This is a genomic window from Aeromonas sp. s3 (genome assembly GCF_040907805.1).
In the GTDB taxonomy this organism is placed as follows: Bacteria; Pseudomonadota; Gammaproteobacteria; order Enterobacterales; family Aeromonadaceae; genus Aeromonas; species Aeromonas dhakensis.
In genome coordinates, this window is the sequence record NZ_JBFOCQ010000028.1 from 1 (window position 1) to 55,708 (window position 55,708).

The following is a 55,708-nucleotide window of genomic DNA, read 5'->3' on the forward strand; positions in this document are numbered from 1 at the left end:
GATATCACCTACGTCTGGACCGGTGGCCGTTGGCATTACCTGGCAGCTGTGCTTGACCTCCATGCCCGCCGGGTCGTGGGCTGGGCGATGTCTGACAAGCCCGATGCAGAGCTGGCAGTAAAAGCGCTCGAGATGGCCTATCAGCAACGAGGTTGCCCATCAGGCGTGCTGTTTCACTCCGACCAGGGCAGCCAATATGGCAGCCGGGCATTTCGGCAACGGCTGTGGCGCTATCGCATGACCCAGAGCATGAGTCGTCGTGGTAACTGCTGGGATAACGCCCCGATGGAGCGGTTGTTCAGGAGCCTGAAGTCAGAGTGGCTCCCTGTGACGGGATACATGAGCCTGCGGGAAGCGAAACGGGATATCAGTTATTACCTGATGGATTACTACAACTGGCGGCGTCCACATCAACACAATGACGGGATACCGCCAGCAAAAGCCGAAGATCGGCCTAACCAAGTGTCCGGATTTAGTTGACCACTACAACCACTACACCACCGAATTTAGTACCACAGCCCTTGTGGTACTAATAATGGTACTAAATGAGCTGGCTTCTGGCGACTCCCTCGGACTTTTACGGACAACAAAAAACCCGCAAAGCCTTACGCTATGCGGGTTTCTGTACTTCTTCGTTCCCGGCCGGAACATTATTTGGTGGAGCTGGGGGGATTTGAACCCCCGTCCAAAATTACTACATCCTTGGCACTACATGCTTAGTCACTCTTTACATTCGCCAACCCGCTGCGGAGAGACACGCCACGAATTGACTAGCTCGATTGGTTTTAATGCTTCCGCCCCGAGCAGGACTTCCACACGATCCTGTGAAGGATGACCTTCCGATTCCCTAGGACACAGGCAAGCTAGGGTAGAAGGGCTCTGCGCAGGTTATTAAGCTGCCAGTGCGTAGTTTTCGTCGTTTGCGACTATTTTTTTGCGGTTTATTAACGAGGCCTACCGCACCTCGGCATGCACCTTGGGTTTCGTGAATCTTGTCGAATCCAGAATCAGCCCCAAGTTGTTAAGAGGGATTGTACGCAAAAATCCTGCCATGGCAAGGCGTTGATGGTCATTCCCGCAGGGTGTTGCTCCGTTTGCCGATTTATTGTGCGCACGCCTGGCGGGAGCGGGTAAGCGGCGGGCCGGAAAAGAAAAAGTCCGGGCAGGAGCCCGGACCTTGCAGCATCAAGCGGATTAGCCGCGGTGCTTGTTCTTCATGATGCGGGCTTTTTCCCGATCCCATTCGCGGGCCTTGGTGTCTTCGCGCTTGTCGTGCTCTTTCTTGCCCTTCACCAGGCCGATTTCGACCTTGACCCAGCACTGTTTCCAGTAGAGGGCGAGCGGCACGATTGTATAGCCCTGACGGGCGATCAGACTTTCGAGCTTGTCGAGTTCACGACGGCTCAGCAGCAGTTTGCGGGTCCGGGTCGGGTCGCACACCACGTGGCTGGAGGCAGCCTGCAGTGGCAGGAAGCTGGAGCCGAACAGGTAGGCCTCGCCATCGCGGAAGATGACATAGGCTTCGCTGATGTTGGCCTTGCCCGCCCGCAGGGATTTGACTTCCCACCCTTGCAGGGACAGACCCGCTTCGATCTTCTCTTCGATGAAGTATTCGTGGCGCGCGGTTCTGTTGAGTGCAATGGTGTTGGACCCGGCTTTGTTTTTACTGTTTTTTTTGCTCATGACGGGCGATTTCCGGCAATGACTGGGAGGAGGGCATTATACGTGGGCAAGGGCGGCTGTAAAACGCGCAGCGGGTCAACTGATGGCTTTATGAGCAGTTTGACCGAGGTTTTACCTCCAAAAGCGCAAACATGGTGATAAAATCGCGGCGATTGGATGAGGAAAAGCCATGCCCCGTATTACTCGCAGTGCCCTGGTGATGTTCAGCGCAGAACAGATGTTCAGGCTGGTCAATGATGTTCACGCCTATCCGGAGTTCCTGCCCGGTTGTGTCGGTAGCCGTGTCCACGAGACCGGTGATGACTATATGACGGCGTCGGTCGATGTGGCCAAGGCCGGGATTGCCAAGACTTTTACCACCCGCAACCAGCTCGAGGCCAATCGGCAGATCAAGATGGAGCTGGTGGAGGGGCCCTTCAGCAAGCTGGCGGGCTGGTGGACCTTCACCCCGTTGGACGTGGATGCCTGCAAGGTGGAGTTCGATCTCGACTTCGAGTTCACCTCCAAACTCATCGAGCTGGCGTTTGGCCAGATCTTCCGCGACCTGGTGAGCTCCATGGTGCTGGCCTTCTCCAACCGCGCCAAGGTGGTGTATGGTGCCTGATCAACTCAATATCGAAGTGGTCTATGCCCTGCCTCAGAAACAGACTGTGCTGCGGCTGCGGGTGGCGCCGACCACGACGGTGCAGGCCGCCATCGAGCAGTCCGGCATCATGAGCAAGCACCCCGAGATCGATCTGGCGGTCAACAAGTTCGGCATCTACAGCCGACCGGTCAAGGGCGCCGAGCTGCTGCAAGATGGCGATCGCATCGAGATCTACCGTCCGCTGATCGCCGATCCCAAGGAGATGCGTAAGAAGCGCGCCGAGAAGGCCAAGGAGGAGGGGCGTGCCGACGTGGTGACCGGCGGCCGGCCCAATGCCAACCGCAAACAGTCCGACTGAGAGCCTTTGGCTCGACACCGCATCTAAAAAAGGCGCCTTGGCGCCTTTTTTGATCCCGTCATCCCGCCAAGCGGGGCGCTTCGTTACAGCTGGAGCAGCCGTTCGTTCTCGACCACTTCGCAGCCGGCGGGCTGGCGGGAGAGGGCTATCATGGCGCGGGCCACCTGGCCGACCTCGATGGCGCGCCAGCGGCGCAACCTGCCTACCAGCAGTGGTTTCAGCAAAGGGTAGATGGCCTGGAAAAACTGCTCCGAGCGGCGCGGCGGCTGGCGATCCCCCAGCAACATGGCGGGACGCACGATGGCGAGCCGCTGCCAGGGCTGGGCCAGCAGGGCCTGCTCCATCTCCCCCTTGGTACGGGGATAGAGGGCGGGTGAGTGCGGGTTGGCCCCCAGGCTCGAGACCACCACCAGCCGCTGGCAGCCGTGGCGACGGGCCAGCTCGGCAAAGGCCAGCACATAGTCGAGATCGACCCAGCGAAAGGCCTCGGCGGAGCCCGCTTCCTTGCGGGTGGTGCCAAGGCAGCAGAAGGCGAGATCCACCAGCTCGGGCAGATTCACCTCGGCCAGCATATCGAAATTGACCGGCAGCCAGTGGTGGGCGGGCTGCTGCTCTCCTGGCTTGCGGCAGAGCAGGGTCAGTTCATGCTCCGCGGGCAGTTGTCGCACCAGCTCGCGGCCGATGAGGCCGCTGGCTCCGGCGATCAGGATCCGGCTCATGCTGCTCTCCCTGTGTGATTGAATCGAGGCCAGTATTGGACGAGGGGCTGCCCGCTGCAAGGGGGTAATGGGTGGCCGGCGGCAATAAAACAAAACCGGCGCGAGGCCGGTTTTGTGGATGGGATCAGAGCGGGGTATGGAAGGCCGCTGGCAGCGGGAAGTCGCCGGTGACCGTGGCCAATCTGTCGTTGACGAAGGTCAGGGTGAGCTCCTTGCGCTCTTTTTCGCCGCGCCCCGGCTGGAATTCATAGAGGTAGTACCAGGTGTTTGGGTCAAAGCCATCGCGCAGCATGGCAGAGCCCAGCACGAACTCGACCTGCTCGCGGGTCATGCCCTGGCGCAGTTTGTCGACCTGTTTTTGTTCCACATAGTTGCCCTGGGGAATATCGATGCGATAGACCAGGCTGCAACCGGACAGGGTGAGGGCGGTCAGGGCCGCGGCAATCAGGTGTTTCATCCGCATATCGAGTTCAGATCATCCATTCAAGTCTTTTTAAGCTCGGCAAATCATACCGGCTCCCTCTACGGAAGTAAAAAGCCATTGATCCATCAGCCAATAAAAAGGGCCGCCATGCGACCCTTTCTGCCCATTGCGCCCCTTACATGGCGGCGCGGAAGATGGCGACGATCTCGTCGTGGCTCGCCTGTTTCGGGTTGGTGAAGCCGCAGGCGTCTTTCAGGGCGTTCTCGGCCAGCACGTTGAAGTCGTCGGCCTTGACGCCGAGCTGCTCCAGCCCGGCCGGGATCTTGACGTCGCGGGCCAGCTGCTGGATGGCGGCAATGGCGGCGGCGGCCCCTTGCTCATCGGTCATGGCGCTCACGTCCACCCCCATGTGACGGGCCACGTCCTTCAGGCGGCCGGCGCACACCTGGGCGTTGTAGGCCTGCACGTGGGGCAGCAGCACGGCGTTGCACACCCCGTGCGGCAGGTCGTAGAAGCCGCCCAGCTGGTGGGCCATGGCGTGCACGTAACCCAGGCTTGCGTTGTTGAAGGCCATGCCGGCCAGGAACTGGGCGTAGGCCATCTGTTCGCGGGCGTGCAGATCGTCGCCCTGATTGACCGCGGTGCGCAGATGTTTGGCGATGAGCTGGATGGCCATGATGGCGCTGGCATCGGTCACCGGAGTGGCGATGGTGGAGACATACGCCTCGATGGCGTGGGTCAGCGCATCCATGCCGGTGGCGGCGGTGAGGCCGGCCGGCTTGGCCAGCATCAGCTCGGGGTCGTTGACCGACATCAGCGGGGTGACGTGCTTGTCGACGATGGCCATCTTCACGTGGCGGGCCTCGTCAGTGATGATGCAGAAGCGAGTCATCTCGGAGGCGGTGCCGGCGGTGGTGTTGATGGCGATGAGCGGCAGTTGTGGCTTGGCGGAGCGATCCACCCCTTCGTAATCCTTGATGCTGCCACCGTTGGCGGCCACCAGGGCGATGCCCTTGGCGCAGTCGTGGGGCGAGCCGCCCCCCAGCGAGATGACGCAGTCGCAGCCATTGGCCTTGAGCATGGCCAGGCCCGCTTCCACGTTGGTCATGGTGGGGTTGGGTTTGGTCTCGTCGAAAACTGCGCTTTCAATGCCATGTTCTGCCAGCAGGCCGGCCACCTTGGCGACCACGCCAATCTGGTTGAGGATCTTGTCGGTGACGATCAGCGCCTTGCGATGGCCATAACCCTTGATATCGGCTGCCGCTTCTTGCAGGCAGCCTGCTCCCATCAGGTTGATTGCGGGAATGTAGAACTTGAATGTCGCCATGATGGACTCCGTATGATTAGCCATTAAGTGGTATACGGGCGCCAACATAGCACCGTCAGGGGGGATGAAAAGGGGTCAATAGTATCTGCTTTGCAACTTTATGGACTCGATCACGTACCGGAAACATGGGCCGCGACAGGGATTGACAAGCGCGCTAGCCTGTTCGCGAACAGAAAAACGTTTTTCAATTAATTCATCAAGTTAGCAAACGTTTTGCGCCGAATTTGTGGCTGTCAATGCAAGGAAGTGTGAGATGCTTCAAGGAATTGGAAAGCGCTTTCGACCATAGTTGGCGCCTCCCCGACGAGGGGAGTGAAGGCTTGAAAGTACCATAAAGAATCACCTTAACTTGCCCCTGACCATGCTGGTGGGGAGCAACCAGGAGTCCACTATGTCTGATGTATTTCACTTGGGTTTGAAAAAAGCGGATCTGCAAGGCGCCACCCTGGCGATCGTCCCCGGTGACCCCGAGCGCGTGAAGCGCATCGCAGAGCTGTTGGATAACCCGGTGCACCTGGCCAGCCATCGTGAATTCACTACCTGGCGTGGCGAGATGGACGGCAAGGCCGTGATCATCTGCTCCACCGGTATCGGCGGCCCGTCCACCTCCATCGCGGTGGAAGAGCTGGCTCAGCTGGGCATCCGTACCTTCCTGCGCATCGGCACCACCGGCGCCATCCAGCCGCACCTGAACGTGGGCGACGTGATCGTCACCACCGGCTCCGTGCGCCTCGACGGTGCTAGCCTGCACTTCGCGCCAATGGAGTTCCCGGCCGTGGCCGACTTCGACTGCACCACTGCGCTGGTCAACACCGCCAAGGAGCTGGGTTCCAAGTTGCACGTGGGCGTTACCGCCTCTTCTGACACCTTCTATCCGGGTCAGGAGCGCTACGACACCTTCTCCGGCCGCGTGGTACAACGCTTCCAGGGTTCCATGAAAGAGTGGCAATCCATGGGCGTGCTGAACTTCGAAATGGAGTCCGCGACGCTGCTGACCATGTGCTCCAGCCAGGGCCTGCGCGCCGGCATGGTGGCCGGTGTCATCGTGAACCGTACCCAGCAAGAGATCCCGAACGCCGAGACCATGGCGAAGACCGAATCTGATGCCATCAAGATCGTGCTGGGCGCTGCCCGCAAGCTGATCTGATAGCCCTCTTTGTAACAAAGAGTACCGAGTGGGGGGTGGGGGCCGTTGCGAAAGCACGGCCCCTATCTTTATCCGCCGTTTACCGCTTTTCCCCTTCTCTTTTTCCCCTCTATTTCCTTCTGAGTTATCCCTGTTGCCCCGTCATGGCCGCCAGCGCCTGCTCAAAGGGTGCCTCACAGCGGATCCGCATCGGCTCGTCACTGATCGGGTGAACAAAGTCGAGCTCACTGGCGTGCAGCATCAGTCGCGGCGCCTGCTCGCAGCCGGGCGACAGCAGGCCGCCATAGAGATCGCAGCCAAGGATGGGATGGCCCAGCTGTTGGCTGTGGATGCGCAGCTGATGGGTGCGACCGGTTTCCGGTACCAGCCGCACCGAGGTCAGCGGTACGGCGTCGCCCTGTACCTGGCAGATCAGGCGCGTCATTACCTGATAGCGGGAGCGGGCGGGCTTGCCGCTGACGGCGCAGATGCTCATCAGCGGAAACAGCGCCGGATCCTTGGCGATGGGAGCATCGATCACCCCCTCGTCTTCGGCCAGATGGCCGCACAGCAGGGCGCTGTAGGCCTTGCTCACCGTGCGCTGGCTGAACTGGCGGCAGAGCAGGGCGTTGATGGCCTTGTTCCTGGCCACCAGCATGATCCCCGAGGTGCCAAAATCGAGGCGATGGACCAGGGCGCAGCCGGGATAATCTTGCACCAGCCGGTGGTGCACCGAGTCGAGGTTCTGCGGGTTCTTTCCCGACAGGCTCAGCAGGCCGCTCGGCTTGTTGATGAGCAGCAGGTGCTCATCCTCAAACAGGATCTCGATGGCGGCCGCACAGGGCGGGGCGATGAAGGTGTCGATGATGGCGGACATGGGGCGCACGGTCTGAAAAGGGAGGGGGATCATACCCGAACCGGCGGGGCGCGGCGAATAACTGCAGAAGCGGCTCTCGTCTTGTGACTAACTGCTTGATAACGCAGGGAAGGGGCCGTTTTGTGACCCCTTCCAGAGTTAATGCGGCCGCGGCTTGCTAAGGTATGGCTCCCTGTCATGTTGTAAGGAGCCTGTCCATGGCGTTGCCCGTTATTCTCGATTGCGATCCCGGCCACGATGATGCCATCGCCCTCATCCTGGCGCTGGCCAGCCCCGAGCTCAAGGTGTTGGCGGTCACCACTAGTGCGGGCAACCAGACGCCGGACAAGACCCTCAACAATGCCCTGCGCATCCTGACCCTGCTGGGGCGTGACGACATTCCGGTGGCGACGGGGGCTCCCAAGCCGCTGGCCCGCGAGCTTATCATCGCCGACAACGTCCACGGCGAGTCGGGCCTCGATGGCCCCAAACTGCCGGATCCTGCCTTTGCCCCCGTGGCCATGACCGCCCTCGAGCTGATGGCCAAGTGCCTGCGCGAGAGCCCTGAGCCCGTGACCCTGGTGCCGACCGGCCCGCTCACCAACATCGCCCTGCTGCTGGCGGCCCACCCCGAGCTCAAATCCAAGATCGCCCGCGTCGTGCTGATGGGCGGTGCGGCGGGAGCCGGCAACTGGACCCCGGCGGCGGAATTCAATATTTATGTGGACCCGGAAGCGGCCGATATGGTGTTCAAGTCGGGGCTCCCCATCACCATGTGCGGGCTGGACGTGACCCACGAGGCGCAGGTGATGGACGAGGATATCGAACGGGTACGCGCCATCACCAATCCGGTGGCCCAGTGCGTGGCCGGTCTGCTCGATTTTTTCATGATCTACCACCGGGATCCCAAGTGGGGATTTGCTGGCGCCCCGCTGCACGACCCCTGTACCATTGTCTGGTTGCTGGCTCCCGCGCTGTTCCACGGGGTCGAGTGCCGGGTCGATATCGAGACAGGCGGCACCCATACTAGCGGCATGACGGTGGTGGATCGCTACGGTCTGACCGGCAAGCCGGCCAATGCGCTGGTGCTGCTGGGGCTGGATCGGGCCGGTTTTATCGATCTGCTGGTCACGCGGCTGCGGGCCTTTGACTGAACGCAGTTCCACTCTTGCAAGAAGGGGCGAAGCGATGTGGAAGACAGGGCTGGCATTGTTGGCCGGGTTGCAACTGACGGGGTGTGCCACGCCGTTCGAGTCGATGTGGCAGGGGCTGGCGACCTGCGAGCTGGACGATCTCTATCTCGACAGCGAGACGGGCAAGCCGGCACACCCGCAGCTCAACCACTACACCCCCTACAAGGTGGCGGACGGCTTCGCCTGGTACAAGACCCGCCAGGAGCTGCACGGCCTGCCCATCAGTGGTTTTCTCATTCCGGCCTCCACCTTCGAGGTGCACGCCCTGTTCGTGGATACCCCCATCGCCAACGCGCGCCGGCTTACCCACAACGCCTACGGCAGCGAGTTTTCCGACGAGCAGAAGCACGATGAAGGGTTGGCCCCCCTGCTGCTGCGCGATCCCAACAACCCCAAACGCTCCATCATCGATTGCACCCGGGGCGAGAGCCAGGAGTCGCTGCCGGAGGAGCCTTTCCCCGAGTAGAAACAAGGCCGACGCCTTGGTAGAGATAGAAAGAGGGCCTGCCTTGTCGGCTGGCCCTCTTTCTATCTGGCGGATTGGTCCCAGTCACAGACGATCAAGTCTGTGGTTTCAGGGGTAACCCAGCGTCTCTTTGATAACCGGTAATTGGGCTTTTATCCAGGCGGGATTGATGGGCCCCCAGTCACTGATGCGATAGTGCCCCTGCAGATGGCGAGCCCCCTCGGTCTGCTCGAAGCCGCAGCTGATGTCCAGCTCGGCCAGGGCGCTGAGCGTATCCTGCGCGGTGCGGCGCGGCATGCCGGTCGCCTCCATGATGGCCGGCACCGTATCCGTGCCCTGGCTGATCAGCCATGCCACGTAGAGCCGCCGATAGAAGCTGGTGCGCGTCTTGCTCGGCTCACTCATATCTCGTCCTCGAGACGATCGAAGTAGCGCCAGGTGGCGATGGCAGCCTTGCCCATCACCAGGGCCCAGATGCCGAACCAGAACCAGCGGAAGAAGCTCCAGGTGGAAGCGTCGGGCTCGGTGCTCTCAATCTTGGTGACGTTGGGGAACATGGAGAACATGTTGATGCGCCAGCCGTAGGAGGTGATGATGGCCAGCCGTTTTTCGAACTCCATCGACTTGGCCTTGGCCTGCACGTCGGCGGCGTTGAACTTGAAGTAGAAGGGCCAGCCCCACTCGGTGTCTTCGTTGCGGAACACGCGGATCTTCTCGCCGGGACGCTCGGTATAGATGTAGTAAACGTCGGTGGTGGGGCCGTCGGCCGGGTTCTTCTGGCTGATGGGGCCATCCTTGTCGGTGCGTTTCACCTCCACCCCTGTGATGGTGGCGATGGTGTGTTCCGGCAGATAGAAATCGAGCCAGATGGCGGTGACGAGGGCGATGAGCCCGAGGCCGATGAAGGCCGGTTTCTTGAAGGACAGCTTCATGATGATCTCGCATGAGGGGGAGTGACGTGCCTCTACCATACCCATATTTGGTGAGGTAGCCCAGCCCCCAATGAAGCCTGATCATAAAAAATAGCGTTTAAAACAATAACAAGTCGTCAGCGTCATTAACAGAGAGGCCCCGCGTGCGGGGCCTCTCTATCTGGTCAGTGGGTGTGTGTCACAGCTGGAACTGGGACAGCTGCTTGCGCTGCTGCTCGGCGAGCTGTGACAGTTCGTGACTGGCGGCGGCACTCTGGCTGATGCCGGCTGCGTTCTGGTTCACGATCTCGTGGATGTTGGTGATGTTGCGGTTGATGTCGGCGGTGACGCAGGACTGCTCCTCGGCGGCGGTGGCCACCTGGGCGTTGGCGCCGTTGATCTGGTTGACCGCCTCCGTGATGCCGCCCAGCAGATCCTGCACCTGGCCGGAGAGCTGCTGGTTGTGGGCCAGGATGGCCAGGGTATCCTGCACGCCGTTGTTGGCGGAGAGAGACTGGCTCTGCAGCTGCTCGATGATGGCCTGGATCTCCTTGGTGGAGTCCTGGGTGCGGGCCGCCAGCATGCGCACCTCGTCGGCCACCACCGCAAAGCCGCGACCGGTTTCACCGGCGCGGGCGGCCTCGATGGCGGCGTTGAGGGCCAGCAGGTTGGTCTGTTCGGAAATCCCCTGGATGACCTCGATCACCTTGCCGATCTGCTCGGACTGGGACTTGAGGCTGGCCACCACGGAGGCGGCGCTCTCCAGGCTGTTAGCCATCCGGCTGTTGGCCTGAATGCTCTCGGCAAACAGTGCCAGCCCCTTTTCGACCCGCTGGTTGGCATCGCGTGCCAGCTCGTCGGCCAGGGCGGCGTTGTGGTTGACGTTGTCGGCGGTGCTGGCCAGCTCGGTGACGGCGGAGGCCACCTGCTCGGTCTCACCGCGCTGCTGCTGGGCATTGACCTCTGCCTGGGTCATCACGGCGGCAAGTTCGGTGGCGGCGGAGGCCACGTTGCCGCTGATGCCGGTCAGGGTGTTGATGGTGCTGCCAAGCTGGCTCAGGGTCTGGTTGATGTCGGCGGCCAGCTGGCTCAGCTCGTTGTTGCCATCGCTGGCGGCGCGCACGTTGAAGCGGCCCTGGGCCACCGCGCGCATCACCTGCTGCAGCTGACCGATGGGGCGCACGATGCGGCCGGAGAGCCACCAGCCGCCAAACAGGGCGGCGGCCAGGCTGGCCGCCATCAGCAGCAGGGTGCGCAGCAGGGTGGCATGGTAGTGAGCCTGCTCTTCGGCAATTTCAGCCAGGATCAGCTGGTTGACGTGGGCGGACATGGCATCGATCTGCTTAATGAGATCTTCCCCCAGATCGCGAAAGCGCAGGCGGGCCTGCTCATAGGCGGCAGGATCGCCGCCGCCCTGGTGCTTGGCGGCCAGCAGCGGCAGCATGTTGCTGCGGGTGTGGCCGAGGTAGGCCTGCAGGGCGGCCGCGACCCGGCTGTTGTCCTGCTCGGCGCCGGCGATGGCCAGTCTGGCCAGGATGGCACCTATCTCCTGCTCGACGGCGGAGAGCTCGCTGGGCAGCTGGGCAAAGCGGGCGGGATCGTAGAGGCCGTAGATGGCGTTGGTGCGCAGCCGGTAGGTGGCGTGGATCAGGGTGGCGATGTCGTCCTTGTGACGGGTCACGCTGGCGGTGGTCTCGTTCATGTCGTCGATGGCGCGGTCGATGTCCTGTTTGCCGATCCCGATCATCAGGATCATCAACAGGCTGGCGAGCAGGAGAGGGATGAGTACTTGCAGACGGATAGAGAGATTATTCAATGACATGAAAGATCCTGACCCAAAAGAGAAACAAGGCGGCATCTTACACAGGCGCGACAAAGCTTGTCACAGGTTTTTAAGGTGCAAAACCGGCTATTTGAAAAGGTTTTTTCTTGTGTTAAATGAGTGTGATAGGCAAGATCGTCGGTCTGTTACCATGGAGGTGTTGTGTGTCCGACTGGATCGATCCTGCCATTTTGGCGCTGTTTATTCCCACGTTCTTTTTTGTCTCCGTGACCCCCGGCATGTGCATGACCCTGGCGATGACCCTCGGCATGAGTCTGGGGGTGCGCCGCACCCTGCACATGATGTGGGGCGAGCTCATCGGAGTCGGCCTGGTCTCTGTGCTGTCGGTGATCGGGGTGGCGGCCGTCATGCTCAACTACCCGGCGCTGTTTGCCGCCTTCAAGTACGTGGGCGGCGCCTATCTTATCTGGCTCGGCATCCAGATGTGGCAGGCCAAGGGCAAGCTGGCGATCCCGGCGGATCTGTCGGCAGCCCAGGAGACGCGGCCGCTGGCGCTGGCCATGCAGGGCTTCGTTACTGCCATCGCCAACCCCAAGGGGTGGGCCTTCATGGTCTCCCTGCTGCCCCCCTTCATCAATGCGGCCAAGCCGATGACCCCCCAGATCAGCGCCCTGGTGGCCCTGATCCTGCTCATCGAGTTCTCCTGTCTGCTGCTCTACGCCAGTGGCGGTCGCACCCTGCGCCACTTCCTCGCCAAGAGCGGCAACGTCACCCTGATGAACCGGATTGCCGGCTCTCTCATGCTGTTTGTCGGGGTCTGGCTGGCGCTGGGTTGATACCGCACTTGCCAGCTGGTCTGTTACTGCCGAGAAGCCCCGCCATGCGGGGCTTTTTCGTATGCTGGCGGGCGGTCGGCCACATTTGCTTACATTTATCCGGTTTGCAAACGGCCAGGATGCCGTCAGTCTCGAATGGCATTCTCTTGCCCCTGCGAGAGAGTGCACAGGGTCCGTTTATTAACATTCCGAGCAAGGAGATTTAAGGATGATGAGGCTGACCAGTATCGCATTGCTCCTGTTTGCCGGCGCGGCGGCTGCCGGCAAAGAGAGGAACCTCGATTTTTACAACATCAAGGAGCCGCAACTTATCGAGCTGTTTGCCCGCCAGCAGGGGGCGCCGGGTCAGACGATCAAGACCTTCTCCAGCCTGTTTCTGGGCAACCCCTATGTGGCCAACCGGCTGGTGGGGTCGAACGAGGAGCAGGAGAAGCTGGTGGTGGATTTTGGCGGGCTCGATTGCTTCACCTATCTGGATTATGTCGAGTCGCTGCGTCGCGCAACGAGTGTGCATCACTTCATCGAGAACCTGATGCACACTCGTTACGTGAACGGTGAGGTCAACTATCTGACCAGAAAGCATTTCTTCTCAGACTGGGTGCATGGTGACAACAAGGTGAGCGATGTGACCCATCTGGTGGGCGGCGCCGCTGTGACCACGGCCAAGCTGCTCAACCAGAAGGCGGACGGCGGCCACTACATTCCGGGGCTGGGGGTGACGGCGCGGGACATCACCTACATTCCCTCCGCCAGCATTGACGAGAACACCCTGAGTCTGCTGGAGGAGGGGGACTACATCGGCATCTACACCGATCTGGCCGGGCTCGACGTCACTCACACCGGCATCTTTATCCGTGGCGAGAACGGCCCCGTGCTGCGCAATGCCTCCTCCCTCTCGAGCAAGATGCAGGTGGTGGACTCTCCCTTCCTGGAGTATGTGCAGAACAAGCCGGGGATCCTGGTCTATCGGCCGCAGGCCGAGGACGCGAGCTCCTAGGGAGGGGCCCTGGCCGAGATGGACGCCTTGCGCCTGACAAAAGAAAGCCCCGGGCAGTGCCCGGGGCTTTTTGTTGGCGGTGCCCCTCAACGGGGTTTGAAGCGGGCGACCCAGGGATTGGCGCTAAGACCGTGCAGGATGACGCTCAGTATGATGGTGCAGAGCACGGTGGCGATGATGGGGCGCTGGCCGAGGAGGGCCGGCTCGTTTTGCAGCACCATCACCGCAAAGACGATGCTGGCCAGTCCCCGCGGCCCGAACCAGCCGATGAAGAGCTTGAGTTCGAGCTTGAGGCCGGTGCCGAGCAGGCTCAGCCAGACCGGCACCATGCGCAGCAGGGTGAGGCTGGCTGCGGCATAGAGCCAGTATTGCCAGTGCAGCAGCTCTGCCAGCATGGGCATCAGGGTGGCGCCGAACACCATCCAGATCACCACCGAGAGCAGATCCCCGTAACCCTCGCAGCTGTCCAGGTAGGCGTGCTTGTGCTCCCCCAGTTTGCGGCCCATCAGCAGGCCGCCGACGAAGGCGGCTATAAAGCCGCTGCCACCTAGGGTCTGGGCCAGCGCGAAGCAGAGCAGGGCCAGCCCCGGCATGGTGAGCTGGCGCCAGAGCGGCAGCTGCCAGCCGTTGAGGTAGGAGGTCTTGAGCAGGCGCAGGGTGAAGGTGGTGAGTCCCCAGGCCACCAGCAGGCCGATGCCGATCTCCTCCAGCAGCAGGGTGATGGCCAGCAGACCGGTGCCGCTGTGCTGCTCGGTGGGGGCGATGAGGGCGAGCAGCAGGAGCAGCACGGGCACGCAGATGCCGTCGTTGAGGCCGCTCTCCTGGTTGAGCCCCTCCCGGATGGGGGCGGGCACCGCCGGGTTGCTCACCACCGCCTTGCCGAGCGCCGCATCGGTGGGGGCGAGTATGGTGGAGAGGATGGCCAGCTCCAGCAGCGGCAGGTCCGGGTAGATCCAGCGGCCGAACAGGGTGCCGGCCAGCAGGGTGAGCGGCAGGCCGATCAGCAGCAGCCGGATGGGCAGGCTGCGGTTGGCCAGCAGCACCTGCCAGTTGGTGTTGGCCGCATCGCTGAACAGCACTATGACCAGGGTCAGCTCCGCCAGCAGTTTGATGCCGTCGCTGTCGATGGAGAGGGAGAGCAGCTCGATGCCGCCCGGCCCCAGCAGCCAGCCCATCAGCAAGAACAGCAAGGGGCCGTTGATGAGGCGGGATTCAAAGCGCCCGGCGATCAGGCTGTAGATGAGCAGGAAGGCGGCGATCACCGCCAGGTTCTGGTAAATCAGGGACGCGTCCATGCTGCCTCCTGTGGCAATGTGCCTGGGTGGGGATCAGTCGGTGAGACAGTCCGGGTCGAACACGTACTCGCCATCGAGCCAGCGCAGGATCTCGTCTACGCAGGATTGGTCGCGAAACGGCAGGTAGCGGGCCTTGAGGTGAGTCACCTGCTCAGGGGTCAGCTGGGCCAGCCCTATGTCCTGAAACAGCGGCAGGTCAGCCTGGATCATGGCGGAGATCTGCGGGCCGCAAGTGGCGTTGAGGGAGGCGTGCAGCGCCTTGTCCGGATCGTACTGCTTGCCGAGCTTGTAGCTCATGGGCAGGGTGGCCAGCGGCAGGGCCGACAGCGCCGCCTGCTTCATGGGGTTGACTGCATGGCCGCTCACGAGATCCGCCAACTCCGCCGGGCGGTTTTCGAAGGCGCGCAGGTGCAGGAAGCTGCTGGCCTTGCTGCCGTCGTTGACCGGGTAGTTGTCCCACAGGAACGGCTTGCGGTGCAGCCACTCGGCCGTCTGGCGCAGGTGGGCTGCCGGGTACTCGCTGGAGCAGACCTTGGGGCCGGTCCAGAAGATGTCGATGCGCCGATCCAGCCCCTGCCCCAGATCCTGCAGATAGTGGGGGGGCATGGCGCCGAACACCTTCTCCAGCACAGGATCCGTGCTGTAGTAGCTGGGGCAGAACAGCAGCCGGCCGGCACTGGTATGGGCCGCGATGTCGTGGGTGATGGTGAGCTGCCAGTGGGCGAGATCCGGGGTATCCCCCTTCATGTCGTCAAACAGGATCGCCAGGATGTCGGGCTTGAGCTCCTCCTCGATGAGCCGCACCTTCTCCAGCAGGGCCGGCCGCTGGCGGGCATAGTCGTGGTGAGCGCCCATGGGGCTCAGCCCCACCCCGAAGGCGAGGCCGTTGTCACGGCACTGGCGGGCGAGCTGGCGCAGCGCCTCGAGCTGGGCGGCAGGCCAGGGCTTGGCCCAGTGCTTGCGCAGATAGCCATCCTCTTTCGGGGCATAGAGATAGAAGCCGTAACCGTGGCGGGGCAGCCACTGGGCGTAGCGGGCGCGGGCTTCCCAGCCCCAGCCCTTGCCAAAGAAGCCCTCGATCACCCCCAGGTTGGGCGAAGGGGGCTGCAGGCCGGACAACAGGGTTTGGTAAGGCATAGATAACTCCCTTCTCGCAGAGGACGAGGCAGACGGCGATCAGACCGGATCTTCTTCCAGAAAACGCACCCCTATCTTGCGGGGTTCACCCTCTTCCATTTCGGCTACGGTCCAGATCAGCCCCTGCCATTCGACGTGGTCGCCGACCACCAGATTATCGCCCAACTGCTGTGCAATAAAATGGCCAAGGGTCTGATCCGCCACCTCGCTCACATCCAGCCCGTACAGCGGCGCCAGATCCACCAGCTTGGCGGCCGCCTCCAGCAGGAAGTCACCGAAGAAGCGCGGGCCCAGATCCTGCTCCGGCGCCTGGCTGAACAGCTGGCCGAGGGCCGGCAGGTCGCGCTCGTGGCCGATGACGCAGAGGATGTCGTCCGATTGCAGACAGGTACTGCCAGAGGGGTGCAGCAGCTCCTGCTCGCGGAACAGGGCGCAGATGCGGGTGCCCTTGGGCATGCGCAGATCCCGCAGCGGCGAGCCGATACACCACTTCTCGTCGCTCAGGCGATAGACGAAGGTCTCCCACTGGCTGTCGAGATCGATCTCGAGCCCGGAGCGGTTGATGGGCGAGGGGGGCGCCGGCACTTCGACCCGGGCGAGGCGGGAGGCCAGCGGTAGCGAGCTGCCCTGCAGGATCAGCGAGACCAGCACCACGAAGAAGGCGACATTGAAGTAGAGCTGGGCGTTGGGCAGCCCCGCCATCATGGGGAACACCGCCAGAATGATCGGCACCGCGCCGCGCAGCCCCACCCAGGAGATGAACCAGCGCTCGCGGGGGGCGAAGTTCTTGAACGGCAGCAGGCCTATCCAGACCGAGATGGGGCGGGCGAACAGGATCATCCACATGGCCAGCGCCAGCGCCGGCAGGGCGATGGGCAGCAACTTGTGGGGGGAGGCGAGCAGCCCCAGCACCAGGAACATGCCGATCTGGCTGAGCCAGGTGAGGCCGTCCAGCACCGACAGGGTGGTGCTGCGACTGCGCAGGGAGAGGTTGCCGAGCAACAGGCCGGTGAGGTAGATGGCCAGGATGCCGCTGCCACCCACCGCCGTGGTGAGGGCGAAGATGAGCAGGCCGCCGCTCACGGTCAGCAGCGGGTAGAGGCCGGGGGCCAGCCGGGCGCTGTTGATGAGCTTCCACAGCAACCAGCCGGCGCCAAGGCCGATGCCGGCTCCCAGCCCGAACTGCTTGAGCAGTTGCAGCAGCAGAAAGCCGCCATCCAGCCCCTGTTGGGCGGTGGCCAGCACCTCGATCAGGGTGACTGTAAGAAACACCGCCATGGGATCGTTGCTGCCTGACTCTATCTCCAGGGTGGCGCTGACCCGTTCGTTGAGGCTGCGTCCGCCGAGCAGGGAGAAGACCGCCGCCGCATCGGTGGAGCCGACGATGGCGCCAATCAGCATCCCCTGCAGCAGGTTGAGGTCAAACAGCCAGGCGGCGGCGAGGCCCGTCAGGCCGGTGGTAATGGCCACCCCGACCGTGGCCAGCGACAGGGCGGGCCAGAGCGCGACTCGAAACGAGGAGACCCGGGTGCGCATGCCGCCGTCCAGCAAGATGATGGCGAGCGCCAGGTTGCCCACCAGGTAGGCGATGGAGTAGTCGGCGAAGTGGATGCCACCGGGGCCGTCCTCACCGGCCAGCATGCCGACGGCGAGGAAGATCACCAGGATGGGGATACCGAGACGGGAGGAGAGCGCGCTCAACAGGACACTGGCACCCACCAACAAGGCCGCGACGAGGAAGAAACTGTTGATGGTGACGGCATCCAATGGGGAACTCCTTCTGTCAAAATGCAAATCAGGCACATTATATGCAGTTTGACCGGCTCTGTGTGGCTTAATTGTGCATTTATTTGCAGTTTTTTACATTTTCAGTGCGATTGCTGCGAAGGGTTCTGGCCATCAAAAGGGGGTCAGCGGGGTGATCAGAGAGGTCGGCAACGTGAGGATGTTCACAAAATGGGCACAGGAGGGAAGATGAGCGCCGCAGCGGACTGCAAACGGCAGGGGCCCACGCCGGGCCCCTGCTGACGGAGGTCGTCAGTCGTCCTCGTCGTCCTTCACTTCCCGGATCTTGTCCTTGTAGCGGGGCAGCTCTTTCTCCAGTCGCTTCATGTCCTTGATGGCGTTGAGAAACAGGCCGAGCAGGAAGAGCAGGGGCAAGCCTATCCAGAGCCAGAGGTTCATGTGCTACTCCTTTCGTCGGTGGCCAGGGTGACATAGCGGGCCAGGATCTCGTCGAGGTTGGCCAGTATGGTCGCCTTGCCTTCAATATCCGCCTGTTGCAGGCAAAGTGCCAGCGCGGCCGGGTCGAGCCGCTGCTCGCGGGACTCAGGCGCAAAGCTGAGGTGCCAGGGCTCGTAGGCGACGCCGCTGCCGGCACCGGCCGGCTTGGCATAGGGCAGGAAGAAGCCGAAGTCGTTCATGCGATCCTCCAGCCACTCGCTCAAGTCGGCAAACCAGCCCCCCTCTTCATACTCCCAGGGCTCCAGCGCCAGTTTGGTGCCGGCGGGCAGGCAGTCCGGGTCGTAGATGTCGAGATCTGTGCCCCAGTGGTGACGGCTGGTGCCGGGCAGGGCGCTCCAGTGCAAGATGGCGTGCAGCCGCTCCTCGTCGCTCAGTTGCAGGGCGTCGATGGGCTGGCTATGGGCATCGAGCAGGGGGCGCTCGCCGCGCCACTTGCCGTTCCAGATGGCGAGCTGGCGCTCGAAGCCCCGCCAGCTGGAGGCGGGCTGCAGGTTGAAGCCGGCGTGGGCGGCGGCCACCTGCATGTCGTTGAAGGCCGCCGCGGTGGCGGCCGTCAGCCGGTGCGGGCCTTGCCCCACCAGGATGAGGTGACCCTCATCCTGGCCCAGCAGCTGATCCTGGGTCATGCCAGCAACCTCGCGAGCACCCCTTGGTACATGTCTGCCAGCAGATCCAGATCGTCCGCCTTCACGCACTCGTTCACCTTGTGGATGGTGGCGTTGACCGGGCCCAGCTCAATGACTTCCGCCCCGGTGGGGGCGATAAAGCGTCCATCGGATGTTCCCCCCGTGGTGAGCAGGGCCGGCTGCTGGCCGTTGACCGCCTCGATGGCAGAAACCGCCGCCGCCAGCAGCTTGCCGGTGTCGGTGAGGAAGGGTTGGCCGGAAAGGGTCCACTTGATCTGGTAATCCAGACCGTGCCGCTCGAGCAGGGCTTCGACCCGCTCGCGGATATCCAGGTCGGTCAGTTCGGTGCTGAAGCGGAAGTTGAACTGGACGTGCAGTTCGCCGGGAATGACGTTGGAGGCGCCGGTGCCCGCCTGGATGTTGGCGATCTGGAAGCTGGTGGGGGGGAAGTAGGCGTTGCCCTGATCCCATTCGATGGCGGCGAGCTCGGCCAGCGCCGGGGCCGCCTTGTGGATCGGGTTGTCCGCCAGATGGGGGTAGGCGACGTGGCCCTGCACCCCGCGCACCAGCAGATCGCCGGTGATGGAGCCGCGCCGGCCGTTCTTCACCACGTCCCCCACCAGGTTGGTGGAGGAGGGCTCGCCGACGATGCACCAGCGGATCTTCTCGTTACGGGCTTCCAGGGTGTCGATCACCCGGGTGGTACCGTTGATGAAGGGCCCCTCCTCGTCGGAGGTGATGAGGAAGGCAATCGACCCTGCGTGATCCGGATGCTCGGCCACGAAGCGCTCGACCGCCACCACCATGGCGGCCAGCGAGCCCTTCATGTCGGCGGCGCCGCGCCCGTACAGCACGCCATCCTGGATGGTCGGCTCGAACGGCGGGGTGTGCCATTTGTCCAGCGGGCCGGCGGGTACCACGTCGGTGTGGCCGGCGAAGCAGAACAGCGGCCCCTCGCTGCCGCGGCGGGCCCAGAGGTTGGTGGTGTCTTCGAACACCATGGGTTCGATGACGAAGCCGAGCTTGGCGAGGCGCTCCGCCATCAGGGTCTGACACCCTTCATCCAGCGGGGTAACGGAGGGGCGGCGGATCAGATCCTTGGCCAGTGCGATGACATCCGACATCGTTTTTCCTTAACGAGAGAAGAGGGATTGGTAGTGATCGGCCTTGAAGCCCAGGGTCAGCTCACCGTCCTTGTCCAGCAGCGGGCGCTTGATCATGGCCGGGTGCTCCAGCAAGAGGGCGCGCGCCTTGGCGGTGTCGAGCCCCTGCTTGGCCTCGTCCGGCAGGGCGCGAAAGGTGGTGCCGCGGCTGTTGAGCAGCGCCTCCCAGCCAAGCTGGTCCAGCCAGCGGTCGAGGTCGGCCGGGTTCAGACCGTCGGCCCTGTGGTCGTGAAAGCGGTAGTCGATGCCGGCCTGCTCCAGCCACTTGCGGGCTTTCTTGATGGTGTCGCAGTTCTTGATGCCATAGAGGGTGGTGGCCATGGGGAGTCCTTTGTCTGCGGGCATGGGCCCGGAAAGCCGAAACTTGAGTCCTGAAACGGGAAATCAAGAAGAGGCTCGATTCTGGCATTGTGGCGATCCCAAGGCAACGCCGATGCGCATGGGGGAGGTGGGGCGAGGCGCTGGTCGGGCCTGGGAAGAGGGGAAAAGTACCCGGCGCAGGACGCGCCGGCGGGTATCAGAGTTCGCTCTGGGTGCGACACCAGAGGTGCAGTTCGGATTCGAACCAGTTGAGCATGGCGTTGTTGTCGTCGCGACGATGGCGAATGAGGCTCACCTCGAAGGTGGGCAGGGCGAAGCGGGTTTCGTACTCCACCAGATCCAGCAGCGGCATCAGCGGACGCAGCACCCGGGCGGGGGAGGTGAGCAGCAGAGGCGCGCAGGGCAGGATGAAGGGGGCCGCCAGAAAGCTCTGCACGATCAAGGGGGTGTGTCGGGTCATGCCGTGGGCGGCCAGCAGATCATCGACGATGCCCCCTTCGCTGCCGCGCGGGGCGACCAGCAGGTGCTGAGCCTGGGCGAAGGATTCGATGCACAGCACCTGGCCCTGCAGCGGGTGGCTGCGGTGGGCGGCGCAGATCAGCTTGTCCTCGAACAGCGGGATGCGGCGAAAACGGCCGGGCACCTCGTCCTGCTTGCTGATCACCATGCTGATGACCCCTTCGTCGAGCTGGCTCTCGTAGTCCGCATTGAGCGGCACCATGTGGATGCGCAGGTTGGGCGCCTGCTGCTGCAGCCGGGCCAGCAGGCTCGGCATCATCACGTACTCCACATAGGTGTGGGCCCCGATGCGCAGCACCCCCTCGAACTGGGCGGGGTCGAGCTGCTCGGGCGGGCTGAAGGTCTGTTCGATGTCGCGCAGGATCTCCCGCAGCGGCAGCAGCAAGGCCTCCGCCCGAGCGGTGGGTTCCATGCCCTGGGGGGTGCGGATCAGCAGGGGATCATCATAGAGCAGACGCAAGCGGGCCAGTGCCCGGCTGACGGCCGGTTGGCTCATGGCGAGCCGTTCGGCGGCTTTGGTGGTGTTGCGCTCCTCCAGCAGTGCCTTGAGCACTACCAGCAGGTTGAGGTCGACGCCTCGTAAATTCATTCTGTGCATAATGGAATACTAATAAATCATTTCCTTAAGCAGGGCCTTCACTTTAGTCTCATTTCCCGTCGATGGTCAGCATGAAGCTTGGGTAAATCAGCGATTTATGCAAACCCATGTTGTCCTGTTACCTCTTTCGCGTGGTGCCGGAGGTGGCAAGATTCGACAGCCTGAACTCTTTACTCTGGTCATCCAGAGCGTTGCTTGCTTAGTACCCGCCGTCTCGGCGGGTTTTTTTTGCCTGCGGTTCAGGAAAAAGGGGGCCCGAAGAAGTACAAAACGCGCCGGTGGGCGCGTTATGGTGAGGGGCTGAGCACTCAGGGCGCAACCGGCCACTGGTAGTCAAACACCTTGGCCCGCTCCCAGGGGGCGTCCGGCAGACTGGAGGAGAGGCCGGTATATTTGCCCACATCGTCCACCACGATGGCGGAGAGGATCGGCAACTGGTGCTCGGTGCAGTACATGCGGATGCGTTGCAGCAGGGTGCGCAGCTCATCCTGGCAATTCTCCAGCCCGGCCTGCCTGGCCAGCTTGGAGTAACGAATGGTGGTGCGTTCCTTTGCAGACTCGACGAGGATGTCCCATAGCTTGTAGTCGCAGGTCGTCATGCCTGCGGTGGCTCGGTCTGTCATAACTCTCTCCGGCGCGAAACGGTCTCTGTGTGTCGTTGCGCATCTTGGCCAGTTCACTGGCCCCTGACGTTGATCCAAAGCAAAAAAGCCTGAGGTTATTCGCCAGAACGCGTGGCAAAGGGATTCTAAAGGTTTGCCTTTAGTTTAAAAGACCGTTTTTTGTTAAGTGTGTAGCATTTTATTTTATCGAAGTGCGGTCAAGCCATCTTTCTTGACAGGGATCAATGGGAAAGCGCGGTCAGACCACTAGATTTCGCTCCTCGATAACTTTATCAGGAGTGAATATTTGGAACTCGTCTTCGTCTTGCTCGTCCTGCTGGCCGTGGTCTACGGCATCGTCAAGGATTACAACCCGCAGGCGGTGCTGGCACTGGCCGGCATGGCCATCTTCACCGTTGCCTACTGGCTGGGATTGCACCCCATTCTGCCCGCCGACAAGAGCACCGGCTTCGCCCTGTTCGACCTGTTCGAGGTGTTCAAGGGGATCTTCTCCTACCGGGCGGCGGGGCTCGGCCTCACCATCATGGCGGTGGCCGGCTTTGCCACCTACATGTCCCATATCGGCGCCTCCCAGGCACTGGTGCGGGTGGCGGTCAAACCGGTGGCGGGCATCCAGTCCAGCTACCTGATGCTGGCCATCTGCTACCTGGTGGCGGTGTTCGTCTCCCTGTTCGTCACCTCCGCCACCGGCCTTGGCCTGCTGCTCATGGTCACCATGTACCCCGTGATGCGCAACCTCGGCATCAGCCCGGCCTCCGCCTGCGGCGTCATCGCCACCTCCCAGGCGTTCGAGATTGGCCCGACCCAGACCAATGCCATCTTCTCCGCCGGCCAGTCTGGCATGGATCCCACCAGCTATTTCGTCGACTACCAGATCTGGCTGGTGGCCCCCATGTTGCTGGTGACCATGGTGCTGCACTTCTTCTGGCAGCGGCACTGTGACCGCCAGGATGGCTGGGATCCGGCCCAGCATCGCGGCGAGCACGCCGAGCTGGACGAGAAAGGGGCAGACGAGGTGCCCGCACCGACCTGGTACTGCCTGCTGCCCATCATCCCCTTCGTGCTGATGATGACCTTCTCCAAGCTGCTGGTGAGCGACATCAAGATGAGCGTGGAGGTGGCCATGCTGCTGTCGGTCTTTATCGGCATGCTGTGCGAGCTGCTGCGTACCCGCTCGGTGCGCAGCGCCTTTGCCGGGCTCTCCAGCTTCCTCGACGGCATGGGCAAGGTATTCGGCCCCGTGGTGGCGCTCATCGTCTGTGCCGAGCTGTTTGCCGAATCCCTCAAGGCCATCGGCGCCATCGATACCCTGCTGCACTCGGCCAGCAATGCCGGCATCGGCAGTGGCCTGATGACCTTGGTGATGGTGGGGCTCATCATGGTGGCGGCGGTCATCATGGGCTCGGGCAACGCGGCTTTCTTGAGCTTCTCGACCCTGGCCCCCGCGGTGGCGGCCAAGTTCGGGGTGCCGGCGGTGACCATGCTGCTGCCGATGCAGCTCGCCTCCAGCATAGGCCGCACCGTCTCCCCCATCGCGGCTGTGCTGATCGCCTGCGCGGGCATCGCCAAGGTCTCCCCCTTCGTGGTGGTCAAGCGCACCTGCGTGCCCATGGCTGGTGCCCTGGTGACGGCGCTGACCCTCAACTATCTGCTGTTTATGTAAGCGGGTGGCGGACGACACGGGTCGTACGCCCCTTTCACTCGGCTGTCGGACGGGAGGCGTGCCCACCTGTCCCAGGAGATGACAATGACAGACTCTCGCAACGCTTTTTCTCTGGACGCCTACCTGGCGGATCTGGCCCCCCTCATCAACCTCGATTGCGGTACCCGCACCCCGGCCGGGGTGGCGACGGTGGCCGACATCATGACCGAGAAATATGAGGCCATCGGCTGGCAGGTGACTCGCCACCAGTTTGCCGCCGAGTGCGGCCCCTGCCTCGAGGCAACCAATGCCCCTGGCGCCAGCCATTACGACGTGATGCTGGTGGGCCACATGGACACCGTCTTCCCCGAGGGCACGGCGGCCAAGCGCCCGCTGAAAGTGGAAGGCAATCAGGCCTTTGGCCCCGGTGTGTCGGACATGAAGAGCGGCCTGCTCTCCACCTGGGATGCCCTCAAAGGGATGGACCCGGCCGTGCTGGCCAGGCTCAAGGTGCTGGTCTGCTGCAACTGTGACGAGGAGATAGGCTCCCCCTGGTCCAAGGAGTGGCTGGTGGAGAAGGCCAGACAGAGTGGCTGCGTGCTGGTGGCCGAGGCGGCCCGCCCCAATGGGGATCTCATCAGCGCCCGCAAGGGCAATGCCAAGTACCGCATCACCTTCCACGGCAAGGCCTCCCACGCCGGCTCGGCGCTGAGCGAGGGGATCTCCGCCATCACGGAGCTCGCTCATTGGGTGCTCGCCATCAACCAGCAGGTCAACCTCGATACCGGCACCACCATGAACGTGGGGGTGGTGCAGGGAGGGACCGGCGTCAACGTGGTGCCGGACTTTGCCGAGGCGATCGTTGACCTGCGCTTCTGGAGCAATGACGAAGCGGCCGCCGTGCACGAGCGGCTCACCTTCATGGCCAACAACCCCTTCCTCGCCGGTTGCCGGGTCGAGGTGGATCGTCAGAGCTTCAAGCCGGCGATGCGCCCGAGCGGCGACACCGAGGCGTTGATGGCGCTGGTGGAGGCGGCGGCGAAAGAGGAGGGGATCACCTTCAACTGGCTGGAGGCCGGTGGCGGCTCCGATGCCAACTTCACCGCTGCGGCCGGGGTACCGTCGCTGGATGGCTTCGGCCCCATGGGGGGCGGTTTCCACTCGGAGGTGGAGTTCCTGCTGCTGGAGAGCATCGAGCCGCGCATCCGCCTGTTGCAGCGGGTGCTGGGCAAGCTGGCAAGATAGGCAGCATGAAGAGCAAAACGGGAGGCCATCGCCTCCCGTTTTTTATCTGTTGTGCCGGTGCAGACCGATCGAATGGAACTGCGTGCTACCCTTCATCCTCCAGCAGATAGGCGAGATGCTCCTGACGGGCGACCTGCCAGCGGCCGAGCACCAGCGGAGCTGTAAAACCCGGGCCGTCGGTCACCATGGTGTGGTACTCCCCCTGTTCGCCGCAGGCATCGAAGCCCCGGGTGGCCGCCAGCTGCTGCAGCTCGGTGAGGGCTCCCTTGTCCAGCACCCGACCCACCCACTCGGGGGTCAGCACATCGGTATCGATACAGGAGAGGTGAGCGACGATACCGCGGGCCAGCAGATCCGCCAGCAAGGCTTGACGAGATTGCTGCCAGAGCGGGGTGTGGACGGTGAGGCCAAGCGGGCGGCAACGCTCGCGGATCCAGTTCGGCGCACCGGCCACGCTGTCGATATCGCCGGTGACGACCCCATCGAGTTGCCACTCCTCCTTGAGCTTTGCCAGTGCCCGCTCATAACCGAGATCGAACGGCGCCTCTATGGTGACCAGCAGGTGGGGCAGCCCGAGGGCAGCCGCCTGTCGACGCACTTGCGACAGGGGATGGGCGAGAAAGCGGGGCGAGGGAGGCGCGAAGGTGGCCAGCGCCACCACCTGATGGCCCGCTTCACGGGCATGGCAGAGGGCCTGCATGGCATCCTTGCCGCCGCTCCAGAGCACGATGACGCGAGACATGGGGGAGATTCCGCAAAGAAAAAGAGGGGCCATGCTACCCAGAGTGCGGGCGGTTGGCAAAGCGGGAAGGTGAGCGAAAAGCACAGGCCCCCGAGCGGGGGCCTGTGGAACGGATTGCGCGGTGCGGCCCCGTCAGAGCAGGATGCTGGTCAGGATAAAGCCCAGCGAGCAGGAGGTCACCACCCCGATCAGCCCCGGAATGATGAAGCTGTGGTTGATGATGAACTTGCCGATGCGGGTGGTGCCGGAGCGGTCGAAACCGATACAGGCCAGATCGCTCGGGTAGGTCGGCAGCACGAAGTAGCCGTAGCTGGCCGGCAGGAAGGCGATCAGCAGCTTGGGTTCGACCCCCAGCGCCAGCCCCATGGGGGCGATGGCGGTCAGCGCCGCGGCCTGGCTGTTTACCAGCTTGGAGATGAGGAACAGCACCAGGGCGTAGGTCCAGGGCTGGGCCTGTACCACGTGGGCCAGGGTCTCTTTGAGCAGCGGCATGTGTGCCTGGAAGAAGGTTTCGCTCATCCAGGCGACCCCGAACACGGAGAAGATGGCGACCATGCCCGCCTTGAAGACGGCGCCGTTGGCGATCTCGCCCGGCTTGACCTTGCAGCGCATCAGTATGATGGCGCCGGCGATCAGCATCATCATCTGGATCACCAGGTTCATGGAGAGCGGGCCGGTTTTGTCCTTGATGGTGAAGACCGGACGCAGACCTTCGTTGGCCCCCAGCAGTACCACGGCAGCGATGGCGGCGAAGAAGATCCAGGTAGACCAGTAGGCCTCTTTCGGGAACTTGGTGTTGAGCAGGGTTTCACCGCCGCCGTAGATAAAGGCGCGCTGCTCCGGATCCTGGATCTTGGCCTGGAACTCTTCGTCCTTGTCCAGATCCTTGCCACGGCGCAGGCTCCAGAGGGCCGCCACGATGACGCCGGTCAGGGAGGAGGGGATGGCGATCATCAGGATGTCGAGCAGACCGTAGGCCTGACCGATGCCGTGACCGGCCGCCAGGATGGAGACCATGGAGACCACGGCCACCGAGACCGGCGAGGCGCAGATGGCCATCTGGGAGGCGACGGAGGCCACCGCCATCGGGCGCTCGGGACGGATGTTCTTCTGCAGCGCGATGTCGGCGATGATGGGGAACATGGTGTAGACCACGTGGCCGGTACCGCACAGGAAGGTGAGGGTCCAGGTGGTGAGCGGGGCCAGTATGGTGATGTATTGGGGGTGACGGCGCAGCAGACGCTCGGCCACCTGCATCATCAGGTTGAGACCGCCGGCGGTCTGCAGGGTGGCGGCACAACCGATCACCGCCAGTATGGTCAGCATCACCTGCACCGGCGGTTCGCCTGGTACCAGACCGAACACGAAGGTCAGCAGGAACAGACCGATGCCGCTGATGAGACCCAGCCCCATGCCGCCAAACCGGGTACCCAGCAGCAAGCAGCCGAGTACCACCAAAAATTCCATCAAGATCATTCCATTACCTCGCGTTATTTAATCCATGTAAGTGCTGTGTTGGGCGCATGGACCGGGATTGTCTGTTTTTTATTTAGCCCTAAAGGGTTAGTGGTTATTCTGCCTGCCACAAGGGGGCAAAAATTTGAGGTACTTCAATAACTCATCGCTTTTTGATTTAACTCCATAAAAACCACGTATTAACCCTTTTGTTATTTTGGGGATAACAGGCGGCATCGTATGGAGCTTGAAGGCGGGCAGGGTAGCAGGATAAAAAGGCGAGGGGAGCGGTTTGTTGCAAAAAAAGTGATTAATTGTGGCCAAGGCAGGCCGGTGGCAGGGGGGCGGGCAACAAAAAGCCGACCCTGAGGTCGGCTTTGTCGGCAAAGTCCCGTAATCAGAACTCGGCGGTGCGTGGGGTACGCGGGAAGGGGATCACGTCGCGCACGTTGCCCATGCCGGTCACGTAGACCACCAGACGCTCGAAGCCCAGACCGAAACCGGAGTGCGGCACAGTGCCGTAGCGGCGCAGGTCGCGGTACCACCAGTAGTCTTCCTTGTTCAGGCCCATCTCGGCCAGACGGGCATCCAGCACCTCGAGACGCTCTTCACGCTGGGAGCCGCCGATGATCTCGCCGATGCCCGGGGCCAGTACGTCCATGGCGGCAACGGTCTTGCCGTCGTCGTTGAGGCGCATGTAGAAGGCCTTGATGTCTTTCGGGTAGTTCTTCACTACTACCGGTGACTTGAAGTGCTCTTCGGCCAGGTAGCGCTCGTGCTCGGAGGAGAGATCGATACCCCAGGAGACCGGGAACTCGAAGCTCTTGCCGCAGTTCTTCAGCACTTCGATGGCGTCTGTGTAGTCAATCTGGGCGAAGTCGGAGGCGACGAAGCGCTCCAGACGGCCGATGGCGTCCTTGTCCACGTGCTGGGCGAAGAACTCCAGATCGTCGCGGCGCTCGCTCAGCACGGCGTTGAAGACGTACTTCAGCATGGCTTCGGCCAGCGCGGCGTTGTCTTCCAGATCGGCGAAGGCCACTTCCGGCTCCACCATCCAGAACTCGGCCAGGTGGCGGCTGGTGTTGGAGTTTTCGGCGCGGAAGGTCGGCCCGAAGGTGTAGACCTTGGACAGGGCGCAGGCATAGGTCTCGACGTTCAGCTGGCCGGATACGGTCAGGAAGGTCTCCTTGCCGAAGAAGTCCTTGTCGTAGTCCACCTTGCCTTGCGGGGTGCGCGGCAGGTTTTCCAGATCCAGGGTGGAGACGCGGAACATCTCGCCGGCGCCTTCGGTGTCGGAGGCGGTGATGAGCGGGGCCGCGATCCAGAGGTAGCCCTGTTCGTGGAAGAAGCGGTGAATGGCCTGGGAGAGGCAGTTGCGCACCCGGGTCACGGCGCCGACGATGTTGGTGCGGGCACGCAGATGGCCCTGCTCGCGCAGGTACTCGATGCTGTGGCGCTTGGCGGACATGGGGTAGGTGTCCGGATCTTCGACCCAGCCCACGACCTTGACGTCGGTGGCCTGCAGTTCGAACGCCTGGCCGCTGCCCTGGGACTCGACCACGGTGCCGGTCACTTCGACGGAGCAAGCTGTGGTCAGACGCTGCACTTCATTCTCGTAATTGGCCAGGGTATTGGGGACGACGGCCTGTACCGGATGGAAACAGGAGCCATCGGAAACGGCCAAAAATGAGATCCCCGCCTTGGAATCACGGCGGGTCCGGATCCACCCTTTCACTGTCAGGGTGGTGCCGACCGAATACTTACCGGCCAGCACATCTACTACGGATGCGTGCGTCATCGAAATATTGTCTCCAGCTTGTTCTTGCAGCGCTATTTGCAACACTAGGGGTCTGGCCCGGGCACAGATGGCCCACCATGGCAGACTAAGCCGTTCATCTTACCCGCGCAGGTTTGATAAACAAGCAAAAATGTCGGACTCTGGGGGGGATTTCGGCGCCAATCACTTCATTGGCGGGTCTGCGGAACGGGGGATGGACGTGAAAGAGCGGCGACGGGGGCCGGACGGGCTGACACGGGTGTTGCGGGGGCTGGTGATCCTCTGCTGGGGCGGCTTTATCGTGCTGCTCTCCCTCTACCACTTCGCCCGGCCAGAGGTGGCCTACGGTTTTCTGGTCTATGGCGGGATCAAGGTGCGCCAGAGCTGGGATCCCCAGCTCACCCCCTGGCTGCTGCACGGGCTCTGGGGATGCTGCCTGCTGACCCTGGCGGTGCTGCTGGCAGAGCGTTGGCGCTGCCGGCGGCGGGAGGACACGGGGCGGGTGCACCTGGCTATCTTGCTGCTGATCCTCGTCGCCAGCCTGCTGTTCTACTACCTGGGCTAGTCTGCCGGCCCGGAGCGGTCGCGGCTGGAGGGCGCTTGCTCCGCCCGCGGCTGCTCGCCAGCGGAGCGCTTGCCGAGCTGGCGCTCCACGCTGTCGAGCATCTGGTTGTAGGCCAGCGCCACCCGGCCAATCTCGTCCCCCTCATCCCCTTCCAGCCGGTGGCCGAAGTCATGCAGATCGGTGGCCTCCTCCATGGAGCGGGTCAGCTGGTTGAGAGGGCGGACGATCCAGGTACGGATGACCCAGAGGGTGAGCAGCAGCCCCAGCCCGAAGATGACGGTGAGGCTCAGGGCCGAGGTGAGAATGTTCTGCTCGACCCGGGTAAACAGGGTGTCGAGGGAGTAATCAAAGCGCACCGCCCCCAGCACGGTATTCTCCGGCACCTGGTGGCAGCTGGTGCAGTCGGTGCCGCGAAAATCCTTCTTGGCCAGCAGCGGACGGGTTACCACCAGCTTGCTGTGCATGCCGTCGTGTACCACCTCCAGGCTGCCCTTGCCCGCCAGTGCCAGCTCGTCGAACCTGTCCTTGGACTGCTCGTGCTCGCGGCCGGCCCCGTACTGCTTGCTCACCGCTTCGCTGCGCACGATGCGGGCATCCTCCACGTGAGCGTGCTCGAGGAACTTGTCGCGCAGGGTATCGCGGGCTTCCATCTTGCCGGTCAGCATCAGCATGTTGAGGCCATCGAAATAGGCTTCGGTCTGCTCGCGGCTCTGCTCCTTGATGAGGGTCAGGATGAGGTCGCGCTCGCGCACCGCCTGATAGGCCGCGGAAAACACCAGCACCATGGAGAAGATGAAGAGCAGGAAGAAGTTGATTTTGGCAGCAATGGAGAGGCGCATGGGAACGGTACATCTGTTGGGTAAAACCCGCGCAGTCTACGCGTCTTGGCTGCCCGGGTCTGGTGTCTTGCTCACATTCTGATGAAAAAGATTCAAAAGACCCTGCCTGAGCGGCAGGGTCTGCCTGTCAGGCTCAAAACTCGCCGCTGTGGATGGCGGCGGCGATGGCGCCGGTCAGCACGGTCAACTGTGCCGGGCCGATGACGAAGGGGGGCATCAGGTAGATGAGCTTGCCAAAGGGGCGGATCCAGGCGCCCAGCTCCACGAATTTGCGCTGGATGCGCGCCACGTCCACCCGCTCCTTCATCTCCACCACCCCGATGGCGCCGAGCACCCGCACGTCGGCCACCGCCGGATGCAGGGTCAGCGCTACCAGCTCGGTGCGCAGCTGATGCTCGATGGCGCGCACCCGCTCAGCCCAAGGCGAGGCCAGCAGCAGTTCGATGGAGGCGTTGGCCACCGCGCAGGCCAGCGGATTGCCCATAAAGGTCGGCCCATGCATAAAGACGCCGGCCTTCCCATCACACACGGTGCGAGCCACATGCTCGGTAGTGAGCGTGGCCGACAGGGTGAGGTAGCCGCCGGTGAGCGCCTTGCCCAGACACATGATGTCGGGGCTGATGCCGGCCCAGTCGCAGGCAAACAGCTGGCCGGTGCGGCCAAAGCCGGTGGCTATCTCGTCGGCAATCAAGAGCACGCCGAACTCGTCGCACAGGGCGCGCACCCACTGCAGGTAGCGGGGGTGGTAGAAGCGCATGCCGCCGGCGCCCTGCACTATGGGTTCGAGCACGATGGCGGCGATCTCCTCGTGATGGTCCGCCATCAGGGTGGCCAGCTCCACCACGCAACGCTCGTCCCACTCGGCGTGGAAACGGCAGCTGGGGGCTTCCACGAAATGGTGCTCGGGCAGGAAGCCCTGGTAGAGCTCGTGCATGCCGCCATCCGGGTCGCACACGCTCATGGCGCCGAAGGTGTCGCCGTGATAGCCGCCGCGCAGGGCAACGAACTTGGCGCGAGGTGTCCCCTTGGCGTGCCAGTACTGCTGGGCCATCTTGAGCGCCACCTCCACCGCCACCGAGCCGGAATCCGCCAGAAATACCCGATCCAGCCCCTTTGGGGTGATCTCCACCAGCTTGCGACAGAGCTCCACCGCCGGGGCATGGGTCAGGCCGCCAAACATCACATGGGACATCTTGCCAAGCTGGGCGGTGGCGGCTGCATCGAGCTCGGGCACCTGATAGCCGTGCACGCAGGCCCACCAGGAGCTCATGCCATCCACCAGCTCGCGGCCGTCGCTGAGGGTGAGGGTCACTCCCCTGGCGCTGGCCACTTCATAGCAGGGCAGGGGATGGGTGAGGGAGGTATAGGGGTGCCACACATGGTGCAAATCGAATTCTTGGTTGGTCATTTGTTGTTCTGTTGTCAATTGATTTGATCTGGTCGGTGTTGACAGTCTACGCGCGCTCTCTACACTAGCCAACAATTTCAGCCACTTGGCCCTGCGCGCATCCCTGTTCGCCCAGGCCTGGTGGCGGGTTTTGCGCTTCTCTCTTGCAAGGACCTTTTGCAAAGAGGTCTTGCAAGCAAGGCGGCGCAGGATCCCACTTATAACAATTGGAAGCCATGTATGAATGCTCTCACCGCGGGCGGCCACGCCCTTCGTCACGACTGGACCCTCGCCGAGGTTCAAGCCCTGTTTGCCCTGCCATTCAACGACCTGCTGTTTCGGGCCCAGACCGTGCACCGCGCCCATTTCGACCCGAACGAGGTGCAGGTGAGCACCCTGCTCTCCATCAAGACTGGTGCCTGCCCGGAGGATTGCAAGTACTGCCCCCAGAGCGCCCGTTATCACACCGGCCTTGAGGCTCAGCGGCTGATGGAGGTGGAGAAAGTGCTGGAGCGGGCCCGCGAAGCCAAGGCCAACGGCTCGTCCCGCTTCTGCATGGGGGCGGCCTGGCGCAACCCCAAAGAGAAGGACATGCCCTATATCCTGCGGATGATCGAGGAGGTGCGCGGGCTCGGCATGGAGACCTGCATGACGCTAGGCATGCTCACCGCCGATCAGGCGGCGCGCCTCGGCGCCGCCGGCCTTGACTACTACAACCACAACCTCGACACCTCGCCGGAGTTTTACGGTGACATCATCACCACCCGTACCTATCAGGACCGGCTCGATACCCTGGAGCATGTGCGCGGCGCCGGCATGAAGGTCTGCTCCGGCGGCATCGTCGGCATGGGGGAGCAGGCAAAAGATCGGGCGGGCCTCTTGATGGCGCTGGCCAACCTGCCGCGCCACCCGGAGAGCGTCCCCATCAACATGCTGGTCAAGGTGAAGGGAACGCCGCTGGAGAACCAGGAGAATCTGGATCCGTTCGAATTTATCCGCACCATCGCCGTGGCCCGCATCATGATGCCGGCCTCCCACGTGCGCCTTTCCGCCGGGCGGGAGAAGATGAACGAGCAGATGCAGGCCATGTGCTTTATGGCGGGGGCCAACTCCATCTTCTACGGCTGCAAGCTGCTGACCACCCCCAACCCGGACGAAAACAGCGACATGCAGCTGTTCAAGCGGCTCGGCATTCGCCCCGCCCAGCGGGCCCAGAAGCCGGATCAGGTTCAAGAAGAGGAGCTGCTGGCCGAGGTGAGCCGCCAGAGCGAGCCCGCCGAGATGTTTTATGACGCAACCCGCCCCCGTGCAGGGGCCGCGCGGTCATGACGGGCCCCGCAGTAACGGGCCCCTTCGGGTTGAGCGCAGCGCTGGCCGAGCGCGAGCAGGCCGGCCTGCTGCGCAGTCGCGTTGCCACCGACGGCGCGAGTGGCGGACGGCTCAAGGTTGGGGGGAGCGAATACCTTAACTTTTCCGCCAACGACTATCTGGGGCTGGCCGATCACCCCGCCATCAAGGCCGCCTTCCAGGAGGGGATTGACCGCTATGGCGCGGGGGCCGGCGCCTCGCCGTTGGTGACCGGCTACAGCCGTGCTCACCAGCAGCTGGAAGAGACGCTGGCCGAGTGGCTCGGCGTGGAGGCGGTGCTGCTGTTCAACTGCGGTTTCTCGGCCAATCAGGCGGTGCTGAAAGCCTTGCTCGGCAAGGAGCATCTGCTGTGGCAGGACAAACTCAACCACGCCTCCCTGCAGGAGATGGGCAGTCAGCTGCCCTGCAAGGTGAAGCGCTTCGGTCACAACGACATGGCGGCCCTTGAGCGGCAGCTTGAGCCAAACCGGGGGCTTATCGTCTCGGAGGGGGTGTTCAGCATGGACGGGGATCAGGGCCCCTGGCGCGAGCTTAGCCAACTGGCCGCCAAAAGCGGCAACTGGCTGATGATCGACGATGCCCACGGCCTCGGCGTGCTGGGGCCACAAGGGCGCGGCACCCTGGCGGCCCAGGGGGTGAACCCGGCCGGCGTGCACATCCAGATGGGCACCTTTGGCAAGGCGCTCGGGGTGGCTGGCGCCTTTGTGGGCGGCAGTCGCGAGCTGGTGGCGTATCTGGTGAACTTCGCCCGCCACTATGTCTACAGCACCCATATGCCTGCGGCCCAGGCCTGCGCCGTGCGCCAGAGCATCGCTCTGGTGCGCGCCGCCGACGAGGCCCGCGCCCAGCTTGGTGAACTCATCACCCGTTTTCGGCAAGGGGCGCAGGCGCTGGGCTGGCGGCTGGGTGACAGCAATACCCCCATCCAGCCGCTGCTGGTGGGGGAGAGCGGTACTGCCCTGCAACTGGCCGAGCGGCTGCGCGAATGCGGCGTCTGGACCGGCGCTATCCGCCCGCCCACGGTACCGGTCGGCACGGCGCGCCTTCGCATCACCCTGAGCGCAGCTCACCGCGCTGAGGACGTGGATCGGCTGCTCGATGCCCTCGGTCCCTGCCAGGCCACCGACGAGAGAGGAGGCGCCCATGCTGCATGAGCGTTTTCAGGCGGTCGACAAGGCCCAGCTTGCCCGCCGTTTCGGCGCGGCCGCCCGTCACTACGACGCCCACGCCCGCTTCCAGCAGGAGGTGGGGCAGGCGCTGCTGGTGCGGATGAGTGCGGCGGGTATGCATGAGGGGCTGGAAGGTCGTGGGCTCGATCTGGGCTGCGGTACCGGTTTCTTTCTGCCGGCTCTGGCCGGGCGTTGCAGCGAGCTGACCGGGCTGGATCTCGCCCCCGGGATGCTGGCACAGGCGGCCCTGCGTGGCAGCGGCGCCCGCCTGCTGTGCGGCGATGCCGAGCAATTGCCCTTTGCCGACGAGACGTTTGACTGGGTCTTCTCAAGCCTGGCCTTGCAGTGGTGCGAACGGCCGGCCCAGGCCTTTGCCGAGCTGCACCGGGTGCTCAAACCCGGCGGCCGGCTGCTGTTCTCGACCCTGTTGGCCGAGTCGCTCTGGCAACTGCGTGAGGCCTGGCGCACGGTTGACGAGTGTGACCATGTCAATCGCTTCCTCAGCCTGCCACAATTGCAGCATGCCATCGCCGCCGGCGGGTTTGTCGCCCCCGTGCTGGAGAGCCTGACCTGGTCGCTCGGCTACCCCGAGCTCAACGGCTTGCTGCGCGACCTCAAGGGGATCGGTGCCAGCCAGGTCAATGACGAGCGCCATACCGGCCTTGGCAGCCGTCAGCGCTTGTTACGTCTGAACCAGGCCTATGAGGCCCATCGTCAGCCGGACGGTCTGCTGGCCGCCAGTTATCAGGTTTGCCTCGGCCAGCTGATCCGCCGTTAACCGGCGGCCTTGGCCGAGAGAATTGAGCTGCGGGTGCCCCGCCATATCGAGCCTGGGCACCTGCGCCGTATAGAGGAGTCATCATGGTTAAATCCTTCTTCGTCACCGGCACCGACACCGATGTGGGCAAGACGCTGGTCGCCCGCACCCTGCTGCTGGAGTTCGCCGCGCACGGCATCCGCTGCGCCGGTTACAAGCCTGTCTCCGCCGGCTGTGCCCGCACCCCGGACGGGCTGCGCAATCTGGACGCGGTGCTGCTGCAGGAGGCGGCGAGCCTGCCGCTGCCCTACGATCTGGTCAATCCCTACGCCTACGAGCCGCCCATCGCGCCCCATATCGCCGCCAGCGAAGCGCGCGATGCCATTACCCTGAAGGGGCTGTCGGACGGGCTGCGCCAGATTGAGCAGGCGGGGGCCGAGCTGGTGGTGGTGGAGGGGGCGGGGGGCTGGTTCCTGCCACTCGATCGCAAGCACCTGCTGTCGGACTGGGTCAAGCAGGAGAACATGCCGGTGATCATGGTGGTGGGGGCCAAACTGGGCTGTCTCAACCATGCCCTGCTCACCTTCGCCGCCATTCGCAACAACAACCTGCCGGTGGCGGGCTGGGTCATCAACCGGCTGCACGGCTCCATGAGCCACTATCAGGAAAATCTGGACACCCTGCGGGGCTTGCTGCCGGCCCCGTTTTTGGGTGAAATACCCTTTGTAAACAATCCGCTCGAGGCTGATCTGCGCGGGCGACTCGACATTTCGCCCCTGCTCTGAATCCGACATTCAGCGAACATTCATAGAAACTGTCTATTATGCGTGACAGGTGTGGCCCGACCGGCAGCGAACTGGTGACGGGCCACGCATCCATATCTCACAAGGAGTCAATATGAAGCGAATTATGCTATTCCTGGTGACCAACCTGGCCGTCATGCTGGTGCTGGGGGTGGTACTCAATATCCTGTTCTCGGTTCTGGGGATCAACAAGTCCAGCATTTCCGGTCTGTTGGTGTTCTGTGCCGTGTTCGGTTTTGGGGGTTCCTTTATCTCCTTGCTGATGTCCAAGTGGATGGCCAAGCGCAGCTATGGCGTCCAGGTCATCGAGCAACCCCGTAACGAGACCGAGCACTGGCTGGTCAGTACCGTGGCCCGTCAGGCCCGTGAAGCGGGCATCAAGATGCCGGAAGTGGGGATCTACGATTCCCCCGAGATGAACGCCTTCGCCACCGGCGCCCGCCGTGACGACTCGCTGGTCGCTGTGTCTTCCGGTCTGCTCTACAGCATGAGCCGTGACGAGGCGGAAGCCGTGCTGGCCCACGAGGTGAGCCACGTGGCCAACGGCGACATGGTGACCCTGACCCTGATCCAGGGGGTGGTGAACACCTTCGTGATGTTCTTCGCCCGCATCGTGGCCGGCGTCATCAGCAACTTCTTCAGCTCCAACAACGAGGAAGAGAGCAGCAGCACAGGCGGTTTTGCCTACATGATCACAGTGTTTGTGCTGGAGATGCTGTTTGGCGTGCTGGCCTCCATCATCGTCATGTGGTTCAGCCGTCAGCGTGAATTCCGCGCCGACGCCGGCGCCGCCAAGCTGGCCGGTCGCGACAAGATGATCGCCGCCCTCGAGCGCCTCTCCCGCGGTGCCGAGCCGCAGCTGGAAGGCTCCATGATGGCGTTCGGCATCAACGGCAAGCGCTCCATGAGCGAGCTGTTCATGAGCCACCCGCCCATCGAGCAGCGCATCGCCGCCCTGCGCGGTTAAGCGAAAGTGCCAATGAAAACGGCTGCCCTCGGGCAGCCGTTTTGCTTTGTGCGCTTTGCGCTACAGCTTGAAGTGGGCCATCTCCTGGCGCAGCAGCCGTGACAGCTGCTTGAGCTTGGCCGCCTCCTGCGAGACGTGGCGGGCGGCATCCCCCGACTGCTCGGAGAGGGAGGTGATGTTGCCGACGGTGGAGACCACCTCGTTGGCGGCGGTGGACTGCTCGCGCAGGGTGTGGCTGATCTCCCCCATCAGGCCGGTCAGGTTGGAGGCGTGATCCTGGATGCTGGCGATGGCTGCGCCGGTCTGGCTGGCCAGGCTCACCCCGCGGGAGACGTTGTTGACCGTGTTCTCCATGCTGCGGATGGAGGCGTCCGCCCCGCTCTGAATTTTGCCGATCATGCCGGTGATCTGCTGGGTGGAGGCGGCCGAGCGGCTGGCGAGATTGCGCACCTCGTCGGCCACCACCGCAAAGCCGCGCCCCTGCTCGCCGGCCCGGGCCGCCTCGATGGCGGCGTTGAGGGCCAGCAGGTTGGTCTGATCGGCGATGCCGCGGATCACCTCGATAATCTCCGAGATCTGCTGGGTGTGGCTGTTGAGATCCGCGATGCTGCTGGCGGCGTTGGAGACGGTGTCCGAGATGCTCTGGATGCTGTCGAGGGTCTGCTTGATGACCCCGGAGCCCTCTTCCAGGGTGTTGGCGGAGATCTTGCTCAGCTCGTCGGCGTGGGTGGCGTTGTCCGAGAGGTGGCTGATGCTCACCACCAGCTCCTCGATGGCGGCCGCCATGGTCTGGGTGCTGGTCTGCTGGGAGGTGGCGAACTGGGCGGTCTGCTCCGCTATCTGGGCGATGCTGTCGGCCGAGCCAGAGAGCTCTTCGCTGGAGTGGGAGACCTGGGCGATGATCCCCTTGAGGGTGCTTTGCATGGTGGCGAGCAGGCCGATCAGGCTCTCCTTGGCGCCGACCGGCACCTTGATGGGCTGGGAGAAGTCCCCCTCGGCCAGGTGGTTGAGATCGCTTCTGAGCTGATCGACCGAGGTGCCGACCAGGTCAATCAGCGCCTTGTAGGTGCGCCAGAGGAAGAACATCAACACCAGGCCGAGCGCGATGAACAGGTAGCGCAGCATGGCGGACTGGCTGGTGGCGTCATCCACCGCCTGCTGGGTGCGGGTCTCCATCATGACGTAGAAGTCGTCGATGGGGGACATGATGCGCCCCTTGTTCTGGTGATAGGCCTTGTCATGCATCATGGCGATGGCCTTCTGCTGGTTGGCGGCCAGATCGCCATCGGTCTGCTGCACCAGCTTGAAAGCGGCCACCTCGGTGTTGACCAGGGCATCCGAGTTGTTCTTGGCCTCGTTGAGCTTGGCCAGCTCGCCCTCGGTGAAGCCGGCATCCTTCATCAGATCGATGAGGCCGCGGCGCACCTGGCTGTCGGGCCGCGGGTTCTGGCCGTTGGCGGCGACGAAGTCCCAATAGATGCGGTTGTAGCCCTGCGGCCGGTTCTGCTCCCCGTTGCGAATGGCCAGGATCCGCATGTACTGCTGCTCGTAGGCGGGATCCTTGGTGATCACGTAAGTGCGGCCGAGGCGGGTCAGATCGTCGGAGGATTGCCGCAGTTCATCGGCCAGCAGATAGGATTGGTAACGTTGCTGATAGCTCTGTTCCATCTGTTTTCCCGACCAGCTGTAGGCGAAAAATACCAGCGACAGCAGGATCAGGGTGATGACTGAGAGCAGCAGATTGAGCTGAAAGGCGGGTCTGTTCTGTTCCATGGTTTGAGCGTCCTTATTCTCACCGATAACCCCCTTTGTCACGCGGCGAAGGCCGGTACTTCTGTGGGGTTTTATTGTTGTTGCAGTGAGTATAGGAGCGCTCTTCGCCAAGGCTGCAGCGGGTCGGCGAAAAGGTACGAGAAAGGAGGCGCGAAGGCAAAGGAGGGGAAAAGCGCGGCCGGGAGCATGCTCCCGGCCGGCGGTATTATTGTGCCTCGATCACCTTATTTGATGACGATGTCGGTGAGGGGGACGGCGCAACAGGTGAGGATCTTGCCAGCGGCTCGCTCGGCGGCGGTGATGGCCGGGGCATCGGGGTGATCCACTTCACCCGAGACCAGGGTCTGCTTGCAACTGCCGCAGATGCCGGCGCGGCAGCTCCAGGGCAGCTCCACCCCCTGTTTGTGGGCCTGATCCAGCACTGTGCCCTGATTGTTGCCGGCAAACGCCTGCTCGCCGATGCGCAGTTGCACCGCCTGATGGGGGCGGGAGAGGGAGAGGATGGCGCCGCCAAAGCTCTCCTGGCGGATCCGCCCGGCCGGCACGCCAAGGGCGGCCAGTCTGGTGGCCGCATCGGCCATAAAGCCGTGGGGGCCGCAGATAAACACTTCCCGCTCGGCGAGCTTCTTGACAAGCGCGAGATGCTCATCGCCGAGGCGCCCCCTGAGCCCCTGCCATTGCTCGCCGGGCTGGCTCAGGATCAGGGTGAGGGTCATCCCCTGCTGCGCCAGGGCGTGCAGCTCGCCGGCGGCGGGAATGTCCGCCTCGCTGCGGCACAGGTGCATGAAGTGCACGTCGCCGAGCTCACCGCGCAAGCCTAAGGTGCGGGCAATGGAGAGCATGGGAGTGACCCCCGAGCCCGCCGAAAGCAGCAAGAGATTGCGATCCCGGCCCAGATGAAATTCGCCGGCGGGGTTGGCGGCCAGCAGACGGTCACCCGGTTGCAGCTGCTGGTGCAGCCAGTGGGAGATGCGGCCGCCTCCTACCTTCTTGACGCTGATGCTGTAACGCTCCGGCCGCTCCGGGGTGGAGCTCAGGGTATAGCGGCGCTGCAGACGCTCGCGCCGCAGACCCAGGCCAATGTCCAGGCTGATGGGCAGATGCTGGCCTGGCAGATAGTCGGGCAGGGGCTCGCCATCGGCCGCCTCGAACCAGAAGGTCTCCAGATCCCGCGCCAGCGGCTCGCGAGCCACGCACACCAGCTCCCGTTTTTTCGGGGCCGCGTTGGGGTAGACAGGGGCGCGGGCGCGCTCCAGCACCTCGATCTCGCTGCCCGCCTCAATCCACCCCTCGTTGAGGGCCACCAGGTTCTGACCGAAGTAGACCTCGCCATCCTCGCCGCGCCGGTAGCGGGTGAGGGTGGCCAGCGGCTCTTTCAGGGCATTGAAGCGATCCGTGCCCGGCTCCACCGTGGTCATGATGCAGCGGCTGCAAGGCTTGGCGACCAAGAACTCCACCTCGCCGATGCGGATCCGCTTCCAGCCGTCCTCCTCGAAGGGGAGGGTGCCGCTCGCCACCAGGTTGGTGCGAAACTGGCTCATCTGGTGCAGCGCGTCGGATCTCAGGTTGAGATCTTCCAAAGAGGCCTGGCTTATCAGCAGCAGGGGGTAACCGTCGGCAAAGCTGACCCGGGTGCCGGTCTTCTCCCGAAAGCGGGCAGACTCTTCGCCAAGCCAGAGCAGCTGCACCGGCTCCCCCGCCACCTTGCTCAGCCACGCATCGGCCTGGGTGTGGGTGTGCAGGGCGTTGAAGCTGTCTTTCCAGACGCCGGTGGCCCGGGGCGCGCGGCTGAACTCGGTCTCTCGCAGGGTGAGCGGCTCGAAGCCCGGATAGCGCAGCTGCAGGCCGCCCTCGATGGGGGTGGCCACCACCTGCTGCAGCTGGGGATGGGTGCGGGCGGTGATGAAGCTGCCGTCCGGTTTGACCACCATGTAGCGGCGATCCCCTTGCAGCCCCTCTTCGGTGACCAGGGCGCGGGTCAGTGGCATGCCTGCCGTCGACTTGATGGGGTAGAGATGAATGCTGGCGAGTGTTGGCATGGCCGGGTCCTTGTGCGGTGGCGGTTCCAGTGCAGGAGAGAAGCGGGCGAGCCCCGTTCCGTGCAGCAATGGTTGCAGGGATGGCGTTCACTCGGGGTCGCCGACGGTGCGGTGTCGCTTGCGAGGCGTGAGCCCGAGCGGAGTTCCTGCAGACGGGCAAGATGTTACACGGGTCACGTTGTGCACTCCATACCTCATAAAGTGCAACATTTTTTGATCCTGATCCGTCATTCAGTACAAAAATCAGTCCATTATCGAGTCAGCTTCCAGTTTCTGACGCTTTCGCTTCTTCCCTCTCCGGCCACCGTCCGCTTCGGTTAAACGGTATCAAGTGCATTCGGATGGGGCCTGTCACCCAAAAAGAAGAAAGCAATGTATGAGCAAACAACTGGATATGACTCCACCGCCGGATCTCTCCCAGAAGACGGGAACAGGTCCGGTCCGTACTCGGCTACCCGTTTGGCGGCCGGCCCTGCCACCCTGCAATCATGCCTGCCCGGCTGGCGAGAACATCCAGGCCTGGCTTGCCCTGGCTGAAGCGGGCCGCTTCGAGGCGGCCTGGCAGACTCTCATCGAAGAAAATCCCCTGCCTGCGGTCCACGGGCGGGTCTGCTATCACCCCTGCGAAAGCGCCTGCAACCGGGCCCAGGTGGATGATGCCGTCTCCATTCATGCCATCGAACGCTTTCTCGGCGACGAGGCGCTGGCCCGGGGCTGGCAGCCTGCAGCCCCCGCGCCCGCCAGCGGCAAGAAGGTACTCATCATAGGCGCCGGCCCCTCCGGCCTCTCCTGCGCCTGGCACCTCAACCGACTCGGCCATCAGGTGGAGATCCGCGAGGCGGGGCCGCTTGCCGGCGGCATGCTGCGCTTCGGCATTCCCGCTTACCGTCTGCCCCGCGAGGTGCTGGATCGGGAGGTGGCCCGCATCGTCGCTGCTGGCGTCACCCTTACCCTCAACCACAAGGTGGAGGACGTGCTCAAGGAGCGCGACCAGGGGGGCTTTGACGCCGTCTTCATGGCCATCGGCGCCCATCTGGCCAAGCGGGTCGACATTCCGGCCCGGGAGGCGGGCAAGATCCTCGATGCGGTGAGCTTCCTCGAGCAGGCCAGTCTGGCCGAAGAGCAGGGCTTGCCGCCCCCCAAACTGGGGCGGCGGGTGGCCATCTACGGCGGCGGCAACACCGCCATGGACGCGGCCCGCACCGCTCGCCGCCTCGGTGTTGAAGAGGCGATGATCATCTACCGCCGCGACCGGGATCATATGCCGGCCCACGCCTTCGAAGCCGACGAGGCCGAGGAGGAGGGGATCAAGATCAACTGGTTGCGCACCATCCGCCAGCTCGACAACACCAATATCGAAGTGGAGGTGATGACCCTCGACGAACATGGCAAGCCGGTGCCCACCGGCCAGTTTGAAACCCTCGAAGCGGACTCCCTCATTCTGGCGCTGGGTCAGGAGGTGGACTTGAGCGTGCTGGAGAGCATCCCCGGCGTGCGGGTCAACCAGGAAGGGGTGGTGCAGGTTGGCGAGAACCTGATGACGGATGTACCGGGTCTGTTTGCCGGCGGTGACATGGTGCCTTCCGAGCGCACCGTCACCATCGCCACCGGTCACGGCAAGAAGGCGGCGCGCCACATGGATGCCTGGCTGCGCGGTCGCCTCTACCACAAGCCGCTCTCCTATTTGCAGGCAGGGAAGCCGCTGGTTGGGCCCGAGCAGCTGCAGCTCTGGTTCCAGACCCACGCCCCCGCCAGCAGCCAGCCGGTCAAACCGCCCTCGGCGCGGGACGACTTTGGCGAGATCATCGGCGGACTGGACGAGACGGCGGCCCGCTATGAGGCGGCTCGCTGCTACTCCTGCGGCAACTGCTTCGAGTGCGACGGCTGCTATGGCAGTTGCCCCGAGCAGGCCATTGCCAAGCTGGGGCCGGGTCTGGGGTATCAGGTGGATGCCGAGCGCTGTACCGGCTGCGGTGCCTGCCACGACCAGTGTCCCTGCCACGCCATCGAGCTGCGCCAACCGGAGGAGTCCCTATGAAACACGAACTGATCATGGTTGACGGCAACGAAGCCGCGGCCCGGGTGGCGTATCAGCTGAGCGAAGTGTGCGCCATCTATCCCATCACCCCGAGCTCGACCATGGCCGAGCTGGCCGATGCCTGGGCCGCCGAGGGGCAGACCAACCTGTGGGGCAACATCCCTACCGTGGTGGAGATGCAGAGCGAAGGGGGGGCAGCCGGTACCGTGCACGGCGCCCTGCAGGCGGGGGCGCTGGCCACCACCTTCACCGCCAGTCAGGGGCTGATGCTGATGCTGCCCAACATGTACAAGATCGCAGGCGAGCTGACTTCGGCGGTGTTCCATGTGGCGGCCCGATCCTTGGCAGCGCAGGGGCTGTCGATTTTTGGTGACCATCAGGACGTGATGGCGGCGCGCAGCACCGGCTTTGCCATGCTTGCCTCCAGCTCGGTACAGGAGGCGCAGGATTTGGCCTTGGTCGCCCATAGCGTCACCCTGCAGTGCCGGGTGCCTTTCGTCCACTTCTTCGACGGATTTCGTACCTCCCACGAGGTGAACAAGATCACCGCGCTGCACAAAGATGAAATTCGGGCGCTGATCGACAACGACTGGGTGCGTGCCCACCGCGCCCGGGCGCTCAACCCGGATCATCCGGTGATGCGCGGCACCGCCCAGAACCCGGATACCTATTTCCAGTCCCGCGAGAGCGTCAACCCCTTCTACGAGGCGGTGCCGGCGCGGGTGCAGCAGTGCATGGAGAGCCTTGGCGAGCTGACCGGCCGCCACTACCGGCTGGTGGAGTACCACGGCGTGCCCGATGCTACCGACGTCATCGTGCTGATGGGATCGGGGGCCGCCACCGCCCGCACTACCGTGGACTGGCTCAACCGGCAGGATCGCAAGACCGGGGTGCTGGTGGTGCGCCTCTATCGCCCCTTCCCGGTACAGGCGCTGCTCGACGCCCTGCCCGCCAGCGTGCGGCGCATGGCGGTGCTGGATCGCACCAAGGAGCCGGGCGCCGGTGGCGAGCCCCTGCTGCTGGATGTGCAGAGTGCCCTCATCGATGGCTTGCAGCGCGGCCTTATCAAGCGGCTGCCCTGGCTCAGTGGCGGTCGCTACGGCCTCTCTTCCAAGGAGTTCACCCCGGCCATGTGCGCGGCTGTGTTCGAGGAGCTGGCCTCCGAGGCGCCGCGCCCGCGCTTTACCGTAGGGATAGTGGACGATGTGTCGGGCCTCAGTCTGGCCTGGCACCCCATCGGCGATCTGGAGCCCGCGAGCCGGGTGCGGGCGCTCTTCTTCGGCCTCGGTGCTGACGGTACCGTGGGTGCCAACAAGAACAGCATCAAGATCATCGGCGAGCTGGAGGGCTTCCACGCCCAGGGCTACTTCGTCTACGACTCCAAGAAGTCGGGCTCGCGCACCGTCTCCCACCTGCGCTTTGGTCCTGAACCCATCGACGCCCCCTGGCTTATCGAACAGGCGAGTTTTATCGGCTGTCACCAGTGGGGCTTTGTCGAATCGGTAGACTTGCTGGAGCACGCCGCCGAGGGGGCGACCCTGCTGATCAACGCCCCCTATGAGCCCGACCGGGTTTGGGTCGAGCTGCCCGAGCGGCTGCGCGCCCGCATCCGGGCCCTCAATATCCGCCTCTATTGCATCGACGGCGATCGAGTGGCCGAGCAAAACGGCATGGGCAATCGCATCAACACCATCATGCAGACCTGCTTCTTCGCCCTGGCCGGCATCTTGCCGCGGGACGAGGCGATCGCGCTCATCAAGAAGAGCATCGAGAAGAGCTATGCCCGCAAGGGGCCCGAGGTAGTTGAGCGTAACTTCGCGGCGGTGGACGATACCCTGGCCCACCTCTACCAGGTGGCCATTCCAGTCGGTGAGGAGGTGGCGAGCGACTACCCCTTGCCGCTGGCGCCGGGGGGCAGCGAGTTTGTCCAGCGCGTCACCGGCGAGATGATGGCGGGGCGCGGCGATCTGATCCCCGTCTCCATGCTGCCGGTGGACGGCACTTACCCCACCGCCACCAGCCGCTTCGAGAAGCGGGATATCGCCCGTGAGATCCCGATTTGGCACTCCGATATCTGCATCCAGTGCGGCAACTGCGTCTTTGTCTGCCCCCACGCGGCGCTGCGGGCCAAGTTCTACCATCAGGACTGGCTGGCGAGTGCCCCCGAGGCCGCCCAGTCGGTGCCCGTCACCGCCAAGGGTTTCCCCGACAGCCGCTACACATTGCAGCTCTATCCGGAAGATTGCACCGGCTGCGGCCAGTGCGTGCAGGCCTGTCCGGTACGGGCTGGAGAAGATGAGAGCCATGAAGGCGAGCGTGCCATCGCCATGATGGACAAGGCGCCGCATCTGGCCGGCCAGAAACAGGCGCTGCGTTGGTTCGAGAGCCTGCCCTGGCCTGCTCGCGAGCGGGTGGATTTCTCCACGGTGCGCGGTGCCCAGTTCCTCGAGCCCCTGTTCGAGTTCTCCGGCGCCTGCGCCGGCTGTGGCGAGACCCCTTACCTCAAACTGCTGACCCAGCTGTTTGGTGACCGCATGCTGGTGGCCAACGCCACCGGTTGCTCCTCCATTTACGGCGGCAACCTGCCGACCACGCCGTGGGCCAAGAACGGTGAAGGGAAGGGGCCGGCCTGGTCCAACTCATTGTTTGAGGACAATGCAGAGTTTGGCTTTGGTTTTCGTCTCACCGCCGATCAGCATCACGGTCAGGCAGTGGCAGCCTTGCAGGCGATGAAGGGGGAGCTGGGCGCAGAGCTGGTCGATACCCTGATTAGCGCCCCGCAGCGGCTGGAGTCGGAGATCCGCGCCCAGCGCACCCGGGTGGCGCAAGTGCGCGAGCGGCTGGAAGAGGTGAAATCCGGCAAGGCTCGCGAGCTGCTCTCGCTTATCGATCAGCTGGTGCGCCGCTCGGTCTGGATCATCGGCGGCGATGGCTGGGCCTATGACATCGGCTCGGCGGGGCTCGATCACGTGCTCGCCTCCGGGCGGGATGTGAACGTGCTGGTGATGGATACCGAGGTCTACTCCAACACCGGCGGCCAGATGTCGAAATCGACCCCGCTCGGTGCCGTCGCCAAGTTCGCGGCGGGGGGCAAGACGCTGGCCAAGAAGGACGTGGCGTTGCAGGCCATCTCCTACGGCAACGTCTATGTTGCTCGCATCGCCTTCGGGGCCAACCCGCAGCAGGCGCTGCAGGCCTTGCGTGAAGCGGAGGCCTACCCGGGCCCCTCGCTCATCATCGCCTACAGCCACTGCATCGCTCACGGTATCGACATGGAGTTTGGCCTGACCCAGCAAAAACGCGCCGTGGCCTCCGGCCACTGGCCGCTGATGCGCTACAACCCGGTACTGCGCAGTGCGGGGCAGAACCCCTTCAGCCTCGACAGCCTGCGCCCCTCCATTCCGCTTGCCGAATACCGCCAGGAGGAGACCCGTTATCGGGTGCTGGCCCAGAGCCATCCGGAGGAGGCGCAGCGGCTGATGCAGGTGGCACAAAAAGTGGCGTGGCAGAAGTGGGCCACCTACGAGGAGATGGCCACCCGCGAGGCCAGCCATTTCCATCCGCCGGTGTGAGGATGGGGTGAAACAGGTATGACAAAGCGGGCCATTGGCCCGCTTTTTATGGCTGGATAGAGAGGGGTGGCTCAGGGGCTGTTGGTGCGCAGTACCTTGAGGTGCAGGGGGCGCTCCTGGTGGGCCGCTATCTCCTGCTCGGTAAAGCGCATGGGTTGCCACTGCTGACGGGCGAACAGCTCGGTCTGATCGGTGAAGTGCGGGCTCTCGGGGTCGTGGGACTGGCCGTAGCTCAGGAAGCGCTCCGCCTTGGGGCCGGCGTCATCGAACTGCAGGGCCAGCACGAAGCTGGAGCCGTAGTTGGCGCGATAACGCAGCTCGGGCTGGCCGTCACCGTCATCATCCAGGCTGCGCAGCGTGGTGCCTGCCACGGCCTTGCCGGTCACTATGTTGGCGAGATCCGAGCTGCTGCGCGAAGGCAGGTTGGTCTGCACCATATTGAACAGCCCCTCAAACGAGTTGCCTCCAGGCAGCGCGATGGGGGTCAGCCCGGCCGCTTTTTGCACGAATTGCAGTGCGCCGAGTTCGGTATCCGGCGCGATACCGGCCGCCTGCAGCCGTTGCTGGGCTTGGGCCAGCGCCAGCAGGGCCGGGTCTTCATCCGGTGCGCCGCTCCAGGGGGTCAGCCCGCTCGGGGTGGTAGCTGCCTGGGCAGGATTGAATAGGATGGCAAACAGGGCATCCTTGATGTCTCTGTGGCCGCTGGTGCGAAACGCCGTCAACCATTCGCGCATCAGGTGGGCGCCGCGGCTCTCCAGCTGATACTCGCCATCCCAGTTGGCGAGGGCGTTGCAGCTCGGCGTCAAGTCCAGCGGGCCGCTGGTCAGCAGGATCTGCGGATGGGCCTGGCAGCGTGCCACCAACGGGTCTCTGAGCTCGCGGGCAAACAGGGAGCCGTTGTGGGTCAGTACCTGCTGCAGTGTTTGCAGGGTGAAGCGGCGATCAGCCCCGGTCAGTCCCATGGTATCGGGGGTGCTGATGAGCTGGGCGTTGTAGCGGGTACGCGGGCTGCGCACCGTCTGCTCCGGCCCGTAGAGAATGGAGTATCCCTCCAGCGGCGCCGCCAGGTTGGTCAGCCAGTGGCTGCTGTTGGCGTTGTAGACGTAGTCGCTGCGAGTCTGGCGGGGGGCTTGGCTGAGGGGGACAAGGCCGGGAGCTCGGGTCTGGCCGCTATCGACCCACTCGAAATCGGGGTCGTTGCCAGGCAACAGCACGCTGCCCTCGCCATCCAGCCAGATGGGGGCCAGTTGCGGCGTCTGGGAAGCGGCTCGCCACCAGGCCTCTGCCTTGGCGCCGAGGCGGGGTACCTGGGTGGCATCCACATAGCTGGCCTGGCCCGTCTTGTCGATCAGCAGGGTATTGACCCAGGGCACCCCCTGATGCTCGGCCAGCGCCTCGAAGAAGGCCGGGGTGCTTTGGGCCCTGGCCATGGCCAGCCACTGTTCCAGCATCTTGTAGTTGCCGGCGTTGGCGTCGCGGAAGCTGACGGCGCTGCTGCTGGTCCAGCCCAGGCTGGGCGAGAGGGAGGCGAGGTTGACCATGGGGCCGAAATGGCTGGCATAGATGGTCTGGACATAAGGTTGCAGGCTGCCATCGGCCTGGCGGACCTGCACGGTGATCTCTTTCTGGCTCATCTCCCGCCACTGGTCGCCGTAGCGGTAACGCAGCGGATTGGCGGGATCCAGGGTGAGCTGATAGAGGGTGAAGCGCTTGGACTGGGAGACGGTGTGGGTCCAGCCCAGCTGCTCGTTGAAGCCGATCAGGATGGCGGGAAAGCCCATCATGGTGGCACCGGTCACATTGAGTTTGCCCGGGATCTGCAGGTGCTGTTCAAAGAATCTGAGCTCGCCATCCCAGGGAAAGTGGGGATTGCCGAGCAGCAGGCTGTTGGCGTTGCTGCTGCGATCCGCCCCCAGCGCCCAGCCGTTGCTGCCGATCCCCTCCGAGGTGAGCAGCGAGACGGGATCCAGCGCCGGGGCGGGCAGGGCAGCACGTCCCTGTGCACCGGCAGTGGCGGGGGGCTGGGCGCTGGCCATGGCGCTGATAAAGCTGCGGCCGCTGGCCAGCTGGGCAAGATCCAGGTGATAGGCCAGCAACTGGACCGGGGTGATGGGTTCGACCCACTCGGCCCCGCGGCAGGGGGAGGGGTAGTCCGCCGGACTGGTTCGCCCGGCAAGGGAGTGGTTGAACCCCGCCACATAGCCTTCGACAAGGTCACGGGCATCCGGCGCCAGCTTGCCATACAGGGCCGCGGCCTGGGCAGGCAGGTCGAGCGAGCGATAACCCACGTCGGAGAGCAGGTTGCGCTGCTGCTCCCCCGCGCCCAGCCAGCGGGATTTCTCTCCTCGCAGCTTCATGATCTGCTCGCTCAGGGTGCAGAGGTTCTCTTCGGCATGGGCATAGCCGGCCCCGAAGCCCAGGCTGGCGTAGTCGTTCGCCTTGATGTGGGGAACACCCTGCTCCGTGTAGGTGAGGGTGACGTCGTAGTGGCGAGCGGGATCCGGCTCGCTGTTGTTCTCCTGACAGCCGGCCAGTATGAGGCAGCCGAGCAGGGGGAGGGGGAAATGGGTTTTCATCCTGGTTCCTTCTGTGGTCCTGACTTGTTATTGTTCTGTTGCTTTTCAGCCGCAGGCGAAGGTATTTAAGCGCAGCCCTTCCGCCCCTGTCGCCTCGCTGGATGGAACCGGTCAATGGTTGGAAAACATAATAAAAACAAGGGTAAACAGGTACGTCTCGATGGAGGCGTACCTGCAGGAGGACGCATATGCAGTGGGAAGAAGTGGCCGCCGTGCTCAGTCTGAGCCTGACCGGCATGTTGCTGCTGGCCACGCTCGGCTGGCTGCGGCGCATGCGGCGGGATGCCGCCGCCGGTTATCTGCTGGCCCTGCTCAGCCTGAGCGGCTTGCAGGCGCTGGAGTATCTCTATCACCAACAGCAGTGGTTTCACCATTGGCCCCATCTGCTCAAGCTGGCTGACCCCCTGGTGGTGATGTTGCCGTTCTGCCTGTATGGCTACATCAGAGCCCTGCAGGGGGAGTCGGTACTCGGTTGCTGGCGTGAGCGGCTGGTGCACGGCTTGCCCATGCTGCTGGTTGCCGCTCTGGCGTTGCCCTACTGGTTGCTGCCGGGGGCCGACAAGGTGAGCTGGATCCTGCTTGGCAAGCAGGGGGATGCGCTGTGGCCCGGGGTGACCCTCTATGGCAACCGCTATCTGGCCTGCATCGCCCTGCTGGGGCTGGCCTACTGGTGGCAGCAGCGGCGCCTTGGGGTGGTCAGCCGCAAGCCGGCGCTGCGGGCCTGGGTCGCTCAGTTGCAAGGGTTGCAACTGCTGGTGGCCTTGCTGTTGCTGGTGCGTATCGCGTTGAGCTGGCTCGGCTGGCCGCTCTCTACCGTCTATCTGCAGGCTCCGGTCACCGCCTATCTGCTGCTGCAGGTGCTGGCCCATGCCAGGCTGCCCCAACAGGGAGGGGCGCCGGAGGGGGGCCTGCGCGAGCGCGTCAATGATGCCGCATCGGAACCGGTACGGGATGAGAGCCTGCGCCCCCTGTTCGAGGCGCTGGAGCGCCAGCTCGGGCGCGGTGCCTATCGGGATCCCGCCCTCTCCCTTGGCAAGCTGGCCGAGGAGTGCGGCCTGAGCCTTCATCAGGCGTCCAGCGCCATCAACGCCTGTTCGGGGGGCAACTTCTACGACTGGCTCAACCGATATCGGGTGGCGGAGGCCAAGCGACTGTTGCAGGAGAGCGACGAGACGGTGGCCTCTGTCTGTTATCGGGCCGGGTTCAACAGCAAGTCCACCTTCAACAGTGCTTTTCGCCGTCATACCGGCCAGACCCCCAGCGAGTATCGACGCCAGGGGGTGCAAGCGGCCGTCGCCTCCTGATGAGCGGGCAACAAAAAGCCCGGCGTCGGGCCGGGCTGGCAGGATAAGTTGCTTATCCAGGTATTCGTCGAGGCGTCTATTGTGGATGTTGTTTGAGGATGTCGTAGATCTCCTCTTTCAGTTTGAGTTTCTGTTTTTTCAGATCCTTCACCTCGGCGCTGTAGTCGCTGGCGTGATGTTTCTCCAACTTTCTAATCTCCACATCCAGGTCGTTATGCAAGTCAAACTTCTTTTGGAAATGGACATCACTGCTCTTCAGTTTCGAGATGAGCTCTCTGTACTCTGGGAACATGTAATGCGGCCTCCTTGGTTTCGTTTGATTGTGCCTGCAAGACCAAACTACCGCGTCCCCTGCGAGATAAATGTGATCCGGCTCCAATTCGGGACCAATGATTTGCTGCATGCGACGGGCGATTTTTAACTGTTTGAATCACAAGCTGATAAGGCTTTTATCGGTAAGCGGAGAGTCTGAAAAGTGCCGGATGGATCACAATTGTGACGGCCGGATGACAGCCTGGGGCCGCCGGGCGGGCAGCAAAAAGGGGCGCAGGGCCCCTTCTTGGTAACAAGTGTCGCGTTTACTCTTTTTTCTTTTTCTTCTCGGGCAGCGGCTTGCCATCGCGGGCGATCACCTTGCCCACCTCAAAGCCGATTTGCGCCGCCAGCTCTTCCAGATCCGGTGACTTGGCTTCGTTGCCGATGGCGTACTGATAGTTGGCGATGGAGATCTTCTCGGCCACCGGGGTGCCCGGGACGATGGGCTCGCGCCAGCCCTGACCCACATGGGCTACCAGGGTGCCGTTCATGATGAGCTCGCCGACGATCTCCTGGGTAGGAATGCCCTTGCCGTAGGTGAGGCCCTGCGGGTGCTTCTTGCCGACCAGGGGGTCGCTGCTTGCCGGCATCAGCTTGGTGCGGATCAGCCACTTGGGCGACTTGGTCTTGCCCACCGCCTTGCCGGTCTGGTACTCGTTGATCTTGATGGTCTTGATCATCTGGGCCATGAAGTCCTTGGTCAGTGCCTTCTGGGCCTCGCTGGTTTCATCGATGGCGATGGGGGCCACGTACCAGGTCTGGGCCGCCTGCGCCTTGGGGACGGCGGGGGCGGTTTGCGCCATGGCGAGCGGGCTGAGCAGGATGGCCGCCAACAAGAGTCCTATCTTCTTCATTGTGATTCCGCTTATGTTTCAACAAGAATTTTGTTTTGCCAGCGACGACTGCGCCAGCGCCAGAACATGGCCAGACCGCGCACCCACTCGTCGCAGGCGAGCGCCAACCAGATACCGACCAGTCCATAACCCTGCATGATACCAAGGAAATAGGCCAATGGAACGGCAATTCCCCACATGGAGAGCAGCGCCATGTAGAGCGGGAAACGGGCGTCACCGGTGGCGCGCAGGGCGTTGATCACCACCAGGTTGAAGGTGCGGCCGGGTTCCAGAATGAGGCTTATCAAGAACAGCTGCGCCACCTGGGTGATGATGTCGGCGTCATCGGTGAACAGGCTGATGATGGTGCGGCCGTTGAGGGCGGCGGCGAGGGCGATGAGCGCGGTGACGACGAGCCCCAGTTTCAGGCTCTTCATCAGCTGGGTGTAGGCCTGCTCAAAGCGGCGGGCCCCCGCCAGATGGCCGATGATGATTTCGTTGCCAAGGCCGATGGAGAGGCCGAACAGCAGGATGAACAGGCAGATCTGGAAGAAGTAGGACTGGGTCGCCAGTGCCTTGTCGCCGAGCAGGCCGACGAAGGCGGTCACCACCATGAACTGCAGCATCCAGGAGAGGTTCTCCCCGGCGGCCGGCAGACCGATGTGCAACACCTTGCCCAGCATCAGCCGGCTGGGTTTGACGATCTCCGGCAGTTTCAGGTGGATGCCGGTCTTGCGCGCCACCAGCCACACCAGCAGCACCACCCCGACGATGCGGCCCGCTACCGTGCTGATGGCGACCCCGGCCACCCCGAGCTGGGGCAGGCCGAACCAGCCGTAGAGCAGCAGCAGGTTGCCGACGAAGGTGATGAGGTTGACGGTCAGGGTCACGTACATGGCCTGACGGGTGTGGCCGTGGGCACGCAGGGTGGCGGCCAGGCAGAGGGCCGCCGCTTCCGGCAGCAGGCACAGGCCGATGATCTGCAGGTAGAGGGTGGCATCGTTCATCAGGTTGGCGGGCAGGTTCATCAGCGCCAGCATGGTACTGGCGCCGGCGATGACGCCGACGGCGGCCACCAGCCCCACCAGCAGGTTGAAACCGATGGCGGTGTGGATGACGACGCGCGCCTTCTCCTTGTCGCCGGCCCCCAGATACTGGGTGATCACCACGCTGGTGCCGATGCTGACAAAGCTGAACAGGGTGATGGCGAGATCGAACACCTGGTTGCCGACCGCGAGCGCCGCCACCCCCTGATAGGAGACGTGACCCACCATGAAGGTGTTGAGGGCCCCGGTCAGAAAGTGCAGGGCGAGATCGATAAACAGGGGCCAGGTCAGGGAGAAGAGGGAGCCCGGACCTGCGTGGGATTGAGTTTGCATGGGGTGTCCAAATACTGGGGATGGCCCTCGTCGGCGCCATCTGGACGGGCATTTAACACCAAGCGGGTGCGAGGCGCAATCGTGGCGGTGGCCAAGCAGGGGGAGAGAGAGCGGGCCCTGCCGCAGGGGCAGGGCCGAGCTTGGTCAGGCAGGGGTGGCGCCCGCCTCCTGTTCGCTGGGCAGGGTGAGGCGCGCCGAATCGGGCAGGGCCTCATCCTGGGGCCAGCGCGACAGGATGGCCTCGGTGGTGCTCTCCACCACCTCGTCGTCCTTGAACACCGGCTCGCGGTAGCAGCGGGTCATGCGCAGCGCCTGATACATGTCGGGGCAGAGGATGATCCCCTCGTCGCCGACCCGGATCCCGGCCTGCTTGAGCCACAGGCTCATCTGGCCGTGGCGGCCGGCCATCACCATGTGGATGCCGCGCCGTTTCAAGTCGCGGTGCAGCTCCCCCAGCATGCTCATCACGCTGATGTCCTGGTGGGTGAAGCAGGCCACCGCGTCCACCACCAGGCATTTGGGGCTGTGGGGATCCTGCACCAGCAGCGCCAGCACCCGCCGCTTGAAGTAGGGGGCGTTGAAGTAGGTGAGCGGCGAGTTGAAGCGATAGACCAGGATGCCGGGAATGGCTTTGGCCTGCTCGTTGTCCCCCAGGGTGCGCACCACCCCCTCGTCGTCCATGCCGAGCAGCTGGTCGGTGGGGCGCATCACGTTGCGCAGGAACTGGAACAGCCCCAGCAGCACCGCGAGGGTGATGCCCGGAATGACCCCCATGGCCAGCACGCTGACAAAGGTGATGAGCGCCAGCCAGAAGGCGGAGCGGTCGGAGTTGCGCAGGGCCCACAGGCCGCGAAAGTCGGTGAGGGACAAGGAGGCCATCACCAGCACCACGCCGAGGGCGGCGGTGGGGATGTATTGCAGCGGCGCCGTCAGATAGAAGGTGACCAGGGCGATGACGGCGGCAGCGATGATGGAGACCAGCTGGCTCTTGCCGCCGTTGGCGTCGTTGACCGCGGTGCGCGAATCCGCGCCGCTGATGGCAAAGCCCTGGGAGGCTGCCGCCGCCAGGTTGGCCATGCCCAGCGCCCGAAACTCCTTGTCCGCATCGATTTCGTAGCCGTTCTTGGCGGCGAAGCTGCGGGCGGTCAGCATCATGGAGACGAAGCTCACCATGGCGAGGTTGAGCGCCGGCAGCACCAGTTCCCGCATCAGGCCGGGGGGGAACTCCGGCATCTGGAAGGCGGGCAGGCCGGAGCCGATGGCGCCCAGGGTAGCGATGCCGAACTGGCCGAGATCGAGCGCCCACACCAGCCCTGCCGTCACCACCATGGCCACCATGGAGGAGGGCCAGGTCGGCTTGAAGCGCTTGGCCAGCAGCAGGGTGAGCAGGGCGGTCAGGCTCATGGCCAGGGTGGGCAGATGGGTCTGGGTGATGTAGCTGGCACCGCCGGCGATCCGCTCGATGAGGTAGCGCTCGCTGAAGGTGAAGCCGAAGATCTTGGAGAGCTGGCCCACCATGATGGTGATGGCCACCCCGTTGAGCAACCCCATCAGGATCGGGCGAGAGAGAAAGTCCGCCAGCACCCCCAGTTTGAAGCGGCTGGCGATGAGGCACCAGAAGCCGGTCATGGCTGTCATGGTCATCACCAGCTGCCAGTGGCGGGTGGCATCCCCGGCGGCGAGCGGGGTCACCACGGCGGCGATCACCGCGCAGGTGGCGGCGTCCGGCCCGACGATGAGCTGGCGGGAGGTACCGAACAGGGCGTACACCAGCATGGGCAGGATGCAGGAGTAGAGGCCGACCAGCGGCCCCACTCCGGCCAGCTCCGCATAGGCGATGGCCACGGGCAGGGCTACGGCGGCCACCGACAATCCAGCGCGCATATCCGGCATCAGCCAGGCCCGCTGGTATTGCAGCAGGGCGGCGAGGCCCGGTAGCCAGCGTTCGAGTGAGAAGAAGTCGCGCATTATTTAACCCATTGAGTTACAAACAGCTTTTCCTTAGTGTGCCCAAGGTTATCGAAACATTGCAATCAGGTTATGGCCAGTTCACCACCAGGTCAGGCCAGAGCCGTTGCCACTCCTTGGCCTTGACCCGCTCGGTAAAGACCCGGCTCTCCTGGCGGCAGCGCGGGTTGGGATCCACCTGCAGGGACCAGTTGGGGGCAAAGCCGTAGGGGGCCAGCCACTCGAATGAGTCGTCTGCCAGCAGCCGGACCCCGATGCAGGTGGGCACCTCCACCCAGTGACTGAGGGCCGAGAGCGAGCTGGTGAAGGGGGGCACCAGCTGGCGCAGATGCATGCGGGCCTGGTTGCGCACCTCCCACTGCTGGCCCGGCATCCTGACGGCAAGCCAGGCTTCGTGATCGGCCTCCTTTAATCCAGTCGGATCAGCACTGTCCAGATAGATAAGGTCGATGTCGTTGAGGGCCGTGGGCTCTACCTTGTGGTGCAGATGATCCCAGATGAGGTTGCGGATAAAACCGGCCCCCAGCGCCCAGTCGGGCAGTGCCAGTTCACGGGCTGCCCGCAGGCAATCCATGCGCTGGTCATCGGCCCGCAGCAGGGCTTCGGTCTGCGCCTGCAGGTCGGCTTCCCGGGCGCTCTGGCGAAGGTTGAACGCTTGCGTGTGGTGACGCGTCTGGGGGTCAGCCGGCATTGCGGCGCAACCAGACGTCGATGTAGCTGCAGCTCGGTACTATGGTGAGCCCTTCCGCCTGGGTCCAGTCGTAGAAGGTGCGCGCCAGCTGATCGGCGATCCCCTGTACCCTGAGCTCGGGCGGGACGAAGGTGCTGTAGGCGTCGATGGTCTTGGCATCGAGCCGCCGGTAACGCAGCCTGGACTCCTTGCCATCCACCACACAGATGAATTGCTGCTGGTTGGCCTGATGAATGATCTCGCTCATGCTTGCTCCTCGGTACGGGGGATGGGGTTATCTGACCATGTCGGCGCCCCTTTGCCAACTGTTCGGGGTCGCTTACACTGCGAGCCCGGCCGGGTACATACCCGCTAGCCAAGGTATAGAACAGTTCACGAAGGATGGATCCCATTATGGCTTTTGCCACGCTGGAAGAGTTGATCGGCAATACCCCCCTGCTGACGCTGCGTCGCATCAATCCCTACCCCGGTGTCACCCTGCTGGTCAAGCTGGAGGGCAACAACCCGGCCGGCTCGGTCAAGGACAGGCCGGCGCTGAACCTCATCAAGTGTGCGGAGGCGAGCGGTCACTTAGCGCCTGGGGCCCGCCTGATCGAGGCCACCTCCGGCAACACCGGCATCGCGCTGGCCATGGTGGCGGCGGCGCGGGGCTACCGGATGCGGCTCATCATGCCAAATACCATGAGCCAGGAGCGGCGCGATGCCATGCAGGC

Annotated in this window: 51 protein-coding genes and 1 other RNA gene (1 of these 52 cut by a window edge); 20 read left to right on the forward strand and 32 right to left on the reverse strand. The window is 63.6% G+C overall.

The window, feature by feature from the left end; all coding sequences use genetic code 11:
- Positions 1–480, forward strand: a 480-nt coding sequence (locus tag AB5Y98_RS15075; RefSeq protein WP_368231650.1) for an IS3 family transposase, incomplete at its 5' end; no start/stop codon positions are given.
- A gap of 175 nt (positions 481–655) precedes the next feature.
- Here AB5Y98_RS15075 and ssrA read toward each other — a convergent pair.
- Together ssrA and smpB are read right to left on the reverse strand one after the other, a co-directional pair.
- Positions 656–1,015, reverse strand: a transfer-messenger RNA (tmRNA) gene (gene ssrA / locus AB5Y98_RS15080).
- A 179-nt stretch (positions 1,016–1,194) separates the two neighbouring features.
- Positions 1,195–1,683, reverse strand: coding sequence for an SsrA-binding protein SmpB (gene smpB, locus AB5Y98_RS15085; protein ID WP_025201963.1), 489 nt, complete (start codon positions 1,681–1,683; stop codon positions 1,195–1,197).
- A 169-nt stretch (positions 1,684–1,852) separates the two neighbouring features.
- Between smpB and AB5Y98_RS15090 the strand changes: the two genes are divergently transcribed.
- Positions 1,853–2,287 carry an SRPBCC family protein gene (locus tag AB5Y98_RS15090; RefSeq protein WP_201988454.1) on the forward strand — a complete coding sequence of 145 codons (435 nt, stop codon included), beginning with the start codon at positions 1,853–1,855 and terminating at the stop codon, positions 2,285–2,287.
- Complete coding sequence (locus AB5Y98_RS15095) at positions 2,280–2,627, forward strand: RnfH family protein (protein ID WP_368232314.1); 348 nt, start codon at positions 2,280–2,282, stop codon at positions 2,625–2,627. Before AB5Y98_RS15090 ends, AB5Y98_RS15095 begins: the two co-directional genes overlap by 8 nt.
- An 83-nt stretch (positions 2,628–2,710) precedes the next feature.
- Here AB5Y98_RS15095 and AB5Y98_RS15100 read toward each other — a convergent pair whose 3' ends face one another.
- From AB5Y98_RS15100 to yiaY, 3 genes are all read right to left on the reverse strand, one after another.
- The gene (locus tag AB5Y98_RS15100) at positions 2,711–3,346 is read right to left on the reverse strand and encodes an NAD(P)H-binding protein (RefSeq protein WP_368232196.1); all 636 of its coding nucleotides are present in this window, start codon (positions 3,344–3,346) and stop codon (positions 2,711–2,713) included.
- A 124-nt stretch (positions 3,347–3,470) separates the two neighbouring features.
- Positions 3,471–3,809, reverse strand: coding sequence for an outer membrane protein assembly factor BamE (locus AB5Y98_RS15105; protein ID WP_005298963.1), 339 nt, complete (start codon positions 3,807–3,809; stop codon positions 3,471–3,473).
- A gap of 136 nt (positions 3,810–3,945) precedes the next feature.
- Entirely contained in the window at positions 3,946–5,097 is a 1,152-nt protein-coding gene (gene yiaY / locus AB5Y98_RS15110) for an L-threonine dehydrogenase (RefSeq protein ID WP_024942879.1), read from the reverse strand.
- A gap of 391 nt (positions 5,098–5,488) precedes the next feature.
- Between yiaY and udp the strand changes: the two genes are divergently transcribed.
- Complete coding sequence (gene udp / locus AB5Y98_RS15115; protein WP_005298967.1) at positions 5,489–6,244, forward strand: uridine phosphorylase; 756 nt, start codon at positions 5,489–5,491, stop codon at positions 6,242–6,244.
- A gap of 124 nt (positions 6,245–6,368) precedes the next feature.
- On the opposite strand, the gene AB5Y98_RS15120 is transcribed toward udp, so the two are convergent.
- Complete coding sequence (locus AB5Y98_RS15120) at positions 6,369–7,133, reverse strand: RluA family pseudouridine synthase (RefSeq protein ID WP_164464939.1); 765 nt, start codon at positions 7,131–7,133, stop codon at positions 6,369–6,371.
- A 164-nt stretch (positions 7,134–7,297) separates the two neighbouring features.
- Between AB5Y98_RS15120 and rihA the strand changes: the two genes are divergently transcribed.
- Both rihA and AB5Y98_RS15130 read left to right on the forward strand, forming a co-directional pair.
- Entirely contained in the window at positions 7,298–8,233 is a 936-nt protein-coding gene (gene rihA / locus AB5Y98_RS15125; RefSeq protein ID WP_368232197.1) for a pyrimidine-specific ribonucleoside hydrolase RihA, read from the forward strand.
- 34 nt (positions 8,234–8,267) lie between these two features.
- Entirely contained in the window at positions 8,268–8,738 is a 471-nt protein-coding gene (locus AB5Y98_RS15130; RefSeq protein WP_005298971.1) for a hypothetical protein, read from the forward strand.
- 108 nt (positions 8,739–8,846) lie between these two features.
- Here AB5Y98_RS15130 and AB5Y98_RS15135 read toward each other — a convergent pair whose 3' ends face one another.
- From AB5Y98_RS15135 to AB5Y98_RS15145, 3 genes are all read right to left on the reverse strand, one after another.
- On the reverse strand, positions 8,847–9,143 hold the full coding sequence (locus AB5Y98_RS15135) for a helix-turn-helix domain-containing protein (RefSeq protein ID WP_005298972.1): 297 nt from the start codon (positions 9,141–9,143) through the stop codon (positions 8,847–8,849).
- Positions 9,140–9,670 carry a DUF1523 family protein gene (locus tag AB5Y98_RS15140; RefSeq protein ID WP_005298974.1) on the reverse strand — a complete coding sequence of 177 codons (531 nt, stop codon included), beginning with the start codon at positions 9,668–9,670 and terminating at the stop codon, positions 9,140–9,142. Before AB5Y98_RS15140 ends, AB5Y98_RS15135 begins: the two co-directional genes overlap by 4 nt.
- A 178-nt stretch (positions 9,671–9,848) precedes the next feature.
- Entirely contained in the window at positions 9,849–11,471 is a 1,623-nt protein-coding gene (locus AB5Y98_RS15145) for a methyl-accepting chemotaxis protein (protein ID WP_368232198.1), read from the reverse strand.
- A 164-nt stretch (positions 11,472–11,635) separates the two neighbouring features.
- Here AB5Y98_RS15145 and AB5Y98_RS15150 point away from each other — a divergent pair, with 164 nt between their 5' ends.
- Both AB5Y98_RS15150 and AB5Y98_RS15155 read left to right on the forward strand, forming a co-directional pair.
- Positions 11,636–12,268, forward strand: a complete 633-nt coding sequence (locus tag AB5Y98_RS15150; RefSeq protein WP_010634529.1) for a LysE family translocator — start codon at positions 11,636–11,638, stop codon at positions 12,266–12,268.
- Positions 12,269–12,476: 208 nt separating this feature from the next.
- On the forward strand, positions 12,477–13,265 hold the full coding sequence (locus AB5Y98_RS15155; protein ID WP_368232199.1) for a DUF1460 domain-containing protein: 789 nt from the start codon (positions 12,477–12,479) through the stop codon (positions 13,263–13,265).
- 86 nt (positions 13,266–13,351) lie between these two features.
- Here the strand turns inward: AB5Y98_RS15155 and AB5Y98_RS15160 are convergent, their stop codons facing one another.
- The 9 genes from AB5Y98_RS15160 to AB5Y98_RS15200 all read right to left on the reverse strand — a co-directional run bounded on the left by AB5Y98_RS15160 (position 13,352) and on the right by AB5Y98_RS15200 (position 21,791).
- Positions 13,352–14,560 (reverse strand): sodium:proton antiporter, encoded by a 1,209-nt coding sequence (locus AB5Y98_RS15160; RefSeq protein WP_216972581.1) that lies wholly within the window; start codon positions 14,558–14,560, stop codon positions 13,352–13,354.
- A 33-nt stretch (positions 14,561–14,593) separates the two neighbouring features.
- Entirely contained in the window at positions 14,594–15,697 is a 1,104-nt protein-coding gene (locus AB5Y98_RS15165; protein WP_368232200.1) for a beta-N-acetylglucosaminidase domain-containing protein, read from the reverse strand.
- 39 nt (positions 15,698–15,736) lie between these two features.
- Positions 15,737–17,464: a potassium/proton antiporter gene (locus AB5Y98_RS15170; RefSeq protein ID WP_005298984.1), complete on the reverse strand. Its 1,728-nt coding sequence runs from the start codon at positions 17,462–17,464 to the stop codon at positions 15,737–15,739.
- A gap of 270 nt (positions 17,465–17,734) precedes the next feature.
- Positions 17,735–17,881, reverse strand: coding sequence for a hypothetical protein (locus AB5Y98_RS15175; protein WP_005298986.1), 147 nt, complete (start codon positions 17,879–17,881; stop codon positions 17,735–17,737).
- The gene (locus AB5Y98_RS15180; RefSeq protein ID WP_094698264.1) at positions 17,878–18,567 is read right to left on the reverse strand and encodes a M15 family metallopeptidase; all 690 of its coding nucleotides are present in this window, start codon (positions 18,565–18,567) and stop codon (positions 17,878–17,880) included. The genes AB5Y98_RS15175 and AB5Y98_RS15180 overlap by 4 nt, the downstream gene beginning before the upstream one ends.
- Positions 18,564–19,691 carry a succinyl-diaminopimelate desuccinylase gene (dapE, locus tag AB5Y98_RS15185; RefSeq protein WP_337076533.1) on the reverse strand — a complete coding sequence of 376 codons (1,128 nt, stop codon included), beginning with the start codon at positions 19,689–19,691 and terminating at the stop codon, positions 18,564–18,566. Before dapE ends, AB5Y98_RS15180 begins: the two co-directional genes overlap by 4 nt.
- Positions 19,692–19,700: 9 nt before the next feature.
- Positions 19,701–20,051 carry an ArsC family reductase gene (locus AB5Y98_RS15190; protein WP_201892239.1) on the reverse strand — a complete coding sequence of 117 codons (351 nt, stop codon included), beginning with the start codon at positions 20,049–20,051 and terminating at the stop codon, positions 19,701–19,703.
- A 196-nt stretch (positions 20,052–20,247) separates the two neighbouring features.
- Positions 20,248–21,159 (reverse strand): LysR family transcriptional regulator, encoded by a 912-nt coding sequence (locus AB5Y98_RS15195; protein ID WP_017783426.1) that lies wholly within the window; start codon positions 21,157–21,159, stop codon positions 20,248–20,250.
- 317 nt (positions 21,160–21,476) lie between these two features.
- Positions 21,477–21,791, reverse strand: a complete 315-nt coding sequence (locus tag AB5Y98_RS15200) for a hypothetical protein (protein ID WP_005298999.1) — start codon at positions 21,789–21,791, stop codon at positions 21,477–21,479.
- Between the two features lie 286 nt (positions 21,792–22,077).
- Between AB5Y98_RS15200 and dcuC the strand changes: the two genes are divergently transcribed.
- Together dcuC and AB5Y98_RS15210 are read left to right on the forward strand one after the other, a co-directional pair.
- Complete coding sequence (gene dcuC, locus AB5Y98_RS15205; protein ID WP_042007840.1) at positions 22,078–23,454, forward strand: C4-dicarboxylate transporter DcuC; 1,377 nt, start codon at positions 22,078–22,080, stop codon at positions 23,452–23,454.
- 84 nt (positions 23,455–23,538) lie between these two features.
- Positions 23,539–24,678: a M20 family metallopeptidase gene (locus AB5Y98_RS15210; RefSeq protein WP_368232201.1), complete on the forward strand. Its 1,140-nt coding sequence runs from the start codon at positions 23,539–23,541 to the stop codon at positions 24,676–24,678.
- Between the two features lie 85 nt (positions 24,679–24,763).
- On the opposite strand, the gene AB5Y98_RS15215 is transcribed toward AB5Y98_RS15210, so the two are convergent.
- From AB5Y98_RS15215 to asnS, 3 genes are all read right to left on the reverse strand, one after another.
- The gene (locus AB5Y98_RS15215) at positions 24,764–25,420 is read right to left on the reverse strand and encodes a hypothetical protein (protein WP_368232202.1); all 657 of its coding nucleotides are present in this window, start codon (positions 25,418–25,420) and stop codon (positions 24,764–24,766) included.
- Positions 25,421–25,552: 132 nt separating this feature from the next.
- The gene (locus AB5Y98_RS15220) at positions 25,553–26,896 is read right to left on the reverse strand and encodes an anaerobic C4-dicarboxylate transporter (protein ID WP_005299013.1); all 1,344 of its coding nucleotides are present in this window, start codon (positions 26,894–26,896) and stop codon (positions 25,553–25,555) included.
- A 376-nt stretch (positions 26,897–27,272) separates the two neighbouring features.
- Positions 27,273–28,673, reverse strand: a complete 1,401-nt coding sequence (asnS, locus tag AB5Y98_RS15225) for an asparagine--tRNA ligase (protein ID WP_368232203.1) — start codon at positions 28,671–28,673, stop codon at positions 27,273–27,275.
- A 193-nt stretch (positions 28,674–28,866) separates the two neighbouring features.
- Between asnS and AB5Y98_RS15230 the strand changes: the two genes are divergently transcribed.
- Positions 28,867–29,217 (forward strand): hypothetical protein, encoded by a 351-nt coding sequence (locus AB5Y98_RS15230; RefSeq protein ID WP_010634517.1) that lies wholly within the window; start codon positions 28,867–28,869, stop codon positions 29,215–29,217.
- Here AB5Y98_RS15230 and AB5Y98_RS15235 read toward each other — a convergent pair.
- Positions 29,214–30,056, reverse strand: coding sequence for a HAMP domain-containing protein (locus AB5Y98_RS15235; protein ID WP_017786534.1), 843 nt, complete (start codon positions 30,054–30,056; stop codon positions 29,214–29,216). The two genes, AB5Y98_RS15230 and AB5Y98_RS15235, sit on opposite strands and share 4 nt — an antisense overlap.
- Positions 30,057–30,189: 133 nt before the next feature.
- Entirely contained in the window at positions 30,190–31,464 is a 1,275-nt protein-coding gene (gene bioA / locus AB5Y98_RS15240) for an adenosylmethionine--8-amino-7-oxononanoate transaminase (RefSeq protein ID WP_368232204.1), read from the reverse strand.
- Positions 31,465–31,683: 219 nt separating this feature from the next.
- Between bioA and bioB the strand changes: the two genes are divergently transcribed.
- The 5 genes from bioB to htpX all read left to right on the forward strand — a co-directional run bounded on the left by bioB (position 31,684) and on the right by htpX (position 36,507).
- Positions 31,684–32,772 (forward strand): biotin synthase BioB, encoded by a 1,089-nt coding sequence (gene bioB, locus AB5Y98_RS15245; RefSeq protein WP_368232205.1) that lies wholly within the window; start codon positions 31,684–31,686, stop codon positions 32,770–32,772.
- Positions 32,769–33,965, forward strand: coding sequence for an 8-amino-7-oxononanoate synthase (bioF, locus tag AB5Y98_RS15250; RefSeq protein WP_368232206.1), 1,197 nt, complete (start codon positions 32,769–32,771; stop codon positions 33,963–33,965). Before bioB ends, bioF begins: the two co-directional genes overlap by 4 nt.
- Positions 33,955–34,758, forward strand: a complete 804-nt coding sequence (gene bioC / locus AB5Y98_RS15255; protein ID WP_368232207.1) for a malonyl-ACP O-methyltransferase BioC — start codon at positions 33,955–33,957, stop codon at positions 34,756–34,758. Before bioF ends, bioC begins: the two co-directional genes overlap by 11 nt.
- Positions 34,759–34,841: 83 nt before the next feature.
- Entirely contained in the window at positions 34,842–35,522 is a 681-nt protein-coding gene (gene bioD, locus AB5Y98_RS15260) for a dethiobiotin synthase (RefSeq protein ID WP_019838576.1), read from the forward strand.
- A 112-nt stretch (positions 35,523–35,634) separates the two neighbouring features.
- Positions 35,635–36,507 carry a protease HtpX gene (gene htpX / locus AB5Y98_RS15265; RefSeq protein WP_005299039.1) on the forward strand — a complete coding sequence of 291 codons (873 nt, stop codon included), beginning with the start codon at positions 35,635–35,637 and terminating at the stop codon, positions 36,505–36,507.
- A gap of 60 nt (positions 36,508–36,567) precedes the next feature.
- Here htpX and AB5Y98_RS15270 read toward each other — a convergent pair whose 3' ends face one another.
- Both AB5Y98_RS15270 and AB5Y98_RS15275 read right to left on the reverse strand, forming a co-directional pair.
- Entirely contained in the window at positions 36,568–38,280 is a 1,713-nt protein-coding gene (locus AB5Y98_RS15270; protein ID WP_213343092.1) for a methyl-accepting chemotaxis protein, read from the reverse strand.
- Positions 38,281–38,504: 224 nt separating this feature from the next.
- Positions 38,505–40,319, reverse strand: coding sequence for an MOSC N-terminal beta barrel domain-containing protein (locus AB5Y98_RS15275; protein ID WP_368232208.1), 1,815 nt, complete (start codon positions 40,317–40,319; stop codon positions 38,505–38,507).
- 376 nt (positions 40,320–40,695) lie between these two features.
- Between AB5Y98_RS15275 and AB5Y98_RS15280 the strand changes: the two genes are divergently transcribed.
- Both AB5Y98_RS15280 and nifJ read left to right on the forward strand, forming a co-directional pair.
- Positions 40,696–42,357 carry an NAD(P)-binding protein gene (locus AB5Y98_RS15280; RefSeq protein WP_368232209.1) on the forward strand — a complete coding sequence of 554 codons (1,662 nt, stop codon included), beginning with the start codon at positions 40,696–40,698 and terminating at the stop codon, positions 42,355–42,357.
- The gene (gene nifJ / locus AB5Y98_RS15285; RefSeq protein ID WP_368232210.1) at positions 42,354–45,929 is read left to right on the forward strand and encodes a pyruvate:ferredoxin (flavodoxin) oxidoreductase; all 3,576 of its coding nucleotides are present in this window, start codon (positions 42,354–42,356) and stop codon (positions 45,927–45,929) included. Before AB5Y98_RS15280 ends, nifJ begins: the two co-directional genes overlap by 4 nt.
- 71 nt (positions 45,930–46,000) lie before the next feature.
- On the opposite strand, the gene AB5Y98_RS15290 is transcribed toward nifJ, so the two are convergent.
- A complete protein-coding gene (locus tag AB5Y98_RS15290; RefSeq protein WP_368232211.1) occupies positions 46,001–48,505 on the reverse strand; it encodes a penicillin acylase family protein in 2,505 nt (834 codons plus the stop codon).
- Between the two features lie 188 nt (positions 48,506–48,693).
- Here AB5Y98_RS15290 and AB5Y98_RS15295 point away from each other — a divergent pair, with 188 nt between their 5' ends.
- Positions 48,694–49,809: a helix-turn-helix domain-containing protein gene (locus tag AB5Y98_RS15295; protein ID WP_368232212.1), complete on the forward strand. Its 1,116-nt coding sequence runs from the start codon at positions 48,694–48,696 to the stop codon at positions 49,807–49,809.
- Positions 49,810–49,885: 76 nt separating this feature from the next.
- Here the strand turns inward: AB5Y98_RS15295 and AB5Y98_RS15300 are convergent, their stop codons facing one another.
- From AB5Y98_RS15300 to AB5Y98_RS15325, 6 genes are all read right to left on the reverse strand, one after another.
- A complete protein-coding gene (locus AB5Y98_RS15300) occupies positions 49,886–50,101 on the reverse strand; it encodes a YdcH family protein (protein WP_005299061.1) in 216 nt (71 codons plus the stop codon).
- A 286-nt stretch (positions 50,102–50,387) separates the two neighbouring features.
- A complete protein-coding gene (locus AB5Y98_RS15305; RefSeq protein ID WP_017779567.1) occupies positions 50,388–50,978 on the reverse strand; it encodes a hypothetical protein in 591 nt (196 codons plus the stop codon).
- Positions 50,979–50,989: 11 nt separating this feature from the next.
- Positions 50,990–52,336 (reverse strand): MATE family efflux transporter, encoded by a 1,347-nt coding sequence (locus tag AB5Y98_RS15310; RefSeq protein ID WP_017779566.1) that lies wholly within the window; start codon positions 52,334–52,336, stop codon positions 50,990–50,992.
- Positions 52,337–52,480: 144 nt separating this feature from the next.
- Positions 52,481–54,304 (reverse strand): SulP family inorganic anion transporter, encoded by a 1,824-nt coding sequence (locus tag AB5Y98_RS15315; protein ID WP_042050719.1) that lies wholly within the window; start codon positions 54,302–54,304, stop codon positions 52,481–52,483.
- Positions 54,305–54,374: 70 nt separating this feature from the next.
- A complete protein-coding gene (locus AB5Y98_RS15320) occupies positions 54,375–54,995 on the reverse strand; it encodes a nucleotidyltransferase family protein (protein ID WP_368232213.1) in 621 nt (206 codons plus the stop codon).
- Entirely contained in the window at positions 54,985–55,242 is a 258-nt protein-coding gene (locus tag AB5Y98_RS15325; RefSeq protein WP_005299077.1) for a GNAT family N-acetyltransferase, read from the reverse strand. The genes AB5Y98_RS15320 and AB5Y98_RS15325 overlap by 11 nt, the downstream gene beginning before the upstream one ends.
- A 134-nt stretch (positions 55,243–55,376) precedes the next feature.
- Between AB5Y98_RS15325 and cysM the strand changes: the two genes are divergently transcribed.
- Positions 55,377–55,708, forward strand: the beginning of a protein-coding gene (cysM, locus tag AB5Y98_RS15330; protein ID WP_368232214.1) for a cysteine synthase CysM. It continues 574 nt past the right edge of the window; 332 of the gene's 906 nt are visible here — the first part of the coding sequence; it begins with the start codon at positions 55,377–55,379; the stop codon falls past the right edge of the window.

Bases quoted from the DNA above. Each gene is read 5' to 3' on its own strand.
- udp (WP_005298967.1), top strand. From the start codon at position 5,489: ATGTCTGATGTATTTCACTTGGGTTTGAAAAAAGCGGATCTGCAAGGC.
- AB5Y98_RS15135 (WP_005298972.1), bottom strand. From the start codon at position 9,143: ATGAGTGAGCCGAGCAAGACGCGCACCAGCTTCTATCGGCGGCTCTAC.
- AB5Y98_RS15145 (WP_368232198.1), bottom strand. From the start codon at position 11,471: ATGTCATTGAATAATCTCTCTATCCGTCTGCAAGTACTCATCCCTCTC.
- dapE (WP_337076533.1), bottom strand. From the start codon at position 19,691: ATGTCGGATGTCATCGCACTGGCCAAGGATCTGATCCGCCGCCCCTCC.
- AB5Y98_RS15105 (WP_005298963.1), bottom strand. From the start codon at position 3,809: ATGCGGATGAAACACCTGATTGCCGCGGCCCTGACCGCCCTCACCCTG.
- AB5Y98_RS15325 (WP_005299077.1), bottom strand. From the start codon at position 55,242: ATGAGCGAGATCATTCATCAGGCCAACCAGCAGCAATTCATCTGTGTG.
- asnS (WP_368232203.1), bottom strand. From the start codon at position 28,673: ATGACGCACGCATCCGTAGTAGATGTGCTGGCCGGTAAGTATTCGGTC.
- AB5Y98_RS15180 (WP_094698264.1), bottom strand. From the start codon at position 18,567: ATGACCCAGGATCAGCTGCTGGGCCAGGATGAGGGTCACCTCATCCTG.
- AB5Y98_RS15305 (WP_017779567.1), bottom strand. From the start codon at position 50,978: ATGAAGAAGATAGGACTCTTGTTGGCGGCCATCCTGCTCAGCCCGCTC.
- AB5Y98_RS15195 (WP_017783426.1), bottom strand. From the start codon at position 21,159: ATGAATTTACGAGGCGTCGACCTCAACCTGCTGGTAGTGCTCAAGGCA.
- AB5Y98_RS15235 (WP_017786534.1), bottom strand. From the start codon at position 30,056: ATGCGCCTCTCCATTGCTGCCAAAATCAACTTCTTCCTGCTCTTCATC.
- nifJ (WP_368232210.1), top strand. From the start codon at position 42,354: ATGAAACACGAACTGATCATGGTTGACGGCAACGAAGCCGCGGCCCGG.
- AB5Y98_RS15210 (WP_368232201.1), top strand. From the start codon at position 23,539: ATGACAGACTCTCGCAACGCTTTTTCTCTGGACGCCTACCTGGCGGAT.
- AB5Y98_RS15290 (WP_368232211.1), bottom strand. From the start codon at position 48,505: ATGAAAACCCATTTCCCCCTCCCCCTGCTCGGCTGCCTCATACTGGCC.
- yiaY (WP_024942879.1), bottom strand. From the start codon at position 5,097: ATGGCGACATTCAAGTTCTACATTCCCGCAATCAACCTGATGGGAGCA.
- AB5Y98_RS15155 (WP_368232199.1), top strand. From the start codon at position 12,477: ATGATGAGGCTGACCAGTATCGCATTGCTCCTGTTTGCCGGCGCGGCG.
- smpB (WP_025201963.1), bottom strand. From the start codon at position 1,683: ATGAGCAAAAAAAACAGTAAAAACAAAGCCGGGTCCAACACCATTGCA.
- AB5Y98_RS15160 (WP_216972581.1), bottom strand. From the start codon at position 14,560: ATGGACGCGTCCCTGATTTACCAGAACCTGGCGGTGATCGCCGCCTTC.
- AB5Y98_RS15130 (WP_005298971.1), top strand. From the start codon at position 8,268: ATGTGGAAGACAGGGCTGGCATTGTTGGCCGGGTTGCAACTGACGGGG.
- rihA (WP_368232197.1), top strand. From the start codon at position 7,298: ATGGCGTTGCCCGTTATTCTCGATTGCGATCCCGGCCACGATGATGCC.
- AB5Y98_RS15200 (WP_005298999.1), bottom strand. From the start codon at position 21,791: ATGACAGACCGAGCCACCGCAGGCATGACGACCTGCGACTACAAGCTA.
- bioD (WP_019838576.1), top strand. From the start codon at position 34,842: ATGGTTAAATCCTTCTTCGTCACCGGCACCGACACCGATGTGGGCAAG.
- AB5Y98_RS15215 (WP_368232202.1), bottom strand. From the start codon at position 25,420: ATGTCTCGCGTCATCGTGCTCTGGAGCGGCGGCAAGGATGCCATGCAG.
- AB5Y98_RS15190 (WP_201892239.1), bottom strand. From the start codon at position 20,051: ATGGCCACCACCCTCTATGGCATCAAGAACTGCGACACCATCAAGAAA.
- htpX (WP_005299039.1), top strand. From the start codon at position 35,635: ATGAAGCGAATTATGCTATTCCTGGTGACCAACCTGGCCGTCATGCTG.
- AB5Y98_RS15230 (WP_010634517.1), top strand. From the start codon at position 28,867: ATGGACGTGAAAGAGCGGCGACGGGGGCCGGACGGGCTGACACGGGTG.
- AB5Y98_RS15090 (WP_201988454.1), top strand. From the start codon at position 1,853: ATGCCCCGTATTACTCGCAGTGCCCTGGTGATGTTCAGCGCAGAACAG.
- bioF (WP_368232206.1), top strand. From the start codon at position 32,769: ATGACGGGCCCCGCAGTAACGGGCCCCTTCGGGTTGAGCGCAGCGCTG.
- bioC (WP_368232207.1), top strand. From the start codon at position 33,955: ATGCTGCATGAGCGTTTTCAGGCGGTCGACAAGGCCCAGCTTGCCCGC.
- bioA (WP_368232204.1), bottom strand. From the start codon at position 31,464: ATGACCAACCAAGAATTCGATTTGCACCATGTGTGGCACCCCTATACC.
- AB5Y98_RS15175 (WP_005298986.1), bottom strand. From the start codon at position 17,881: ATGAACCTCTGGCTCTGGATAGGCTTGCCCCTGCTCTTCCTGCTCGGC.
- AB5Y98_RS15100 (WP_368232196.1), bottom strand. From the start codon at position 3,346: ATGAGCCGGATCCTGATCGCCGGAGCCAGCGGCCTCATCGGCCGCGAG.
- AB5Y98_RS15270 (WP_213343092.1), bottom strand. From the start codon at position 38,280: ATGGAACAGAACAGACCCGCCTTTCAGCTCAATCTGCTGCTCTCAGTC.
- AB5Y98_RS15280 (WP_368232209.1), top strand. From the start codon at position 40,696: ATGAGCAAACAACTGGATATGACTCCACCGCCGGATCTCTCCCAGAAG.
- AB5Y98_RS15165 (WP_368232200.1), bottom strand. From the start codon at position 15,697: ATGCCTTACCAAACCCTGTTGTCCGGCCTGCAGCCCCCTTCGCCCAAC.
- bioB (WP_368232205.1), top strand. From the start codon at position 31,684: ATGAATGCTCTCACCGCGGGCGGCCACGCCCTTCGTCACGACTGGACC.
- AB5Y98_RS15295 (WP_368232212.1), top strand. From the start codon at position 48,694: ATGCAGTGGGAAGAAGTGGCCGCCGTGCTCAGTCTGAGCCTGACCGGC.
- AB5Y98_RS15310 (WP_017779566.1), bottom strand. From the start codon at position 52,336: ATGCAAACTCAATCCCACGCAGGTCCGGGCTCCCTCTTCTCCCTGACC.
- AB5Y98_RS15300 (WP_005299061.1), bottom strand. From the start codon at position 50,101: ATGTTCCCAGAGTACAGAGAGCTCATCTCGAAACTGAAGAGCAGTGAT.
- AB5Y98_RS15275 (WP_368232208.1), bottom strand. From the start codon at position 40,319: ATGCCAACACTCGCCAGCATTCATCTCTACCCCATCAAGTCGACGGCA.
- AB5Y98_RS15315 (WP_042050719.1), bottom strand. From the start codon at position 54,304: ATGCGCGACTTCTTCTCACTCGAACGCTGGCTACCGGGCCTCGCCGCC.
- AB5Y98_RS15120 (WP_164464939.1), bottom strand. From the start codon at position 7,133: ATGATCCCCCTCCCTTTTCAGACCGTGCGCCCCATGTCCGCCATCATC.
- AB5Y98_RS15140 (WP_005298974.1), bottom strand. From the start codon at position 9,670: ATGAAGCTGTCCTTCAAGAAACCGGCCTTCATCGGCCTCGGGCTCATC.
- AB5Y98_RS15320 (WP_368232213.1), bottom strand. From the start codon at position 54,995: ATGCCGGCTGACCCCCAGACGCGTCACCACACGCAAGCGTTCAACCTT.
- AB5Y98_RS15220 (WP_005299013.1), bottom strand. From the start codon at position 26,896: ATGATCTTGATGGAATTTTTGGTGGTACTCGGCTGCTTGCTGCTGGGT.